The following is a 56,650-nucleotide window of genomic DNA, read 5'->3' on the forward strand; positions in this document are numbered from 1 at the left end:
TAGGCATGGCCGGGGACATTTTGTCCCACTCTGGCCAGAGGGCAACTCCGGCGAATCCCAACTCCCTCTTATATAGAGAATGTGATGCCGAAAGGCCCGTTTTTGAGACCCGTCTTCACCCGCTTGTGAAATTTTTCACAAAATCGCCTTGCCGCTCTTTGGGCAGCGTAGATAGATAGTCTTCACGCCCGCTACCAGACCCCCGCCTTTCATGCCCACTGTCACCCGAGAATACGAGGCCCCGGATACCGCCGCCAAAGTGGCCCGGCAGCTCGAAGCCGTGGAAGAGACCACGACGGACATCGTCGGAGAGAAACTGGTGCTGAACATGGGGCCCAGCCATCCCGCCACCCACGGCGTGCTGCGCCTGATCCTGGAACTGGACGGTGAGATCATCACCAAGGCGGATCCGGATGTGGGCTTTCTCCACCGCGGAGACGAAAAGATCGCCGAGAACATGCACTACAACCAGTTCGTGCCGTACACGGACCGGCTGGACTATCTGGCACCTCTGGCCAACAACGTGGCGTACGCCTTGGCCGTGGAAAAGCTCATGGGCTGGGAAGTGCCGGAGCGCGGCCGCGCCATCCGCGTGATCTGCTGCGAGCTGGCCCGCATTTCCGCCCATATGCTGGGAGTCGGAGTGTTTGCCATGGACGTCGGCGCGATGACGGTCTTCCTCTACACCTTCACGGAGCGCGAGAAGATCTACAATCTCTGCGAGCAGCTCACCGGTGCGCGCTTCACCACCAGCTATACCCGCGTGGGTGGTCAGATCCGTGATTTGCCCAACGGCTTCGTCGGTGCCGTGAAGACCTTCCTGTCGGAGCTGGAGCCAGTGATCGACGAGATCGACAAGCTGCTCTCGCGCAACCGCATCTTCATCGACCGCACGCAGGACATCGGCGTCATCTCGAAGGAAGACGCGATTGCCTATGGTCTTACAGGGCCGAATCTGCGCGGTTCCGGTGTGGAGCATGACCTGCGCAAAGCGCAGCCGTATCTTGATTACGAGAAGTATGAGTTCGACGTGCCAGTCGGCACCAAGGGCGACTGCTATGACCGCTACCTCGTGCGCATGGAAGAAATGCGCCAGAGCGTGCGCATTCTGAAGCAGGTACTGGCAAACCTTCCCGAAGGCCCCATCAATGTGGCCGATGCCAAGGGGCTGCTGCCAAAGAAAGAAAAAGTGCTCATGAAGATGGAGGAGCTGATCCACCACTTCATCATCGCCACCCAGGGCATTGATGCTCCCGCGGGGGAAGTTTATTTCGCCGCGGAAAACCCCAAGGGCGAGCTCGGCTTCTACATCAACAGCACCGGCGGCGGCGTGCCGCATCGTCTCAAAATCCGCGCCCCCTCCTTCCTTAACCTCAGCATCATTTCCAAGCTCATCCCCGGCCACATGCTCAGCGACATTCCCGCAGTGCTCGGCAGCCTGGACTTCGTCATGGGCGAATGTGACCGCTGATCCACTCCCAACCTTTTCCTCCGAGACAATCACGACGCATGGCCTTTGAAGTTCCAGCCGAATTGGAGAAACGCATGGATGAGGCGATCTCGCATTATCCCGTTTCAAAACGCAGCGCCGTGCTGCCGCTGCTGCATCTCACGCAGGAGCATTTCAGGTTTATCAGTGAAGAAGCGGTGAACTGGGTGGCTGCAAAGCTCGGACTGGAGCCGATCCAAGTGCTGGAAGTCGTCACGTTTTATCCCGGCTTTCGTCAGGCTGCTCCTGGCAAGTACCACATCCGCGTGTGCCGCACGCTCTCCTGCGCCATGGCGGGCAGCTATGAACTGATGGATGCCTTCTGCAAGGCCGGGAACATCGACCGCTCGCATACGGATCATCATCACCCCATCGCGGTCAGTGCTGATGGCAAATACAGCATCGAGTTTGCCGAATGTCTGGCCAGCTGTGGTTTCGGCCCGGTCTGCATGATCGAGGACGACTTCTACGAGAAGGTGGATCCCGCCAAGGCTGGCGAACTGCTGGCACAACGCGCCTGAGCAGGCCATGAAAAAAGCGCAACGGTTTGAGCCGTTGCGCTTCGTGGTTTGTTTGAAAAGTTGTGTTTACTTGGAACGCCAGGACACCACATCGTCCTCAGTCTGCTGCTGCTTGTCCTGGCCCCAGCTGTAAACGGCGATCTCAAAAGGAAGCATCTTCGGCGGCGGGGCGATCGCGTTTGAAGAGATCCTTGGATCCGAGTTGTTCAGGTCAGGATTGGCCACCTGCTTGTCGCCATTGGTGTCCAGCAGCACATAATAAACGGTGCCCCAGAGATCGACGAGCTTGTAGGGAGGCTGGGCGTTGACCAGGCCGAACATGCCGTTCTTTGCAATCGGGAGGTCGATGAACTTGATGTCCTTGGGGTTCAAGTTCTGCTGTGCGGAACCGCCGGAGGAACCGCTTGAGGATGCTGAGATCGTGGACAGCGCGCCAACGATGCCGCTGTTCTCATCCGTCGGCACAGCCTGAATGTCCTGGCCTCCAGATGCGGCGCTGAGCAGGCTGCTGTTCACCGGGTAGCGGTTGTATTCGACCTGATAGCTGCCAATGGCGAGGCGCAGGTCTTTGATGACCGTCTGCACCTGCACTTTTCTTCCGTCGGCCATGAGCTTGTTGGCCTGGGAAATGACGAGGCCTGCAAGGATGGCGACGATGGTGATCACCACCAGCAGTTCAATGAGTGTGAAGCCCGCTTGTACGATGAGAGGGCGGGCGCGAGGTTTGATTTTCATGTTCTTCGGTTGGGTTTGTATTTGGCGGTTGCCGCGAACGAAAGAGGTGCAAAAAACAGTCGTCGTTCTGATTCAACATTTAATCGTTTTTGCTTCGCCACGTCAATACTTGTCATGAAGCAGGCCGAAGATCAGCGGCGTGAAAAGGGCCGTTTTGAGCATGGCTGAGCCGACTGCACCGCGGCTTTTGATTGTCAACTAATGCTTGCATCATATACTTCAACGATTTAAATCCGCGCTTCAACCCCCATCTAGAACATACACAACAACCACGGATCGCATCAGACGATCTGAAAATCACTTATGGCAAAGACAGCATCCAAGGGCAGCGCAGACAAAAAGAAGTACGTTTATTTTTTCGGACCAGGGAAGTCAGACGGTGATGGTTCCATGAAAGCATTGTTGGGCGGCAAGGGCGCCAATCTCGCGGAGATGAGCCGCATTGGTCTTCCAGTGCCTCCCGGATTCACGATCAGCACCGAAGTGTGCACCTACTTCTACGAAAACAAGAAGACCTATCCGGCCTCGCTGCAGGCGCAGATGGAAGCTGCCGTCAAAGGCATGGAAAAAATCATGGGCTACAAGTTCGGAGATGCCAAGGGCTTCCCGCTCCTGGTGGCCGTGCGCTCCGGTGCACGTGACTCCATGCCCGGCATGATGGACACCATTCTCAACCTCGGCCTCAACGATGAGACCGTGCTCTCCCTGGTGGCCGCCACCAACAACGAGCGCTTCGCCTGGGACTGCTACCGCCGCTTCGTCCAGATGTACGGAGACGTGGTGCTCGGCGTGCAGAAGCGCGAAGGTGAAGACCATGAGCCTTTCGAAGTCGTCATCGAAGAATTCAAGCATTCGACCTATCACAAGGACATCCTCGACAGCGACCTGACCGCTGACGACCAGAAGGAACTGGTGAAGCGCTTCAAGCAGCTCGTCAAAGACCGCACTGGCAAGAGCTTCCCGAGCGATCCGTGGGATCAGCTTCGTGGCGCCGCCGGCGCTGTGTTCGGCTCTTGGATGAACGACCGTGCGATCGTGTATCGCCGCAAGTACAACATCCCCGCCGAGTGGGGCACTGCCGTGAACGTGCAGGCCATGGTGTTCGGCAACACGGGTCCGACCTCCGGCTCCGGTGTGGCCTTCACCCGCAATCCCGCCAACGGCGCCAACGAATTCTACGGTGAGTTCCTCATCAACGCCCAGGGCGAAGACGTCGTCGCCGGCGTCCGCACTCCTGAGCCTGTGGCTCAGCTGCAGAAGGAAATGCCGAAGTCCTACGCGGAGCTCATGAAGGTCCGCCAGACCCTTGAAAAGCATTTCAAGGATGTGCAGGACATCGAGTTCACCATCCAGGAAGGCAAGCTGTTCATGCTGCAGACCCGCAACGGCAAGCGCACCGCCGCCGCCGCTCTGAAGTTCTCCATGGACATGGTGAAGGAAAAGCTCATCGACTGGGAAACCGCCGTGCTGCGCAATCCTGCCGACCAGCTTGAGCAGCTTCTCGCTCCGATCTTCGATGCAGCTGACGTCAAGAAGGCCAAGGCCATCGCCACTGGTCTTCCTGCCGGCCCTGGTGCCGCCTCCGGCAAGATCTACCTCAATGCTGACCGCGCCGTCATCGCCGAAGCCAAAGGTGAGAAAGTTCTCCTCGTCCGCAATGAAACCAGCCCCGAAGATCTTCGTGGTATGATTGCTGCGGAAGGCATCCTCACCGCCCGTGGTGGTGTGTCCTCCCACGCTGCTCTCGTTGCCCGTCAGATGGGCAAGGTTTGCATCTGCGGCGCCGCCGCTCTGGAAATCGACTACGACAAGAAGACGGTTTCCGTGGCCGGCCAGACCTTCAGCGAAGGCGACTACCTCTCCATCGACGGCACCAGCGGTATCGTTTATGGCGGCGAGCTCAAGACCGCTCCTTCCGAAATCATCACCGGCATGATCAGTGGTGACAAGGCCGCCCAGGCCACCGAGAAGTTCAAGAGCTTCCAGCAGCTCATGAACTGGTGCTCCAAGGCCACGCGCATGCAGGTCCGCACCAATGCCGACAATCCGGAGCAGACGCAGAATGCCATCGCGTTCGGCGCCCAGGGCATCGGTCTTACCCGCACGGAGCACATGTTCTTTGAAGGCGACCGTATCGACGCTGTGCGTGAAATGATTCTGGCGGACAACGTGGGCGACCGTAAAAAGGCGCTCGCCAAGCTGCTGCCATACCAGCGCGAAGACTTCACCGGCATCTTCACCGAGCTCAAGGGACTTCCCGCCACCATCCGTCTGCTTGATCCTCCGCTTCACGAATTCGTGCCGCATGAAGAAAAAGCGCAGGCTGAGCTCGCCAAGAAAATGGGCGTCTCCGTTGAGAAGGTCACCGCACGTGTCGCTGCTCTGCATGAGTTCAATCCGATGCTCGGACATCGCGGCTGCCGTCTTGGCATCGCGTATCCTGAGATCACCGAGATGCAGGCACGCGCCATCTTTGAAGCCGCCGCAGATGTGGCGAAGAAGAAGATCAAGGTGAAGCCCGAAGTGATGATTCCGCTTGTTGGGTTCAAGAAAGAACTCGACCTGCAGGTGGAAATCGTGCATAAGGTAGCAAAAGAAGTGATGGCTGAGAAAAAAGTTAAGCTCGACTATCTTGTCGGCACCATGATTGAGGTGCCGCGTGGAGCTCTCACGGCTGATGAAATCGCCGAAACAGCCCAGTTCTTCAGCTTCGGCACCAACGATCTCACGCAGACCGCGCTCGGCATCAGCCGTGACGACATGGGCAGCTTCCTGATGCCCTACACCGAGAACGAAATCTTCAAGAAGAACCCCTTTGCCACACTGGATCAAACCGGCGTGGGTCAGCTCATCAAAATCGCCATCGAAAAAGGCCGCAAGACCAAGCCCGACATCAAGCTGGGCATCTGCGGTGAACACGGCGGCGATCCAGATAGCGTCAAATTCTGCCACCGTGCAGGCCTCACGTATGTGAGTTGCAGTCCTTTCCGTGTTCCGGTCGCACGCCTTGCCGCAGCGCAGGCAGCGATCGAAGAGAAGCGCGCAGCCGCTCCGGCAGCCGCAGGAAAAAGTGTCCGTGGAGGCGCCAAAAGCGCACCCGCGGCAAAACAAAACAACAACGCAACCAACAACAAACAGAGGACAAACACTATGGCTAAGAAAGCTGCAAAGAAAGCCGCCAAGAAGGCTGCACCCGCCAAGAAAGTCGCCAAGAAAGCCGCTAAGAAGGCTGCGAAGAAGAAGTAACGCATTGGCCTCCTAGGGAGGTCAATGTGGCGGAGCAATCCGCCGCCAAAAGCCCTGTGGGGATCAAACCTCACAGGGCTTTATTTTTTTTTCCGGACGCAACGCTCAGGGGCCTTCCCAAGCAACCGGATCTACGAAAGTAGCAGGGCCTAGGCCTGCTTAGCGCCGTTCGTCATCATCATAGATGGAGCCGGGCGCCGGCGTGATGAAGGAGCCGCCTGCGGACATCGCATCATTGCGCACCGTCCTGCTGTTGCCGATCTGCTCGTTGGCGGAGCGCATGCTGCCGAGACCTGCCGCACCGCCCATGCCTGACACGGCTCCGTAGTTTTGATACGAGGGCCGGTAAAACGAGCCCATCCCTCCAGAGCCGACAGAGCCACCAATGCCGGTTCCGCCCACCTGTCCCGGGCTCAGGGCCACCGGATTGTCAGGAGTCGGAACACCATCAGACTTGCGCTCTGACTCCGCCAGATAGTGCTTGTTCCAGGCGGCGTTGTTCACGCCTTCGGCCACCTTGTTGTCCAGGCGGTGCTTCTGCTCTTCATAGTCAGCTTTGCCGATGGCACCGGTGGAGCGCTTGTGCTCAAGCTCATCATACAGGGGCTGGTAGCGGGCCCGGACCACTTTTTCGTAAGCGCTCAGCTCCGCCAGCGTGGGGATGCTGTCCATGGTTCTGCTGGCGCAGGAGGCCAGCACTCCGGTCAGCAGTGCGGCCATCAGTAGGTGGGAGACGTTCTTCATCAATGCTAAGATACCTCTGGGAGGCCTCCTGTTCAAATCAAAGCACCGTTGCATCCTCCCGGGCGCACTCCACACTTAACCCTCAAATCTCTCTGTTTTGGACCCCATCGACGCTGCTTTGCAAGTTCCTGAGTCCCGTGGCAGCTTCCTGCCGTACCCGGCCTCGCGGCTGGCTGCCAAAATCGTCCCCCAGGACCTCACCAGTTTTAAAACCCGCGGTGTCACCCGTGCCGAACGCGTGCTGCAGCAGGAGATGGTGGAAATGCAGGAGCGCTACATGGAGGTCATCGACGCCTTCAACTGGAACAAGCTCATCTACGAAAGCCACTTTGGCTTTGAGCCCGTCTGCGGGGAGGTCTATCACCTTTATGAAGTCCAGGGCAGGCATCACCTCAGCATGATCGCACCGGAGGAGTGGCACCAGCGCTGGCTCGGCAGCGTCCGGCTCAATGCGGATGGGCGCTGGCAGATTGAGAAAGCTGCGCCAAACTTCAACATCCGCGACTGGGTGCATACCTTCGTCGCCACCTGATGCAACCACCCACCTTCTCAGACATCGGCCAGCGCCTCGCAGGCCCCAGCGGCATCCAGGAGCTCATGGATGACTGCGGTGCCGCGCTCACCACCCATCCGGACATGCGCATGCTGGGCGGTGGCCAGCCTGCAGCCATTCCCGCCGTGCAGCAGCTCTGGCGCGAGCGCATGCAGGCCATGCTCGATGACCACAGCATCGACCGCACGCTGCTGAACTACGATCCGCCCGGCGGTAATCCTCTCTTTCGCGAAGCCTTCGCAGCTTTCCTCAAACGCGAATGCGGCTGGAACGTGACTCACGAAAACATCGGAGTCATGCCCAGCTCTCAGTCCGCGTTCTTCCTGCTCTTCAATCTCCTCGCCGGGCAGACCGGGGCCACGAAGAAGCGCATCCTTTTTCCGCTGCTGCCTGAGTACATCGGCTACGCCAATCAGGCGCTCGGTGAGGGACAGTTCACCGCCTGCCTGCCACGCATCGTCGAAACCGCCCCGCACGAGATCAAGTACCACGTCGATTTCGATCAGCTTCGCATCACGCCAGATGTCGCCGCGATGTGCGTCTCCTGCCCCACGAACCCCACGGGCAACGTGCTCACGCAAAACGAGTTCGACAGTCTGCATGCGCTGGCAGACGCGCATGGCATCCCGCTCATCATCGACAACGCCTACGGCCATCCGTTTCCGGGCGTGATCCACAATGGCTTCCAGCCCAAGTGGCAGCCCGGCATGATCTTCAGCATCAGCATGAGCAAGGTCGGCCTGCCCGGCGTGCGCACGGCCATGATCGTGGCGGATCCCCACATTGTGAAGGCGCTTTCCAACATGAACGCCATCGTCTCGCTCGCGAATGGCAATCTGGGCCAGGCGCTCCTCATGCCCCTGCTGAAGGACGACACCCTCGTCAGGCTCGGACCCTCCGTTATCCGTCCGTTTTATCGCGAGCGCTCCGACTTCGCCAAATCCGTTCTGGCTTCAGCGCTTGGGGATCGTGTCCCCTGGGCTCTGCACGCGCAGGAAGGCGCCTTCTTCCTCTGGCTCTGGATCAACGGCCTGCCCATTCCCGCGAAGGAGCTGTATCGCCGGCTCAAGGAGCGCAAAGTCCTCGTCATTCCCGGCCACTATTTCGCCTTTGGCCTGGAGAAGGAGTGGCGTCATCCGCATGAATGCCTGCGCCTGACTTACTCGCAGCCGCAGCACATCGTGCGCGAAGGCCTGGAAATCATCGCCGATGAAATCATCCGCAGCTTCTGAGCCCTTCGCGGCTTTCATGGCGCGTGCTTTGTTTGATCCCCAGCGTGGCTACTACACACGGCACATCAAAACCGTTGGCGCACGTGGCGATTTCTCTACCTCCGCCACCCTTTCTTCCTCCCTCGGCCAATCCATCGCAGCCTGGCTCAAAGCAGAGTCTCATCTCCAGCCGCGCGTGCGCCACATTATCGAGGTCGGTGCCGGAGACGGCTCGCTCATGCAGACCGTGCGCCGATCCCTCGGCTGGTGGACGCGCTGCCACTTCAGCTTCCACATCGTCGAAACCTCCCCGGTGCTTCGGCTGGAGCAGCAGAAAAAACTCGGCGGCAAAGTGACGTGGCACAGCGACCTCGAATCCGCCCTCGCTAGTGCGGGCGGCCAGGCGTTCATCTATCACAACGAACTCCTCGACGCCTTTCCCGCCACACTTGTGCAGTGGTGCGCTGCCGAGCGGCGCTGGCTCGAGGTGCATGTGCCTGAATCGCTCCATCCGCATGCTCTCGATCCGGCGCACTTCAGCGCCCTGCGGCACACTACGTTTGCCGATCGCCAGCGCTGCGAGCTCCACCCCAGCATCCGCGACTGGCTTCGGCAATGGACTCCGCACTGGAAGGCAGGCGCGATGCTCACCATCGATTATGGCGATGACTTCCCCGCTCTCTACCATCGGCGGCCACACGGCACGCTGCGTGCTTATCTGCTGCATCAAAGACTCACCGGAGCCGACATCTATGCCAACCCTGGCCGTCAGGACATCACTGCCGACATCAACTTCACCGACTACTGCGACTGGCTGCGCGAGCTCAGTTTCACCCAGTCCTCGCATCAGACCTTGGCAGAATTCCTATCGGCGCAATCTGCCCCGGCCTCGCTCACTGATCCCGATGGAGCCGGAACTGCCTTCAAATGCTTCGTGCATCGGCCTCAGGCATGCGCATCATCACACCACCCCTCATGAATTCCGTTAACGAACGTCCAGGCACTCTCGAGAAAGCGCTCAAGATCAATCTCGCCCACACCATCTACGGCACCTTCGCTGAAATCGGCGCCGGTCAGGAAATCGCCAACTGGTTCTTCCGCGCCGGCGGTGCATCCGGCACTGTCGCCAAAACCATGTCCGCCTACGACATGACCATCAGCGACGAGATCTATGGCAAATGCTCACGCTACGTCTCACGCCAGCGCATGTGCGCCATGCTGGAGCACGAGTATCCCATGCTCATCCAGCGCCTGAATGCCAAGCGTGGCAGCACGACCACCTTCTTCACCCTCGCGGACACCATCCGTGCCCGCTCGTACCGAGATACCAAGGAAGAATGCCATGGCTGGATCGGCCTGCGCTTTCAAACCGAGCCTGGCGGCCCCAGCAGCGAGATCCAGATGCACGTCCGCCTTTTGGACGACTCGAATGCACGCCAGTCGGACGCGGCGGGGAAACTCGGCGTCAATCTCCTCTACGCCGCCTTCCATCTGCGGAATGACCTGTCCTTTTTCCTGCAAAGCCTGCTGGACGATCTGAACCGCAAACGGGTCGAAATCGACATGATCGATTTCACCGGCCCCGCTTTTGCCGCCTCGGAGTTTCAGGACCGCCTCGTGGCGCTGAAACTCGTGCGCCTCGGCCTCGCCGATGCGGCACTCTTCGGTGCGGATGGAGAAATCTGGCAGGCCTCCGACGTGCTTTATAAAAAGCCTGTATTCCTCAAACGCGGCAGCTTTGATCCCATCACCAAGCTCAACCTCGACATGATTGAGCGCGGTCAGGCCGCCTTCCAGGCAGACTTTGGCGATGCCGCGCGCAACAACGTCGAAATCCTCGAGATCACCATGCACAACCTCCTCGCCAGCGGCGCCGAGGTGCCGGACAGCGAATTCCTTGCCCGTGCGGACGTACTGCAGGCGCTTGGCAAAAACGTGCTCATTTCGAAGTATCCCGAGTTCCATCGCGTCAGCAGCTACCTTGCACGCCACACGCAGTGCCCCATCGGCATCGTGCTCGGCCTGCCCTTGTTCCAGGAGCTTTTCAATGAGCGCTGGTGCACCGATCTCGAAGGCGGCCTGCTGGAAGCTTTCGGCCGGCTCTTCAAAAACCAGGTGCGCGTCTATGTCTATCCCATGGGCAATCCCATGAACGGCCAGATCCTCAGCATCAACGATGCCCGTGTCACTCCCGAACAGAAACACCTGCTGCGCTACCTCATCGATACGCAGAGCGTGCGTGCGCTGGACGAGCCAAACCTCGACTACCTGTTTCACACCAGCGCCGAAGTCCGTAACATGATCAACGCCCAGGATATGAAGTGGCAGTCTCTCGTCCCCGACATTGTCCTCAAACAAGGCCCCTGGCGCGAGATCGGCCAGCCGGTGATGTGATCCGCTTCCCCTCTTGACGCCCCGTGCGCCCCACCGCCACTTTGACTGCATGCAAGACGCCACGGCTGACGACCTCGACCTGATCACCCTCACCCAGCTGCGGCAGGTGGCCAGTCAGTCGCCGCAGCCCTACCGCCTGCATTTGCAGGTTGAATCACGCATCGAAAAAACCACCAGCACGGGCAGCCCGTTTCTGGAGGTCAAGCTCGTTGACGCCGCTGATTCATTGGTCTGGCGCATCTTTGACAACAACCCGCTGTTCCAGGACGCCGCCAAACTCGCGCGCAGCTCGTTCATTCAGCTCGCCGGTCAGTGGGTGGAGGGCAAGTATGGCATCGAACCTCGTCAGGTGCAGATGCGTGCACTTACCGAAGAGGAATCATCCACACTGCTCCTCGGGGATCCCGATCTCGCCTCCCGCCAGCAGGCCGATTACTCCGACATGGTCGCCTTCATCGAGTCCATGCGTGATCCACGCCTGCTGAAGCTGTGCCTGCTGTTTCTCGAACGCTATGGAGACCGCTTCCGCCGTACCGGCGCCGCGCGCAAAAATCACCATGCCCGCCGTGGTGGTCTGGTGGAGCACGTGGCGCAGATGATGCGCTGCGCCGTGGCGGTGGCAGGTGTTTATCCTCACTTGAACCGCGATCTCCTGATCGCCGGCGTGCTGTTTCACGACTGCGGCAAGCTCTGGGAGAATGCGTATGCCGAATCTGGATTTACCATGCCGTACAATCTCACTGCCGAGATGCTGGGCCACATCCCACTGGGGCTGGAACTGGTGAACAAACTCTGGCGGGACATGATGGAGCAGCCCGCTGCCGCGGAGTGGACCGCCATGGAGCCTGCCTCGGAGGTTGTCAGGCTGCATCTGCTGCACCTCATTGCGGCGCATCACGGGACTCTTGAATTTGGCTCTCCTGTGCTGCCCAAGACGCCTGAGGCCGTCGTCCTGCACCATGTCGATAACATCGATGCCAAGCTCGAAATGTTCCGCCGCGGCTATGCCAGCAGCAAGGAACTGGGCACCGGCATCTTTGAAAAGTTCCCGCCATGGCCGGTGAACATCGTGGCACCGCTGCCAGTGGTGAATCTGCCGCAGGCAGATGGTGCAGTCTAAGCCCGCTGTTTCATCAAGGCCGCGCGCACCATCAGCGTCTCGCCCACATTTTCAGCAGTGAGCAGTCCCACGAGTTTGCCGCTGATGGGATCCAGCACGGGGAGGGCAGGGCAGTCGCTCGCGTTCAGGGTGTCGAGCGCTTCGGTCAAACCGCCGATGGGTTCCACCGAAGATGGGCAGGCCCGCATGACATCGATCACTGGATGGCTGAGATCTTTCTCTGTCAGGGCCGAGATCAGATCATGCCGCGTCAGCATGCCCTGCATGCCGCCGTGAGTGTCCAGTACGGGAAAGTCCTGCTGGCTGCCGGCGAGGAGAAGTTCCACCCCTTCGCGCAGCGTGGCTTCCGGAGCCAGGGTGCGGAAGTCGGTGAGCATGGCGTCCCGTACACGCAGGTTTCGGGTGGCCTCCTGCTGCGTCACCGTGGCGGCCTCCTGACCTGCGGCCATGAAGATGAAGAAACAGATGAGCAGCAGCATGGGGTGAAACGTGTGGTTCAGCAGCATGTAGATGGCCACCATCATCGCGATGCCCTGACCGATCGAAGCCGCCCGTCGGGTGGCCGCACCGTACTCCATGAACATGGCAAAGATGGCGCGAAGCACGCGGCCGCCATCCATGGGAAAGGCGGGGACCAGATTGAAGACCACCATGATAACATTCCACACCATGAGTTTCTGGAAGAAATTGCCTGACTGAAGAAAGTCGTAGCCCGGGTGAAAAACCGCATCGATGCCGAACGCCAGCCAGATGCCTGCCGCGATGATCACATTGACCAGCGGGCCGCAGATGGCCACCACCAGCTCCTCCGAGGGCTTTCGGGGCATGCGCTCCAGCCGCGCCACACCTCCGATGGGCAGCAGCGTGATGTCCGGCGTGCGGATGCCATAACCGCGCGCAGCTGTCACATGGCCAAATTCATGCAGCACCACACAGGTAAAAATGGCGATGATGAACAGCGTTGACTCCAGCGCCGCCAGATATCCCTGCCCGCTGAAATAGCTCTGGCTGGCCACAAACAGCAGCAGCAGCAGAAAGGTGGCGTGCACACGCACCTCGGTGCCGCCGACGGAAAAGAGGCGATAGGACCATTTCATCATGATGGGAGCAGTCTAAGACTTTTGAGATTTCGAAGGATCGTAATAGATACGCACGTCCGCATCTTTAATGCCTAGAATCTCCTGCGCCCGGCGCAAGGCGTTGCGGGTGGAAAGATTGGGATTCGACGGACTGGCGAGGAACAGGTTGTTCTTGCCAATGACCTCCACCATTCCGGCATCCTTCAGCACCCGGTACAGGTCCTTCAACACGCCGCTGACGATGATATCACGCCCGTCGGCACGCAGGGCGCGCGTCAGTTCCTCGATCGCCATCGCGCACGTGGCATCCAGGTGCCGCGCATTCTTCAGCCGCAGAATCACAATGCGCAGATTGGGATCGGCGCACGAGCGCTGGATCTGCGTGCGGAAGATGTCTGCGGAGGCGAAAAACAAATCGCCCTCCACATGCACGATCGAAATGGCCGGATGCTGGCGTCCGCCTTGCTGCGCCTCGGCCAGGTTTCCCTCCGCGTTGAATTCATACTCCACCAGGGAGGGCTGGCTGGCCTTGTGCAGATACAGAATGATCGAGATTCCCACGCCGGTGAAAATGGCCACATGCAGCGGCACCAGCAGCGTGGCAAAGAAGGTCGTGACAAACACGATGGCGTCAGAAGCTGTGGCACGCAGGGAGATGTGGATCTGGCGTTTGTTGATCAGCGCCACCGCCACGCAGATCACCATGGCTCCGAGTGCTGCTTTCGGGACGTAGGCCACCAGCGGACCGATGGTCAGCGCCGCCACCAGACACACCACGCCGCTGACGATGGCGGACACAGGAGAGACAGCGCCGCTCTCATATGCCGCCAGGGAGCGCGTCAGGGAGTGAGAAGCAGGCATGCCGCTGAGATAGGCGCAGGCCAGATTGGCCGCACCCAGGCTGAGCATGTCCTGGTTCGCGTCCACACTGTGTCCGGACCGGCTGGCCAGAGTGCGAGCCATGGCGGAGTTTTCCATCATCGCCACAAAGGCGAGCGAAAGCGCCAGCCCGAAAAGCTGGCTGAACTGCGCCGAGGCACTGCCGCTGGTGAAGTCAGGGAAGGGCGGCAGCAGCGTGCGCCAGGTGAATGAAAGATCCGAATACGTGGACACATGCCACCCGGCTTTGTTCATCCCTGCCGAAATGAAAGACATCAGCACGAGCGTCACTGTCAGTGCGGGGAAGCGTTTGCCGAATCGCCTGAGGCCGTAGTAGCAGCCAATGGACAGCACACAGATCAGCGCACTCGGCCAGTGGATGTCCCCCAGATGGCCCAGCACATCATGCACGTCCGAGACCAGCGTCCGCGCCACCGGTCTGCCGGGAGGCGGAGCGATCTGCTGGCCCAGCACCACGGGCAGCTGGTGCGCAAACATCTGCAGCGCCGCCCCCGTGAGATACGCCACCACCACCGCGCGGCTGATGAAGCGCGCCATGTCCGCCACACGGAAATAGGCGCCGAAAATCAGCAGCGCCCCCACCAGAAACACCAGCATGGGCATGGAGGCCAGCTGGTTCAGGTTTGGAAATGCGGCAAAGTAGGAGGACACCATGAAGGCCGTGGCGTTCGTCGGCCCGTAAATGGAATGCCGCGAACTCATCAGCAGCGCCCCGACCACGCATGCCACCGCCGAGCAGGTGATGCCGTATGCCAGCGGCAGGCCGGCCACCACTGCAAACGCCATGCCTTGGGGAATGGCAAGCAGCGCTCCATCCAGCCCGCTCCTGCAGTCCGCTTTGAAGAACTCTTTGTGGTATCCCTTCAGGATCTGCTTGAGCGGAAAGGGATCGAGCGAACTTTCATTGATCGTCCTATGCAACAGTCCCCATCCCTGACGTGCAAGATCACGCAGATGCAAAAGCCAGGATCGTAGGTTGGAAAACAAAAGGAACTCCCTTGAAAGTGCTTCGCCCATGCTAGACGCCACGGCACAGAGCACAAGCATTGTGCATTACGATTCCCATTGGACTCCGGACACTCCCGAACCACCTTCCACCATGACTCCAGCAGACGATGAGGCGCCAATTCCCGAGGTGGTGGAGCACCCCATCGGCCCGGAACTGGATCTGCACACGTTCCGACCGAGCGAAATCGGCAGTCTGCTGCCTGAATATTTCACCGAATGCCGGAAGCGCGGCATCCTCCGCGTGCGCGTCATCCATGGTAAAGGTGCCGGTGCCCTCCGCATCGGCGTCCACCAGCTCCTTGCCCAGCTGCCCGAAGTTCAACAGTTCATCTGGCCCGCCGATGAAACCAGCGGCTCCTGGGGTGCCACATGGGTGCTTTTGCGTCCCTGAAAGGCGTCAAAGTTTCCAATCCGTGCTCGTCCACACTTTCGGCTTCGCGTTTTCCAGTTTTTCCAGGTCCAGAGGCGTCCCGTTCTTGATTTCCAGCTTCTGGCCGCGGATTTCCAGGGTCAGGGAGCCGGAGAGGTCGGCTTTTTCCAGCCAGAAACGCAGCCGGATGTCGCTGGTGGTCTGGGCCTCCACGCTGGGGGGGCGTTCCACGGGCAGGATGAAGGGAGGCACCTCCTTGCCAGTGCCGTTGGTCAGGCGTACGTCCGGTGCCTGCATGAAAAGCGGGCGGGGGGTCGAATTCTTGTAGCGCACCTCCACATCCAGCCGGGCATTGCCAAAATCGCGCTCCAGGGTGCAGCGGCGCAGCTGCAGGGGGGAGTCAGAGGGCATTTCCGCCACAGGACCCGTCTCGGCACCGTTGGGACCTGTGGAAAACGCCCACCAAATGGCAATACCGCCTGCAATAAGCAGCAACCAGACCTCAAATCTCTGAAAAACACGCATGGCAGGCTAAAATCGGGGTTTTCGTTCTCTGTTTGTCAAAACCGTCAAACTGTCTATCATGCACGCCCCTCCGGCCCGGACGCGGTCCCCACCGCCCGGTTGTTGCGGTGGAAAACACTTCGCCCCTAACCCCTTTCTCATGAACATCAACGTCGAACATCAGCCTAACTGCCGCGCAGTCGCCCACGTCCGTGTCCCTTCCGACCAGGTCGGAAAGGAGCGTGACGAGATCATCACCTATTTCGCCAGCATGGTGCGCCTCCCCGGCTACCGCCCCGGCAAGACTCCCAAGAGCATCGTCGCCAAGCGCTACGAAAACGAAGTGAAGGACGAGCTGGAAAAGAAGCTCATCAGCGAAGGCCTGCGCCAGGCGGTGAAAAGCGGCGGACTGGAGCTCCTCAACGTCCTCGCCGTGAACGACAAAATGTATCACGACACGGACAAGAGCTTCAGCTTCACCATCGAGATGAGCCTCGCGCCGAAGTTTGAGCTCCCCGAGTACACCGGCATTCCGGTCAAGCTTCCCCGCATTGAAGTCACCGATGCCGACGTGGACCACGACATCCTTCACCTGCGCGAGCACCACGCCACCTATGAGGACGTGGAACGTGCCGCCGCCATCGGCGACGTCGTTGTCCTCAGCGTCACTGGCAGCCTGGACGGCCAGCCGATCGGCGATGTCCTTCCTGATGCCCCCGCTCATCTCAAGGAGATGAAGGAAAACTGGTTCCTCCTGGGTGAAGAAGACGACTTCCTCCCTGGCTTCTACGCAGGCCTCGTCGGCATCGCCAAGGATGAGGAGCGCACTTTGAACCTCACCATCGCGGACGATTTCGGCTTCGAAGCCCTGCGTGGCAAGACCATCGCGCTCGCGGTGAAATGCCATGGCGTGAAGAACAAGGCGGTGCCAGAACTCACCGAAGAGCTCATCAAGAAGGTCGGCGGTGACGACATGACCCCTGAAACCCTGCGTGAAGAAGTGCGCGACGCCATCCGCCGCCGCCGTGAGAAGAACCGTGATGCAGCCAAGTCCAACCAGGTCATCGCCCACCTCTTCGAGAAAGTGGAGTTTGAGCTTCCCCAGGAAGTCGTGAACCGCGAAGCCCAGCGCCGCACCAACGAGATCGCCCAGCGCGCCATGCAGCAGGGCATTGGCGAGGAAGAACTCATCAAGCAGCAGGACGAGATCCTCAACAGCGCCACCAATCAGGCCCGCCAGAACGTCAAAGTAAGCTTCATCCTTGAGCAGATCGCCAAGAAGGAAAATCTGGAAGTCCCCGGCCAGAAAATCGCCATGGCTCTTGCCCAGATCGCCGAGCGTCAGAAGATGCCCGCGAAGAAGTTCATGGCCGAAGCCCAGAAGAACGGCCTCATCGACAACATCCGCGGAGATCTCCTTCTGCAGGAAGCCATGGAGTTCCTGAAGGACAAAGCCGTCGTTGAAGAAACCGATCCCGAGCCGGAACACTGCGACACGCACAGCAAGTAAGCTGCTGACACAGGCCAAGATAATTAGAACAGGGTCAAGGTGGCTGCAAAGCTGCCTTGACCCTTTTTATTTGGCTTTCTCCAGCCGCTTTCTCCAGCGCGCGGACTCTTTCTCAATCAGCTCCTTGGGCCGCGTGCTGAAGAAGTCGTAGGCCACTTTGTTTTTCGCGGCCATTTCATGGAAGGTGGGATAAACGATGCCGTCGTCAGCTCCGGCGAAGATCGGCCTGCCGGTTTTCAGGTCGTAGAAGCGTGCCCAGATCACTTCGGTGGACGAGGGATCGTCAATGTAGTCGGTCTTGCCCTCGGGTGTTTTGATTTTGCGCAGGCCGGTCAGCTTGTGTGCCTCAAACCATTTCATGGCTGATTCGATCATGGCCACGACCTCGGGTGTGGTGGGGCCGCCGCGCATGAGGAACTTTACCAGATTGGCGGATTCGCCACCGCTGAGGGAGGGCGGTTCCTTCGCGCGGGCCTTCACCGGCTCCAGCGTCAGCGGATGGTGCTGCGCGCACCAGACCGTAGGCACTCCATCAATTTTAACCTGCATCGCGGCGATGTTGGCCATGCCCTTGTCAAAGGCCGCCTGGGCCCGCTGCTTCAGAGACTCGTCAGCAAAGGCAAAGAGCTTCTCCCCTTTGGTGACCGCCAGCAAAAGCTCCAGCACATGCACCATGGCATCGTCGTTCAGCGTGATGGCCTCATGGTAGCCGGCTTCGATGGGGTAGTTCTGCGGCCAGCCGCCGTTCGGATACTGCGCAGCAAACACATAGTCCAGCCCCTTGGTCAGCGCGGCCTTCACGTCCTCCCGCTTCGTCGCGGTGAACACTCCCGCGAGGAACTTGATCTGCTCTGTGGTCGTGCGGTTGTCAAAGGTGCCGCAGTAGTGCCAAGCATCGCCTTTCTGGGCGGTCCAGTGGGTGCCGGGCCTGCGCGGCCCCTGGGTGTAGTCCACCGCCTTCGACCAGCCGCCCGTGGGTGTCTGGTAGCTGATGACCGTCTCTGCCAGTTTCTGATTCTCCGCGCTGGCAAACCACTCGGCAGGCGTGTCGCTGTCGAATTCGAACTCCTTGCGATTCCCCGGCGCCGGAGAAGGCGCTGTCATGCCGGCTTTCTGGCATTCCTCCGCAAGCACTCGGTGCTCATCAGCCGCAGCCGTGCGGGACTTGGTCAGGCATGCGTTCCATTCGGCACGCTGTGACTCCGGGAGCTGTGCCAGAAGCTCGTCGGTAAGCATCTTGAAAGGTTTTTCGTCAGCGAAGGAAACTGTGACGAATGCGAGGGGGAGAAGCAGCAGGCGTCTGAGCATGGAGCCAACGTATCCATGTCAGGCATGGCGCACGAATCGTATTTTTTGATGTCTGCCATTGCGGCGGCTTATCCTTGACCGGCAGCCCATGTTCGTTCCTTGGTGGGACAGATGCCCCACGACCTCCACGCCGCCCTGAAACAGCACTTTGGCCATGCGGCTTTCCGACCCGGGCAGGAGCAGGTGATGGAGGCCCTGCTCGCAGGCAGGAGCGCCCTGGCCTTGTTCCCGACAAGTGCCGGCAAATCGCTCTGCTATCAGCTGCCGGCCCTGCTCATGGATGGCGTGGCGCTGATCATCTCGCCACTGATCGCCCTGATGAAAGATCAGGTGCAGGCATTGCGCGCACGTGGTATCGCCGCGGCACGGCTGGACTCTTCTCTGTCCGCGGACGAAGCGGCGGAAGTTTTCGAAGGCATGCGGAGTGGCACCCTGAAGCTGCTCTACATCGCCCCGGAGCGGCTCATGAATGAAAACTTCGTCGAGCGGCTCAAACGCCTGCGCATCTCCATGATGGCGGTCGATGAGGCGCACTGCATTTCAGAATGGGGGCATAATTTTCGCCCGGAGTATCTGCGGCTTGCGCTCGTGGCCAAAGAGCTTGGCATCCGGCCCGTGCTCGCTCTCACCGCCACCGCCACACCTTCGGTCGCCGCGGACATTCGCAAGGCCTTTGGCATCGCGCCGGAGGACCATGTGCAGACTTCCTTCCTGCGGCCCAATTTGCATTTCCGCATCACCCCATGCACTGCACAGCAGCGCCTGCCCACGCTCAACAAGCTGCTGCTCAAGCGCAAGGTGCCCTCCATCGTTTACGTCACGCTGCAAAACACCGCCGAGCACGTGGCCACGCATCTGCAAAGAAATGGCGTGAATGCCCTGGCCTATCACGCCGGCCTGCCGGATGAGCATCGCCACGCCGCTCAGGACGCCTTCATGAACGGCCAGACGGATGTCATCGTCGCCACCATCGCGTTCGGCATGGGCATCGACAAAGCGGACATCCGTGCGGTGTATCACTACAACCTGCCCAAGACGCTCGAAAACTACTCGCAGGAAACCGGCCGCGCGGGCCGCGATGGCAAGCCCTCGGTCTGCGAACTGCTCGCCTGCGCGGACGACTGCACCGTGCTGGAAAACTTCACGTTTGGCGACACCCCAACGCCTCAGGCCATCCGCCAGCTCCTCGATCATCTCCTGCTTCAGGGCGCAGAATTCGATGTCTCCATGTACGATCTCGCGCAGGCCACGGACATCCGCCCGCTGGTCATCGAGACAGTCATCACCAATCTCGAGCTCGATGGCATTCTGCGACCGCTTGGCTCCTTCTACGCCAGCTATCAGTTCCGCTTCGTTTCACCGGAGCAGCGCATTCTCTCGGGACACAAGCCCGAGCGTCAGGCCTTCCTCCGCCGTTTGTTTCAGTGTGGCAAACGCGGCACCAAATGGATCACGCTCAATCCTGACGAGGCCGCTGCCGAACTCAATGAGCCGCGCGAACGTGTGCTCAAAGCCCTCACCTGGCTGCAGGAGTCCGGCGACATCGAGCTCAAGCCCAGCGGCAGCCGCCAGAAGTATCGTCTGGCTGAAGACGCGAATCGTCGCGACCCGAAAGACATCACCAAAAAAATGCAGCACCTCTTTGCGGAGCGCGAGCGTCGGGATGTCGAGCGCCTCGGCGAAGTCCTGAATTTCGCCTCCCATCGCGGCTGCCTCACCCGTTGGCTCCTGAACTATTTCGGCGAGGCCATGGAGGCCGACTGCGGCACCTGCACCAGCTGCAAGGAGCACGCCAAAGGAGTCGCCGACGATGCACCTCGTGAGATCCCGCAATCGGCGCCGCCCCCCATCACCGTCGAGCATGTGGCCGCCATCCGCGAATTGATCGACGAGCGGCATGCCGCCCTGCACAATTCCCGTCAGCTTGCCCGCTTTCTCTGCGGTCTCACCAGTCCCGCCACCACACGAGCGCGCCTGGGCAGGCATCACAGCTTCGGCCTGCTGGAGCGCATCCCCTTCGGCGATGTCCTTGCTCAGACACAGACGATGCTGGGATAATATTTCCTTGCCAGAAAGCACATTTTCCGTCGGTATGTGCATCTCTCATTTCATCCAAACCATGCGCATTCTCCCGCTTCTTTCCGTCTTCCTTGCCGCCGTCAGCCTGCGTGCTGAATCCATCCTGCCGCCCAACGCCCGCGTCGCGGTCATCGGCGACAGCATCACCGAGCAGAAAATCTATTCCAGGTACATTGAGGCCTACCTGCTCGCCTGCACGGGTCGCAGCGACATCAAGGTCTTCCAGTTCGGCTGGAGTGGAGAGCGCGCAGGCGGCTTCGCGGCGCGTCTTGAAAACGACCTCGCGGTCTTCAATCCCAATGTCGCCACCACCTGCTACGGCATGAACGATGGCAGCTATCGTCCCTACGCCCCCGAAGTCGGCGCCGAGTATGAGAAAAACATGCGCCTCGTCATCGAGGGCCTGAAAAAAGTTGGCGTGAAGGCCATGGCCATCGGCTCTCCCGGCGGTGTGGATCCCGACTTCTTCAAGAAGAATGTCACCGGTGCGGACTACAATGACAATCTTGCCCACCTGCGCGACATCGCCAAAAAGCTTGCCGAAGAAAACAAGCAGCCTTTCGCCAATGTGCATGACACGATGATGAGCGCTCTGGAAAAATCCAAGGCTGCGCTGGGCAAGGAATACGGCCCCTTTGGCGGCGACGGCTTCCATCCCGCACCGGCCGGCCAGCTTCTCATGGCTCAGGCCTTCTTGAAAGCACTCGGCTTGGACGGCGACATCGGCCGCATCACCATCGACATGAAGGGTCCCAATACCGCCAGCACCGGCCACACCGTCAAAGGTCTGCAGCTCGGCAGCGTCACCGTGGAAAGCACCAAGTGGCCCTTTGTTTACGATGCCGATCCGAAGTCCGCTGGAAGCAATCGCAGCATCCTGCCCTTCACCAGCTTCAATCAGGATCTCAACCGCTTCACCCTCCGTGTCCTGAATCTCGGCAGCGCCAAGGCGAAGGTCACCTGGGGCGCAGAGAGCAAGGAGTTCGGCAAAGAGCAGCTCGAAGCCGGCATCAATCTCACTGCCGAATTCACCAAGACACCCTTCGACAATGACTTTGCTGCGCTCAACAACGCCATCGCCCAGAAGGAGAGCTACGAAACCGTCCTCATCAAAAACCTCGTCACCCACATGCGCGTGATCGCCGCTGAAGCGGCGGCAGACCCCAAGGTGGCCGAAGCCCTCACCAAACTGAAGAAGAAGCTGGCCGATGAGCATGCCAAGCAGGACGCCAGTGTTCGCAAGGCCATCAAGCCCGTCATCCACACGATCGCGGTCAAAGAGCTTCCCTGATTTCGGCTTCTGCTTCCGGTTAGAGCAGGTCCTCCCAGGGCACGCAGCGGTAAAACCAATATTGCACCCGGCGCACCAAGGATGCGCCGGGTTCATTATGCCGCACCGTGGTCTGCCCGTTGGGCAGCTGTCCTGTCCAAAGGATCGAGCCATTGGGCGCACGCGTGACGTGCCAGCTGTTCTGGGGTTCCAGCCCTTGGAGGAGGTATGATTTCAAACGCGCCGCGAATGCCGTGCTGCGAATGATCACACCCGTCTCGGTGTTGATGTATTTCGAGCGCGGATCCATGTTATAGGAGCCGATGAACGACACATTGTCGTCCACGACGAACCCTTTCGTATGCATGCCCAGCGGCGTCAGCCGGCGGGTGTGAAGGTAGTCCCTACGGTCGGCCGCATGTGAATTCAGCTCGAAAAAATTCACTCCTGATTCCAGCGCAGGGATGCGCCGGTTGGCGATCCCCGCCATGGCCGCGACCCCGTCCGTGGATGCCAGAGAATTCGTCAGCACCTGCACCCGCACGCCGCGCGTGGTCGCCGCGTGCAGCAGGTCCAGCGTTTCGGTTTGCGGGATAAAATAAGCCGCATGCATCAGCACGCTGGAGCGCGCCCCGCGCATCGCGGCTTCGATGTTGTGCCAAACCGGAGAGGCCACGCTCCCCTGGCGCATCATGCGTTCCGGCGGGTCTGCCACAAATTCATACTCTGCCCAGATCATGCGGCTCACCAGATGATGCAAAGTATCCAGCGCCTCCGTCCGGGTCAGCGCCAGCGGATACGGCCTCCCGCTCTTTTTTGCCAGCGTCCGTTTCTTCCGGGCCACGTGCCTCCGCAGATCGCTTAGCTTTTCCCTTTCGCGGTCAGTGATCTTTTCTTTGGCGCCCAGCCGCGTCAGCGGAGACTTCCAGTAGAGTTCAAAGGAATGGGCTGCCGCTTCCACCACCGGTCCAGCCGCAATGAAATCCAGGTCCCGCATGTTGTGCTTGCGGTCGATGGCGAAATACGGGTCTCCAAGATTGCGGCCACCGCCGATCACGAGCGTGCCATCCGCAATCATGATTTTGTTGTGCATCCGGCTTTGCATCCGGTCGATGTCGCCTAGCACGGGAATGGGGTTCCCTGCAAAGATGCCCTTCATGTCCGTCATGGGGTTGAAAAAGGCCACCTCGATGTTCGGGTGTGCCGCCAGTGCGGAGGAACTCACCTCCACCTGCGCGTCCAGGGTGTTGTCCAGCAGCAGACGCACCTTCACTCCCCGGTCGGCGGCCGCCAGCAGCCGGTCTGCAAAGGTGGTGCCAGACACATCGTCACGCCAGATGTAGTACTGGAGATCAAGCGTACGCTGCGCGGCCTCCACCATCGCCAGGCGGGCCAGGAATGCCTCCCGGGCGTCCGGCAGCATTTCAAATCCGGCCGTTCCCTGCCGCCGCACCGTGTGCTGGCGGCAGGCATGCGAGATGGTTTCCTGGCTCACAAACCCTACCGTGGGCAGTGCGCTGGCGTTGGGTCTGGATGTTCCGCACGATGCCTGACCCAGAATGAGCGCTCCGCAAAACAGGAGCCGTTGCCATGATTTCATAAGGTATGATTCCAGTGCGGAACAAAGATGCAAGTTCGTCAAAAAATGAATCGCCGGTGGCGTTCTACTCGGATGCTTCTGGCTGATCTCACCTGGCCCGCAGTGGCCGCACTGGACAAAAACACCCCTGTCATCTTCCCCCTCGCCGCTCTGGAGCAGCACGGGCGGCACATGCCCGTCTTCACGGACAGCATGCTGACGAATGAACTCATCCGCCGCACCGAGGCGGCCCTGGGCGAGCGCGTTCTCATCGCCCCGCTCACCTGGCTGGGGAACTCGCATCATCACATGGACTTCGCCGGCACTTTGTCGGCAGAGCCTCGTCTCTACCTTGATCTGCTCAACGGCCTCATGGAAAATTTCATCGCCCACGGCTTCAAGCGTCTCGTCTTCCTCAACGGCCATGGCGGCAATGACGTCCCCGGCAAGCAGGCCGTGTTTGAGACACGTCAGAAACATCGCCACCGCAGCGATCTCCTTCTCCTTTTCGCCACCTACTGGAATCTCGGTGCCGAGCCTTGGACTCGCGATCCCTCCATCCAGCAGCGTGTCATGGGCCATGCCTGTGAATGGGAGACCAGCATGGTCCTGCGCCTGCGCCCCGAACTCGTCGTCGATCTCGCAAAGACCCAAGACGTTCCTTTTGGCAATGCATTCGAGCCCGCCTCCCGCGGCTGGACCATGCCCGACCGCAGCGAGCCCGGTCATGTCGGCGATCCCCGCTCCGCCACCGCGGAGAAAGGCGAGGTGCTGTTCCAGTGCTTCAGCGAAACCGTCGTGAAACTCCTGGAACGCGTCATTGCCTGGGATGGAAAAAGCTGGGAAGGGTGATGATGAAACGATGGTTTAATACAATTCTCATCGGCACGAGCGTCCTCACTGGAGTCTTATTTGTCATCTGGGTCGTACTGGCCACCACCGGCATGGTGAAAATCTACTCCGTGCCCACCAACGGCATGGCTACGTTCGTCTCGAAAGGGGACCAGCTCATCGCTGAGCGCTTTTCCATTCTCAGCGGACTGCCGCGGCGGGGAGACGTGGTTACCTTCACTACTGCGGGGATTGAATCTCCCTACTTGAGTTTGCCGGCGCCGGCTATTTTCATCAAACGTGTCATCGGGCTGCCCGGTGACCGCCTGCAGTTCAAAGGCGATGTTCTTCAAGTCAATGGCCGTCCGGTGGGTGAATACTTCGACCTCAAAGGCATCGTCCATTTACCGCAGGTGAGTCTTGCTTCGGGCGGCAGCGTCACCGTGCCACCAGACCATCTGTTCGTCATGGGGGACAACTCGGGCAACAGTCTCGACTCCCGCTACTGGGGGCCTCTCCCCGTGAAGAACCTGCGTCAGAAATACTGGTTCCATGTGAAACACGGTCCTGCGGTGACAGAGGCTGAAATGCATCCCTGATGGCACGCTGCTGGGAGCACCGCAATCCCGTCACACCCGCGAATAGTGCGGCTAACCGAACGTCATCCATGATTGGCATTCAAACCGCTCCTTTACCTGCGTACTGAACTCCATGCCCACGCCCCGCTCCTCCCTCTGGAAATGGTACCTCTGCGGCCTCCTGCTCCTGGCCACCACCGTTAATTACATGGACCGGCAGACCCTTGCCAATGCGGCCGACGCTGTGAAGGCGGAGTTTGGCATGAACGACGCGCAATACGGCCATCTCGGCACCACCTTTGGCCTCGCCTTTGCCGCTGGCTCTTTGCTGTTCGGGTTTCTCTGCGAGCGCTGGAGCCTGCGCTGGTTGTATCCTCTGGTGCTCGGCGGCTGGTCCTTGGCAGGACTGTTTTCTTCCTGGGCCACGAGCTACTCAGAGTTCATGGCAGCACGGATCATGCTGGGCTTTTTTGAAGCAGGCCACTGGCCTTGTGCTTTAAAGACCACCTTCAATCTGCTGCGTCCTGAAGAGCGCATGATGGGAAACAGCGTGCTGCAAAGCGGCGCCTCCATCGGGGCCATCATCACACCGCATGTCGTTCTGTATCTCTCCCAGCATCATCCTGACGGCTGGCGTTATGCCTTCCAGGTCGTCGCATGGTCCGGCGTCGTGTGGATCGCCCTCTGGCTGCTCTCTTATCGCCAGCCGCCATCGACATCTGCCAGCACAGAATCGACAGGACCGCAAAGCCCGCTGCTGCCACTGCTGCAGAGCCGCCGCTTTTGGGCCATCGCTCTTCTGCTCATCGGCATCCAGATACCGTGGCACATGATCCTTCAGTGGCTCAAGCTCTTCCTGCTCTCCCGTGGCTATGATCAGGGTCAGGCCGCTCAGTTCATCTCGTTTTACTACATCGCCACAGATCTCGGCTGCATCGCCGCGGGTGTCATCTCCATGCGTTTGGTCAAAGGCGGCGGCATCGATGTGCATCACGCCAAGCGCCGCATCTTCACCTTCGCGACCTGCGGCGTGTCCTGCATGGTGCTCATCCCGCTGCTGGCCAAAGGCTGGCTGCTCATGGCGGTCTTGCTTGTCGTCGCCGCGTCATCGCTGGCCTTGTTCCCTTGCTACTACAGCTTCGTGCAGGAGCTCTCCGCCTCGCACGTCTCCCGTCTCACCGGTTTGTTCAGCATGTGGGTTTGGGTCATCACCTCACCGCTGCATTCACTCTTCGGCATCATCGCGGATTCCACTCACACCTATGACTGGGGCCTCGCCCTCACCGGCCTCGCCCCATGGCTCGGCGTCCTCGCAATGAAGCTCCTCTGGGACACGCAAAAGCCGAACGACTCCGCCGCTGCGGCGCGTTGAGTCAGCATGCTTCGTCTCCCCGCTTCCATCCTTCTCCTCGCTTCGGCTCTTCAAGCCGCCGAGCCCTACGAGCTCAAGCTCGAAACCGTCACCCAGGGCTACGATGGCAAGATGTGCTGGGTGCATGCACGCGCTGGCGCCATCCCCGGCAGTCCGCCGCAGGTCGTGCTCACCATGCAAAAGCTCCTGCTTACCGGCAGCGATGTGTTTTATGCCCTGAACCACCTCAGTACCTCCGACTCCGGCAAGACTTGGTCCCCGCCCTTTGAAAACACAGACACCCTCGGCCGCCGCGAAGAGCCAGACGGCGTCATCGTCGCCGCCTGCGACTTCACCCCCAAGTGGCATGCCAAATCCGGCAAGCTCCTGGGCATCGGCCACACCGTGCGTTATCGTGACAACAAGGTCATCGCCGAGCGTGCGCGCGAGACCTGCTTCTCCGTGTACGATCCGCAGAAGTCCGTCTGGACCCCATGGGCCGCGCTTCCTATGCCTGCCGACTCCAAGTTCCACAATGCAGGCGCTGGCTGCGTGCAGCGCGTGGATCTGGAAAATGGCGACATCCTGCTGCCCATCTACTTCAAGCGCCAGGGAGACAAATACTACCGCGTCACCGTGCTGCGCTGCAGCTTTGACGGCAGCATGCTGCGCTTCATTGAGCAGGGCAATGATCTGGCGCTGGAGTCCGGGCGCGGTGTTTACGAGCCGTCCCTGATTCGCTGCGGTGGGAAGTTTTATCTGACGCTTCGCAACGACACCGCCGGATATGTTTGCGTCAGCGATGATGGCCTGCATTTCAGCGAGCCGAAACGCTGGGACTGGAGCGGCGGGGGAGATCTGGGGAACTACAACACCCAGCAGCACTGGGTCACGCACAAAGACCACCTCTACCTCGTTTACACTCGCCGAGGCGCCAATAACGACCACGTCTTCCGTCATCGCGCACCGCTCTTCATGGCGGAGGTGGACAAAGACGCACTCACCGTGAAGCGCGAGACGGAGCGCATCCTGGTGCCCGAGCGCGGCGCTCGCCTCGGAAATTTCGGCGTCTGTGAAGTCAGCGAAAACGAGACCTGGGTCACCGTCACCGAATGGATGCAGAAGAACGGGCCGGACATCATCATCAAACCCGACAACCAATACGGCGCGGACAACAGCGTCTATTCCGCCCGCATCCTCTGGAAGTAGCGCGGGCAATCCTGCCCGCGATCCCTCGGCCTCACTCCAAATACTCGCCTGCGATAACCTCCTCCTCGTCCTCCGTGGCATGGATGGCACCAGAGATCACGCGCTCCGTCACTTCATCCAGGTAGCTTTGCAGCACCTTGCTGAGTTCCAGAAACTCCGGCCACAGCGTTTCATCCACAAAGCTGCGCGGCACCCGCACCATCACCGTGTTCCGCCGCTGTCGCGCATAGCGGTACGGTCTCAGCTCGTAGCGTCGCAGCAGGGCGGTGAAGAGTTTCTTCGACCATCCATCCGCAAGCGTGAACTTGTATTCGACCGGTCGTTCCACCTTCGCGGCTTCACCCAGCCGGCGTTTGATGCGCATGATCGCATCCGCGGCGGCTTCCTTCTCTCCAGGCGTCGCCGCACCGGCATACAGCCGCTCGATCTTGCTCAGTTTCTCCAGAAGGTCCTGCTCGCGCATGTGGTTCTTTCTCAAACCACCCCTTGCTTGTCAACGCATGTCCGGCCCGGTCCGTGGTTCAAGGCGTACGGCGGATCCCGCGCGTGGCCAGGATGTTGCGCACCAGTCGCAGCATGTCCGCCGGCTCATAAGGCTTGGGCAGCACCGCGGCAAAACCATAGGAAGCCGGATTCGCCATCACAGGATCATCCGAATAGCCGCTGGATACGATGGCAAACACCTCCGGGTCCATGGTTCGCAGCTTTTCCATCGTCCTCACGCCGCCCATGCCATTGGGAATGCTGAGGTCGAGAATGACGAGATCAAACGGACGCCCCTGCGTCATGCCTTCCTGATACAGACGCACCGTCTCACTGCCCTCGGCGCTTTCCGCCACGTCGAAGCCGTTGCTGGTGAGATTGCGCACGATCAAGGAGCGCACCAGCGGATCGTCTTCCAGCACCAGGATGCGTGGATTCGCCGCGGCCAGTTCTGGCGGCGCATCAAACACCTTGCTCAGGCCAAAGGCGTCCGCCTCCTCACCGTCAGAATCCAGCGGCAGGTAGAAGCGCACCGTCGTGCCCTTGCCCTGTTCAGAGCTCACGGTCAGCGATCCTCCATGCGCTTTGGCGATGGACTCACAGACCGTCAGGCCAAGGCCGGTGGCGTTGTCTGCTTTGCGGGTGCTGAAGTACGGTTCAAAAATGTGCGGCAGGTGTTCTGTCGGGATGCCTTCGCCCTTGTCCTCCACTTCAATGGCCAGGCCGGAAGGCTGGAAGTTTGTGTCCGTGACCATCTCCCCAGGAAACATCTCGGCGTGGTCAGGTGCAAAGCAGCGCACGGTGATCTCTCCCCCGTTCGGCTGCGCCTGTTCGGCATTGCGGATCAGATTGCTCAGCAGCCGGCGGATCTGCGCCCCATCGATCGCAATCTGCGGCAGCCCAGGCTGCACTTCGATGCGGTATTCCACGCGGTTGGCCCTCGTGTGATGCGTGAAGAAAGTCTCGATCAGGTCGCCCAGACGGATCTGCGTTTTGATCGGCGCACCGCCCCGTGCAAACGTCAGCAGCTGCTGCACCAGGTTCTGCGCCTGCAACGTCGCCTGCTTGGCCGTGTGCAGCTCCGGAAGCGTGATGGCATTGCGCAGGCGCATCTCCGCGAGCGAGATGTTGCCCAGCAGCACGGTCAGCAGGTTGTTGAAATCATGGGCAAAACCACGCGCCAGCAGGCCCAGCGATTCAAGACGGTCAATGCGGTTGCGCCGCTCTGCCTCCTCGCGCCGCGCCGTCACATCCTGCACCAGCAGCAGCAGACCTTCCCCGAAAGGATAGCCACGCATCTCCAGCCAGATCTGTTTTTCGTCCAGATAGATTTCCCGGTTCACCGTCTCGCGGTGCAGCATCGCATGAGCAAAGGCCTCGTGGTGCAGCTCGCGGGTCGCGGTCGGCATGATGTCCCAGAGGGAAAGCCCCAGCATGTTCTGCAGGCTGCGGTCAAACAGTCGCAGTGCGCTCGCATTGGCATACGTCACACGCCAGCGGCCATCGAGCGCGAAGAGCGGGTCTGAAATGCTTTCCACCACATCCACCAGCGGCGCGGTGCTGCGGTTCGGCACCATCGGCTCCGCCGGCGCCTGCACCACGGAGGCGCGGAAAAGGATGATGAGGCCGGTCAGATTGCCCTGCGCATCCCGCAGCGGCGCCGTGCGATCCTGGATCGGCACGCGTGCTCCTGCCTGCGTGGTGAGAAAAACCGTGCGCTCGGTCGTTTGTGCTGGCGCCTCCACCGGCAGAATCTCCGCAGGCTCACCAGTGCTCTGGTAGATGCGAAAGACTTCGTTCAAGGAGCGGCCCACGGCCTCCTGCGCATTCCAGCCCGTGGCACGCGCAGCCGAAGGGTTCATGAACACCACTCCTCCGGACAGGTCCGCCGCGATCACGCCATCCGCGAGGCTTTGAAACGCCTCAAAATAACTCTGCTCACGGCGCTGACGCTCATTCTCTTCAAAATGCCTTTGCGCAGCCACTTCCACCGCCAGGCGCAGCTCGTCATGATTGAAAGGCTTGAGCAGGTAGCCGTGCGGGTGCGTCTGCCGTGCACGCGCCACCGTGTCCAGATCGGCGCAGGCGGTCACATACACGATCGCCACGCGGCTGCGCCGTTGAAGGGCGCGCGCCGTTTCGATGCCATCCAGCTGTCCCGCCAGATGCACATCCATGAGCACCAGATCAGGACGGAGCTCTTCAAAACGCTCCAGCGCCTCCTCCCCGGAGGCACAAATCGCCGCCACCACATACCCCAGCTTGCCGAGGGTCGTAGCCATGTCGCAGCCGACAAGGCCCTCGTTTTCGACGATCAAGATGCGAATGCGATCTGAGCTGGTCATTTCTGGGTGGAACTATTCTAATCGAGATGAATTAGAAACGCCATAAGAATTCTAACTCCTTTTATGGAACTCCTGGACACCCTGACTGCCCTATGTGTTCATTCGAAACTCAGTTCGCCCCCGAGACAGGCTTGTTCTTCCCCGGCGGAAAGAAGCTCACATCCACCCCTTCTTTGCGCAGACCCTTTTTCACCTCTTCGCTCAGCTGGGCATAGCTGCGTTCCCGCAGCAGGTGCGCTTTCACGGCGGCGTCCTTTTCCTCCTTTGTTTTCGCCTCCTGCACCTGACGCAGGTACGCGATCAGATTCGCGGCGTCCCCCTTGCCGTCGATATGGTAAAAGTAATAGGTCAGCAGGCAGGCCGAACCATAGTTTGCCGTGGCCGGTCCGCCGTCGCCCAGAGCGGCGGCCCAGCGATCGCCTTCGATCGTCATCAGTTCCTCCAAATCGATCATTCCATAGGTGTCTCCTGGCCCTGGGGAGTATTTCCGCTTGGTGTACCCCTGCAGCCGCCGGTTCAGGCCGATCAGGCTGAAGCGCCCGCTGCTGTTGTAGTCCAGCAGGCTCACGTAATCGGCAGAGCCCTCGATGTACCAGGTGGGCAGCTTGTTCAGCCAATAGTTCATCATCTGGTGGGTGATCTCATGGATCAGCGTGGCATTGGACTGGTCATTGCCCTGGGCCAAAGACACACGGCTGCCCACCATCGTCACCCCCAGGCTGGAAAGCGGCACCATCAGCGCCTTCTTTCCCCGGGAATACACGCCGGCGGAGCCTTGCATGCCCCCTGCGCTCATGTAGTCCTCTTTTTCTGTGAACAGGCGTGCCAGAAAGTAATTGCGCAGCGGCTCAGGCTTCGGCTGGAAGTCCATGGGCAGCACACTGTTGATCAGCCAGGTGGCCTCAAACATGCGGCCAAACTCCCGCACCACATTCGCGCCCAGCTTGGAGTCGCACTGAAATTCATAGTGCGGAGAGCGGTACACGAACTCCTTGGCCTCCGCGTCTTCCTTCACCACGGTCACCACAGGCTTGTCTTCCAGAGCCACGCTGCGGGGCCAGGTTTTGCTGACGGCAGGGGCTCCGCTGCCCACGGCGGCCGCTTGGGCATCCGCGCCGGCGGCCCCCTGGCTTTTGGCAAAAGCCTGATCCTCGGCCGACAAACGGCTCAGCGGCACTGAAAAAGTGCTGCCATTGGCCATGCGGATCTTCACTCCTTCTGCCTCCAGCGCCACAAAGGCCGCCTCGATCTTGCGTCCGTCGGTGCTCGTCCACGTATGCATTGCAGGCGCTGCGGTTTGGGCCTGCAGAGTGGAGGACATCAGCACGATGGAGATGCCCAGGTTGGGGAGGAGCTTCATTCCCTGAATGTGACGGGAACTTTCCAAAATGTCGAGCGTTTAGGCGTCTGCTGCTGTACCCGCCGCTAAATAATTTAGGTGCCGCCTCATTTTTACTCGCCATCACCCCCGATTTTTCAATACTATCCCAAGGTGGTTTACAAACCGGACGTCATGAAATTCTTCATCAGCCTTCTCGTCGTTCTCGTCTTGAGTTGCGGCCTCTCTGTGGCGCAAACCGCCCCGAAATCGAAAGCACCTGCCAAGCCGTCTGCCAAGGTGGAGGCGGTGGCCAAAACCATGACCGACGCTCAGAAGGCCCAGCTGCTCAACCTGCTGAACGAAGGCGATGATGCGGCGCTCATGGACGTCCCCGGCATTGGGGAGGTCCGTGCGGCAGCCATCAAAAAAGCCCGTCCCTTTGCAGGAGTTACGGATGTGCTCAGTGTCTCCGGCATCGGAGAGGGCACGTTTGCAGGAATGGTGGAATACACCAAGGCAGGATTCAAGAAGCCGGCGAAAAAGTCCTCTGCCAAAGCCGCTCCTTAGGTCTGCTGTGTAGTGGCTGGCCGCCTGATTGTGGAAGCAGCGTCCCTCAGGGGGCTAGGGGTGGAGGGGTCGATTTTGACGATTTCGGCCCGGCCTTGTGAAATTTTTCACAAATAGCGGTTGCTGCGTTGCGTGACGTTCGGATAATCAAATCCGACTCCCCTGTGCTTCCCTGCTAATTCATGGCCACTATCATTGTACAACGTCCCAAGCTTGCCTGGCATGAGCGCTGGTTCATTTCCACGTTGCTCAAGGGACTGAAAATCACGATCGGCCACGGCATCAAGACCTTTCGCCAGATCGCCGGCGGCAAGCCCAAGGTGACCATGGAATACCCGGAGCAGAAGTGGGACGAACACCTGCCCGAGCACTACCGCGGCGCTCCCGCTCTCGTCACCGACGAGCAGGACCGCGAGCGCTGTGTGAGCTGCCAGCTCTGCGAATTCATCTGCCCTCCCAAGGCCATCAAGATCATCCCCGGGGAGATTCCCAGCGACGACCCCTGGGCCAAGGTCGAGAAGCGCCCCAAGGAATTCGACATCGACATGATTCGCTGCATCTACTGCGGCATGTGCGAGGAGGTCTGCCCGGAGCAGGCCATTTTCCTGCGCAAGGACTACGCCATCACCGGCCTTTCACGCCAGGAGATGGTGCACAACAAAAAGCGCCTCTATGAAATCGGCGGCCAGCGGGTCGGGCTGGTGAACAAGTGGAACGAGCTCAAGTAATAATGCCCCCGCTTCTGTTCTATCTCTTTGCACTGATCACCCTGGGCTTCGGCTTCTTGGTCGTCACCGGGCGCAATCCCGTCACCTGTGCCCTCGCTCTCGCCGCCTCCTTCGTTGGTCTGGCAGCGCTCTTCCTCAGCCTGGATGCCTACTTCATCGGCGTCATCCAGATTCTCGTCTATGCAGGCGCGGTGATGGTGCTTTTCCTCTTCATCATCATGCTTTTGGACATCAAGACGGAGGAGGGCAAGAAACTGAATTTCCCGGCCATCGTCTCCGGAATCCTGCTGGCTGTCCTGCTCACCCTGCAGATTGTCACGGTCTGTGGCAGCACTGAGATCGCGGGGAAGAGTTCGAAGGACGCTTCGCTGGCACTGGCAGATTCCGCCGGAAAACTCGGCAGGGCCTCCCAGCTGCCCACCATCACCAATGACCTCAAGGCGGGCGAACTGCCGGACGCCAAGCTCATCGGCTTCACCCTCTTTGATCAGTACGGTTTCCACCTTCAGGTCATCGGCCTGCTGCTGCTCGTCGGCACCATCGGTGTCGTCGTCCTCAGCAAACGCGAAAGGAGCGCCCCATGATCACCCTCGGCCACTACCTCGTCGTCAGCGGCATGCTGTTTTCTCTTGGCCTTGCCGGCGTCATCGCCCGCAGAAACATCATCATCGTCTATATGTGCCTGGAGATGATGCTCAGCGCCGCCAATCTCGCGCTCGTGGGCTTTTCCCGCTTTCATCTCGTCAATGGCCTGCCGGATTACACGGCGCAGTCGCTCGTCTTTTTTACCATCACCGTGGCTGCTGCTGAAGTGGCCGTGGGCCTCGCCATCATCGTGGCTCTCTTCCGCTCCAAGCAGAGCGTGGATGTGGAGTCCGTCACCAAACTTCAAGGATAACGCGCCGATATGCCCGCCAGCATTCCCCTTCTGCTGCCCCTGTTCTCGGCGCTTCTCATTCTTCTGGGCCATCGCCAGCTCAAAGGGGCCGCCGTGCTCATCTCGGTCGGTTCCTCCATCATCTCCTTCCTTGCCTGCCTTGTCTTCCTCGCAGCTTCGGATGATGGCAATGGTATCAAGCCCCTCCTGCCCTTCATCGATTTCGGCTCTGTCCATGCCAACATCGATGTCATGATCGACAAGCAGAGCCGCGGCATGATGTTCATCGTCAGCTTTATCGGCATGCTGGTGCACATCTTCTCGCTCGGTTACATGAAGGATGATGAGGCAAAGCCCCGCTTCTTTGGTGCGCTCTCCCTTTTCATGTTCTCCATGACCGGCATCGTCCTCGCGGGCAACCTGATCATGATGTTCATCTTCTGGGAGCTTGTCGGTCTGAGTTCCTACCTGCTCATCGGCCACTGGTATCAAAAGCCCAGCGCCGCTGAGGCCTGCAAAAAAGCCTTCCTCACCAACCGCATCGGTGACTTCGGTTTCATGATCGGCATCCTGCTGCTCTTTGGCTTTAATAAGGGGGATGTGTCGTTTGAAAATCTGCGCGATGCCTTTGAGCAGGGCGGGCCGTTGTTTGACGTGAAGAAAGCAAATCCGGGCATCATCACCGCCGCTGCACTGTGCATCTTCATGGGTGCGGTCGGCAAGTCCGCCATGTTCCCGCTGCACGTCTGGCTTCCAGACGCCATGGAAGGCCCCACTCCCGTTTCCGCCCTCATCCACGCCGCCACCATGGTCGCCGCCGGTGTTTACATGCTGGTGCGTGTCAGTTTCCTCATTGAGGCCTCCCCTCTTGCTGCAGAAATCATCGCCGGCATCGGCTGCTTCACCGCTTTGCTAGCAGCCCTCATGGCCACGCAGCAGAATGACATCAAGCGCGTTCTGGCTTACTCCACCCTTTCCCAGCTCGGCTACATGGTCATGGCCGTCGGTGCCGTGGCCATGCACGTTCAGAACCATCATCCCATCGCTGGTGCGCATCCCGGCCATCCGGCCATGTTCCATCTCTACACGCATGCCTTCTTCAAGGCCATGCTGTTCCTCGGCTCCGGTGCCGTCATTTACGCCTGCCATCACGAGCAGGACATCTGGAAGATGGGCGGCCTCCGCAAGCACATGCCCATCACCTTCTGGACCTTTGCCATCGGCACCCTGGCTTTGATGGGTCTGCCATGGATCACCAGCGGCTTCTGGAGCAAGGAGGCCATCCTCGGCGCAGCCTATGACAGCGGTTGCAGCATTCTCTTTCACGCGGCCACGCTCACTGCCGTGCTGACCTCCTTCTACATGATGCGCCTCCTCATCGTGGCCTTCTTTGGAAAGCCCCGCACCGACTCGGCGCACCACGCCACCGAGGTGCCGGTCATCATGCTTTTGCCGCTGGTTCTGCTGGCATTTTTGTCCATCTTTTCTGCCTGGGGTCCCATCACCTCGGCGCTGCAGGCCTATGTGCCCGAGCATGAAAAGCCGCACCAGACGGTGCTGGCTGCCTCCATCCTGGCCTTCCTCATCGGCGCCGGCGGTGCCATCTATCTCTACCGCGGCAAGGACAAAGATCCCGTCAATATCAAGCTCTTCGCCAACAAGTTCTACTTCGACGAGATTTACACCGTCATCGTCCGCATTTGCCAGGATCGCCTTGCGTGGATCGTCACCGCCTTGGAGCGCGTGTTTGTCGATGGTCTCATCGCCCGCCTTCCCGCAGCCATCACCGCCCGTCTCGGCGCCGCCACCCGCATGCTTCAGGGCGGCCACCTGCAGGGTTACACCTTCCTTCTGGGCGGCGGTGTCATTGCTGTGATTTATCTTGTCGTGTTTGTGCTGCCCCATCTGGGCCATTGATGGAGAAACTGAATGAGCGTTCTTGAAATAATCATCGCACTACCGCTGCTGGCCGCTCTGGCGGTCTGGCTCGGTGCGCCTGCCCGCGCCGCCTCCCTCGGCGCCACCTTCATCAATCTCATCCTCGTGCTCTTCACGGCGGTGTCCTACATGGGAAAGACCGGCCTGGATAAATCCGGCCTCGCCTTCACCTCTTCGCGCCCCATCCTCGATAATCCCTCCCTCAGCTTCGCCGTGGGTGCGGACGGCATGGCGCTGATTCTGGCCCTTCTCACCACCCTGGTCATGCTGGCCGCCCTCTGGCAGATTGAGGACCGCCCAACGATCTTCTACGTTTCTTCGCTGCTCATCGGCGGCGGCGCTCTGGGCGCCTTCCTCACCACGGACGTCTTCTTCATCTACGCCTTTCACGAGCTCGCGCTGATCCCCACCTTCCTCATGATCGCGCTTCACGGCCGTGCAGAGCCCGCCCAGCGCAAGGCCGTCGCTTGGAAGGCCACTATCTACCTCGGTGCAGGCAGCCTCGTGCTGCTCGCCGGCCTGGCCTGGCTGGTGCTCGAGTTCAGCGGCGGCTCCAAGCTCACCTTCGATCTCATCGCCCTGCGCAACCAGGCCGCCCAGGCCCCCCTGCCAGATGCCAAGCAGGCGCAGATCTTCTTTGTGCTTCTGCTCGGCTTCGGTTCACTCGTCAGTCTCTTTCCTTTCCATAGCTGGGCCGCCCCTGCGTATGCCACCGCTCCCACACCCGTGGCCATGCTGCACTCCGGCGTGTTGAAAAAATTCGGTCTCTACGGCCTCATCCGCATCGCGCTTCCACTGCTCCCGCACGGCGTCCATGTGGAGTGGGTCCAGAATGCCCTTCTGCTGATGCTCCTCGGCAACATCCTCGTCATGGGCCTGGTCACCATCCATGCCAGCCGCCTGGATGACACCCTCGCAAACTCCAGCGTCATGCACATGGGCTACATCTTCCTCGCCATTGCCGCTGGCAGCGAGATCGCCCTGAAAGGTGCGGTCATCCTCATGTTCGCCCACGGCATCTCCATTGCCCTTCTGTTCGGACTCTGCGGTCGTATGCGCAATCAGCTCGGCACTCTGGAGTACAACAAGCTCGGCGGCCTCGCCAATCACGCACCCTCCTTCACCGTCTTGTTTGCCTTTGGCGCCTTTGCCTCCATCGGCCTTCCGGGCCTCACCAACTTCGCTGGCGAAGTGATGGTCTTCCTTGGCAGCTTCACCGATCTCAATCCCGCCGGTTTGACGAATCTCCACTGGACCGTCATTCTCGCGCTTTGGGGTGTGGTCATGTCCGCCGTTTACATGCTGCGTGCCTATCGCAGCATCTTTCACGGCTCCCCGGCCACCGGTCTTTTCATGATCGATCCCGCGCTCTCCCAGCGCGTGCCCTTCATTCTGCTCGCCACCACGCTGCTTGTCACCGGCTGCTGCCCCTGGCTGCTGCTCAACCTCATGAAATCCGCGCTGTAGTCCTGCCATGAGCGTTTTCACCATCGAAGCCGGCCTCGCCATCCTCGGACTCGCACTGCTGCTGGTCGAAGCCTTCAAGCCTGACATTTCCCGCCGCACCCTCGGCCTCACCGCCATTGCCGGCGCTGTGCTCGCTCTGGTGCTGTTCAGTTTTGTGCCCCATGACACTGCCAGCCTGCCCGGCTTCATTCAGCCCTGGCATCAGCTCGACAATCTCGCGATCTTCTACAAAGGCTTCTCGCTCGTCATCACCATCCTCGTGCTCTGGCTCACGCTGGAATGCGCACCCTACCTCTCGCGCTTCACCGTCGATGGCAAGCTCGCCGAAATGTTCAGCCTACCGCTCATCGTCTGCTCAGGCATGATGTGGATGGCCTCCGCCCGCGATCTCGTCACCGTCTTCGTTTCCCTCGAGCTAGTCACCGTCTCTTTCTACGTTCTTGTCGCCTTCGCCCGCAAGAGTTCCTTCAGCCTGGAAGCTGGCGTGAAATACCTCATCCTTGGCGCTCTCTCCACCGGCATCTTGGTTTATGGCATCGCCTGGACCTACGGTGCCACCGGCACGATGAGCTTCGACGGCATCGCCAAGGCGCTCGCCAACCCTGCCACCAGCAAAACCGCCGCCCTCTTTGGTGCCGCCATGCTGCTCTGCGGCCTCGGCTTCAAAGTCGCCGCCGCCCCCTTCCACATGTGGGTTCCGGACGTATATCAGGGCGCACCTACTCCCGTCACCGCCTTCCTCTCCGTCGGCTCCAAAGCCGCTGGCTTCGTCGTCCTGACCCGTGCGCTGGATGCCTTCCTGGCCCAGGGTTCAGTGATTGCCACGGAGGTCCAGGCGCTGCTGCTCGTCGTGGGTTCGCTCACCGTCCTGCTCGGCAGCCTGCCCGCCATGTTCCAGACCAGCGTGAAGCGTCTGCTCGCCTACTCCAGCATCAGCCACGCCGGTTACCTCCTCCTCGCGCTCGCCAGCCGCGAGAGCGCCCGCTTTGATCTTTCGTCCGGCGGCATCGTCGCCTTCTACCTTGCCACTTACCTGCCCATGACCGTCCTCGGCTTCCTCGGCCTCGGCCTCATGCGCGCCAACGGCCTTGGCGAAGAAATCAAGGACTTCACCGGCCTCGCCAAGCGCAACCCGTTCATCGCGCTGCTGATGACCATCTCCTTCGCCTCCCTCGCCGGCCTGCCCCTCACCGCCGGTTTCCTTGGCAAGCTCTTCGTCTTCATCGGCCTCGCCGACCACGGCTACTGGGGTGCCCTCAGTTGTGCCGTCATCGCCGCCGCCGCCGGCTTCTACTACTACTTCAAGACCATCCTCGCGATGTACACCACCGAAGGCACCGACGTCCCCGTCCTGACCTTCTCCACCGCCGCCAAATCCGTCGCTGGCGCCCTCGCCCTCGCCATCCTCATCCTCGGCGTGTATCCCAAGCCCCTGCAAGGTGTGCTGACGTCAGCCCCGGTCGTTTCTTCGGTCTCTCGTTGAAAAAGCCACGGCGGCAAAGTTAAAGGAGCGAAAGCATTGACGCCCCTTTTGAGAATCGAGTATTTAGCTCTTCATGAAGCGAATTCTTTGTTTCCTTGCTTTGGCCACCACTTTCTGGGTGGCTTCTCCTGTAGTTTATGCACAACCCGGCACTTCCAAAGCCGGTTTGGATGCCCTGATCGACTGGGATAGCCCATGGAGCCTCACCCCTGATAAGTTCAAAGAGATTGCCACTGCTGCTTCGAAAAAGAAATCCGATCGGGCCTACAGCACGAGAATGTCCCCCAGCGGAAAACTGAATCTAAGCATCGGCGATACGGCGGGAAGCTCTTCAGGAAGTGGCAGGCTGTCTTTGTTTGGTGGAGAAGTCCGGGTGCAGGGAATATCCGCATCCTTTGATGGAGACAAAGCCACAGGTATAGGATTTCAAATCGGCGATCACACGGGTACCAATGGCAAGAAGGCCAGTCCGGCTGAAATCACCAAGCTCAAGGCTGAACTGGGTAAGCTTACGGGCGACACTGCTCCCAAACCCTACCAGCAGGAAGTTGGCGGTGGGCATGCCCCCGTGACAGGGCAGCAATGGATCCATCGCAACTACCTCGTTCAGATGTTTGAAGTGTATCAATTCGGCCCCAATGGTTCGAGTGGAACAGGCGTTTTTAACGTGTGGATCGTGCCGTCGTCTTCATAGACCACGCCACCGTGGTGCTGAGAGAAGCGCGGTGGCATTCTCGTGGATTTCAGTCGTCGCTGTCCATCCCAAGCCCCTGCATTTGGTGCTGGTTACTTCAGTTCCGGCCATTGTCACAAACCAATCGCGTAGGCGCTGTCTATCGGGGCAGGAGAGTTGTCCAAAGGACCGCGACATGGCTATGAAACAACCACGCAAGGAAATTGACATAAGTCAGACCTTGCTGCTAAGACGCACGCATGAGAGTTTTTCCCTCGGTGTCTTTCGCCATTCTGCTGCTCGCCTCGGCGCTCATGCCCGCATGCAAGGAACAAGGAAAAAGCTCTGGCAGTTCTTCCGCGATTGCCGCATCGGATCATTTTGAAATCGACTTCGATGCGGTTTTTGAATGGAAGAAACCGTGCGTGATGAATGCCGAAGAGTTGGAAGCGAAACTCGACAAAATCGGTCCCACAACAGGTAAAAAATGGTTCGCCTTGGACGCATCCAGCCAGTTCTCGCAACCATCCCAGCTTTTCAATTCGTCGTACCGAGAAACCCACAAACTCAAATACTCAATCTTCTGCAGCAATGAGGTTGAGCCACAATCCGTCCGCGTGATGTGGGCTGACGGACAGATCTCTTATGTGGCTGTCAGATACACGGCTCAGAAAGGCGAGACCGAAGCCGCACCATCCTTGCTTGCCAGCATTGGCGAGGCCTTGGGTGCTCCGCCCTTTTCCCGCAATTCCAAAGGCTATACATGGGATAGCGAGCACTACAGCGCGAGCGCTACATTTACGCTCGCTCAGGGTGACACCATCTTTTTTGTGGTGGTTCATCCGAAGAAAGCCGGCGTGACACCTGCTGCCGCAAAACCCAGCGGCTCCGTTTCTGAGAGTTCGGTCTCTACCATGCCCAAACCTGCATCCCCCCCGGCAAGCACTCTAGATCTCCTAATCAACCTTGATGACCTCATCGATTGGAAGAAGCCTCTGTCAATGTCACGCGAGGAGTTCGAAAAGAAACTGAAGGCATTGGAAAAAATTCCGGGCCGCAAACCCTACTTTTTGGACAGTGGCACCGCCGAGTCTTCCCACGTTTTCAATCCCGATTCGATTAGTGCCTACAAACTGAGTTTTTCCATGCTCAAAGGCAGCCGCTCGCCGGTATCCATGCGAGTTGAGTGGAAAGACAACCGCGCCAGCCGTATCAATATCATCTTTCCAAGGCAGGAAAATGAATGGGATGTGGCGCCGGAGTTCATCGCCCAGCTCGATGAAGCCTTTGTGATGACGCACAAGGTCTCGCCCACCTTTCACAAAGGTTCTTCGCACTCATGGCAAAGCCCTGATTTCTTCGCTTCGATGAGCGCGAGTCCAACACAGCCCCGGTATTTCCTCAGTCTCTACAAGCCACTGGCTGCCGTTGCCTCGAATGGCACCGGCAGACCTGCCTCCGAGATTCCCACAGGCTTGCCTGCTAGTGCTCCGCCCTCGGAATCTGCCCGGACAGAGCCAAAAATGCCTGCAGCCTCCAAAGTGGAATTCCAGCCCTCTTCGCCATTATCCCCACCAGCCCGTCAAACCACCGCCGCCTTCAAGCTCCGCCTCACCCAGGTCAATGGCCTCCTCATCTCCCCGCTCGCGAACGGCGAGGAATCAGGTCACGTCACCAAAATGACCCTCACCGCATTGCCAAACCGTGGCACTCAGGAGAGCTGGCTGGAGTTCAACCAGGACGTCGGCGGCAGCATGCGGCGCGCCCTCAATGAAGTCAGCAAGCTCTCTCAACTGCGCCACGATGTCTGGCCGGTGGGCTACTCCCTCCAGATCGGTTTCGAAGACAAATACATCGAAAAAGACGGACCCTCCGCCGCTGTCGCCTGCGCCCTGCTCGTCGAGTCTGCACTCACCGGCAAAAAATGGGACCCCGCATTCGCCGTCACAGGAGATCTCAATGCCGATGGCAGCGTGCAACCCATCGGCGGCGTGCGCGCCAAAATTCGCGGTGCCACCAATGGCAGCTGCAAAATGGTCGCCGTGCCTGCCAAGAACGAGCGTGCCGTTGCCGATCTGCTCCTGCTGGACGGCCCCGCCCCACTTCTGGGCATCACCGTGTTTGGCATCAAGACCTTTGACGATGCCATGGCCCTCGCCAGTCCGGAACGCTCAGAAGGCTTGAAGCTCGCACTCGCCGACTTCGATGCCATGCGCACTGTCATGCTGCGTGATCCCAAGCAGATCATGCCGCTCCTGCGCACCCAGCATGCCGCTGCCCGCCTGCAGGCGCTGCTGTTCGTGGCACCTGATTGTTATTCCGCCAAATACCTACTCCTGCATGCCCAGGGCAGGTCTGCTCGCACCCTCTCACTCGGCGGTTCCATCGAGGCCGCGCAAAGCAGCGCCCAGGCCATCGTGAACTCCATCGACAACGACGTCGTCACAGCCATGTCCAGCCTGAAGCCCGATGAAGTCGGCACCAGCCTCAACAAGCTGCGCAGCCTCCGCCCTATCCTCGATCAACGTGTCTGGCCCTACGTCGATGCCGTCACCGATTATGGCGATGTGATCCGCAGCGCCATCCTCAATCCGGTCCGTTCCGGTGCACGCTATGTCGATCTTGTGACCAAGGCCAAAAAAGCCGCAGGCTCCGCCACGTCCGCCTTAAATATCCTCATGAACAACGCCCAGGTGCGGGAGGAACTGGGATTGTAGCAGGGATCCTGATCATGTACCCTTCAACAGTAGTTGGAGCGAAATGATTGACTCACACAGCTGCTAAGTAGTAAAATTTTCACCATGCTCCGCATTGCTTTCTCTTCTTGTGTCCTGTTCTTGACCTTGTTGTCAGGACAAATACAAGCCCAGGAACGCAAGCTGCCCGAACTCTCCGCCAACCTCGACAACTTGTTAAACTTCGCCTCCCTCTGGCAATGGTCGGCCGCCGACTTCGAAAACAACTACGTCCTCAAGCTTGAAGACCAGGAGAAGCAGCAGAAGCCCCCGCAGTTCGAATGGGTCAGCAGCGCCAAAGATCGCGCGCGCTTCTCCCGCCACATGTTCAGCAACGTAGAAACCAATCTCACCATGTTCGGCGGCTCCGTCAAAGTTGAAGAGGCCATCCTCGAATTCGTCAATGGCAAGGCCGCGCGCGCCACCATCTCCTTCTACAATCGCGGCGACTCCGGCGACATCGAAGTGAAGGAGTTCGACCGCATTTTCAAGGTCATCGGCCAGAATCTCAGCCAGGTCATGAAGGTGGCTCCCAAGCGCCAGACCCTGTCCTCCAATGCGGCGCTGCCCACCACCGGCTGGAACTGGACTTCTCCCGCGGGCATCGCCCTTCTCGAATACAACGAGTACAACACTCCAGGCAAGGTGACCAAGCCCGAGTTCCTGCGCCTGAAACTCGCCTCCCCGACCCAGGCCGACTGGAGCATGGGCAAGATGGCCGTCGGCGTGCAGCGCATGGAATTGGCCCAGCGCGTTAAAAAGACTCCCACAGGGGATGTTTACATCTCCGGCGTTCCGATGGTGGACCAGGGTCAGAAAGGCTACTGCGTCGCCGCCAGCTGCCAGCGCTTGTTCGAATACATGCGCATTCCCTGTGATCAGCATGAGATGGCCAAGCTCGTCAGTGTCGATGCCGAGAGCGGCGCCAGCATCATGACGATGCAAAAGAGCCTCGCTAAAATCGACGGCGCCTTCAAGGTCACCTTCAAGCCCCTGGTAAATCCTGAGCTTTACTACGCCGCCAATCGCAAGCGCCGCGTGTCAGAAAAAGAGTTCGCCTCCATCGTGAAGGAATACACGGACAAAGGCGTTCCGCTTCTGTGGGGACTGTCCCTTGGCGAGAAACCCGAGGATCCGCCGCTGCCGAGTGGTGGGCAGGTCAGCGGCGGCCACATGCGCATGGTCATCGGCTACAATCTCGCCAAGAACCAGATCCTCTTCACCGACTCCTGGGGGGCAGGCCACGAGCTCAAGCGCATGGCCATGCAGGATGCGTATGATGTCACCATGGGTCTCTACTCCATGGCCCCCCGCGGGCTTTGATCACGGTGCACGTCCTTCTTCGACATCCATCATGTCAAAGAAAGTCACCAGGTCCTCACGGTGGCCCAACCCCGCTTCCGCACGCTGCTTGATGAAACCTTCCGTCGCCGCATCGCGCCAGCCACGTTTGTGCATGAAACCGTTCCAGATTTCGATCTGCTCCGCTGTGGGCCGGTTGCCATTCAGGCAGCACCATTCCAGGATCTCTTCATCCGTGCCCCCTTCCAGCGTACGTGCGGAAAGTTCATTGAAATCCACGCCGAGAAATTTGCACACACGTTCATCAAACGTGCGGTTCCCCGCCATGTAGCCCAGGTGATAACCCTCGGGCAGTTTGCCCTCCTTGGCGTTGAGCCGGATTTTATCCAGGATGCGGCCAAACACGGCGATGCCGCCGACGAGATCACGAGGAGAGCGAATGGGAAATGCCATGCGCCCTTTTTAACGAGGACGCATGGCAAAGTCAATTCCCCGCCCTTACTCCGCCTTCTTCTTCGCGGCACCTTTCGCTGCTGCGGGCCTTGCGGCAGCCGCCACCTTTTCACCAGGCTTCGGCAGCGTGCCCTTCACTTCCTCCCAGGCCGGATTCAGCGTCGCCTCTTTCAGGCTGAAATTGCGGAAGTCCACCGACTGGCCGCTCACGGTAAATCCCGGTGAAGCCTTCTCCTTCAGGAACAGCTCGTTGGCGCCCCAGGCCACCAGATCATCCACCTTGCCCAGCATCTTGTCTCCCACCATCTCCAGCCGCACCTTGTGCCAGCCCTCGCCCAGCTCCGCAGGGAAGCGTGCAAACACCACCGCCTTGTCCGGCCCTTCGTGGTCATTGTCATCGCGCTGAATCGCCACCGACTTCGGCGTGATCATGATCCGCGCCATGTGGTCCTTGATCGCATTGATGGAAAGGCTCGTCGCCTTGGCACCGGAAAACTTGAATTCATACTCGATCACGAAATCCGTCAGCTTGTTCGGCAGCCGTGTCACCGCGCCATGCTTGTCCGCCTCGAGCTCAGAGCCGCGCAGGACGCCATCCGCCGGTTTCCATTCGCCTTTGGCCGCTTTCCATGGCGCGCCTGCACCATCGCTGAGTTTGTTTTCATAGATGACCTTGCCGGGGATGGCGAGGAGCGGCTTGTCCTCGGCGCGTGCGCCAAAAGCAGCCAGAGCGAGGGTCAGGGTGAGCAATGTGGTAGGTTTCATGGGACGGTGTGAACGAAAGGCAGCCGTCCTTGTTGCGTGAAATTTCCTGTCCTGATACAACCAGCGCATGCGCACGATCACGGTCTGCCTCATTCTCCTGCTCGCCCCTATGTACGCCGCCGAACCCAACCCCGCCGCCGAGGCCTGGCTTGCCAAAACCAAAATCGCACCACCCCTGCAGGTGCCATCCTCCCTCGGCACATGGCGGCAGCAGCGCGCAGAAATCCGCGCCAGGCTCGGCGAACTCCTCGGCGATCTCCCCCCACGCCCACCCGTCTCCGCCTTTCAAATCATCAGCCGCGAAGACAAAGGCGCCTACACCCTGGAAACAATCCAGTTCGACAACGGCGCCGGCGAAATCGTCAAAGGCTACGTCTTCCTCCCCAAGACCGCCACACCCCAAAGCAAAGCCCCCGCCATCCTCTACTGCCACTGGCACGGAGGCCAGTACGACATCGGCAAACAGGAGCTGCTGCAAACCAACGCCACCCCCATAGCCGCGGGCCCCGCCCTGGCAGAGGCCGGTTATATCGTCCTCGGCATCGACGCTCCGTGCTTTGGCGAGCGCAACGGCCGCGGCCCCGACGGCCCGCAGCAGAAAGGCGGCAATGGCGAGATGACCGCCGCCAAATTCCACCTCTGGGCGGGGCGCACCCTCTGGGGCATGATTCTGCGTGATGACCTCACCGCCCTCGACTACCTCTGCTCCCGTCCCGAAGTCGATGCCTCGCGCATCGGCGTCACCGGCATCAGCATGGGATCCACCCGCAGCTGGTGGATCATGGCGCTCGATGATCGCCCCCGCGCCGCCGTCTGCGTCGGCTGCATGACGCGCTACGAAGAGCTCATCCGCGCCGGCATGCTCAAAGCGCACGGCATCTACTACTTCGTCCCCGGCATGCTCAAGCACTTCGATACCGAAGCCGTCATCGCCCTCGCCGCACCCCGCCCCATGCTCTTCATGACCGGAGATCAAGACAGCGGCTCACCCACGGACGGCGTGCGCCACATCGGCGCCATCGTCAGCCAAATTTATGCCCTTCACGGCAGTGACACCGCATCGCATTTCGAAAACCAAATCTACCCCGACGTCGGCCACGTCTATCTCCCCGAGATGTGGGACAAGACGGTAAAATGGATGGCCCGCTGGGTGAAAAATTGATTCGCGCCCGCTCGCCTACCACGAGCTCAGATCATCATGCAGCTGCTCCATCTCCCGTGAGAAGGCCGCACGCTCAGGCATGTCAGGCTCGCCGTAAGGCACGATCTCAATGACGTTCTTCCGCAGCGCCGTGATGCCACTGCTGCCGTCCGTTTTCTGAATGGTGTTCCATGCACAGTCGGCAAAACGTGCCGCCAGCAGGCAGTCCTGCGGAGTCGTGTGGCCGCCACGTTGCAGATGGCCCAGCACGGAAGGACGCACCTCCAGATCAGGGAAGGGGGCTCCGGCGCGCTGGAAGTACTGCTGGAAGGCATCCATCAGCACATAGGCGCGGTTGCGTTTCTGCGGCGGGTCAAATTCCACACCCTCCGCCACCAGCACGATTGCATGGCCGCGGCCGCGCGTCATCGCACCTTCGATCTTCGCCGCCAGCTTCTTCATCGCTTCTTCGTTCAGCGCGCCCGACTCCGGTGTGATGATCATTTCCGCGCCAGAGGCCAGGCCCGCCATGCGTGCCAGGTCACCGCTCGCACGGCCCATCGTTTCCAGCACCATCACGCGGCGGTGGCTGCGTGCTGTGTCGATGAAGTGGTCCACCGCCCACACCAGCGTGTTCACCGCGGTGTCCACTCCCAGCGCCATGTCTGTAAACTGCAGATCATTGTCGATCGTGGCCGGGATGCCGATCACGCGCAGGTCGCTCTCCTCCGCCAGAAGCCGCGCGCCCGTCAGCGAGCCGTCGCCGCCCACCACCACCAGTGCCCGCACATTCAGGCCCTTCAGCAGCTTGATCACACTGTCTCGCACCTTTTTCTCATGAAATTCCAGGCAGCGGGCGGAACCGAGGATCGTGCCGCCTTTGCCCATGATGCCGCTCACGCTCGCGTGGTCCATCTGGATCACGTGCAACTGCTCCGAGATCAGCCCCGCGCGCCCCGTGTGGGTGGCGATGTCGTTCTTCAGCTTCACCATCGCTTCCGGATCATCATTCACCGCCCGTGCAGTGCGCACCAGGCCGCGATAGCCGTCCCGAATACCCAGCACGGCGATTTTTTCACGGTTCAGGCCCAGGCGCACAATGGCACGCAGAAAGGCGTTCATGCCGGGCGCGTCACCACCACTGAAAAGTACGGCGACGGATTGTTCGGGAAAAGTAGCGCTCATGGAAAATAGGTTGGAGGGGATTATTTGCTTAGCGAGCACCGCTCACCCTGCAAGTAACGGCTGATGTCCATCGAAATACCGGAGGCCGAATGTCAATAAGTCCTGCTTTCCGGCCCTTTCGGCATTGTTTTGCTTCGCGCACCCTCAGGGCTCAATTTGTTCATTTGTCTCGCGTCGCCCGGCTCGTCATCCCGCATTCGTCATTCCTCCCCTTGCCCAGCCCTCCACTGCGTGGTTAATGCCTGCGTGTCCCCAGCCTTCGCCACCACGCTTTTCCCGCTCGTCGCCGCCCTCCTGTATGCCTTCGGCGCCCTCGTGCTAAAGCGCTCCAGCGATCTCGGCGTCGGCCTCTGGCGCACCACGTTTGTCGCAAATTTGATCGTCGCCGGCCTCTTCTCCCTCCTCTGGCTTCTCGGCGGCCCCCCGGTGGAAAAAGAAATGCTCTGGCAGCCCGGCGTCATTGCCATGTGCCTCTTCATCGGCCAGCTCTCCCAGTTCCTCGCTTTGGAAAAAGGGGACGTCTCCGTCGCGGTGCCCGTCTTTGGTTTGAAGGTCATCCTCGTCGCCTTCTTCACCCCCATCCTCATTGGCGAATCCGTCAGCCTTAAGCTCTGGATCGCCGCCTTCCTCAGCGTCCTCGGCATCACCTTCCTCAATCGTAAAGACGCCGGCCAGCCCCCGCGCCACCTGTTGATCACCTTCATTGCTGGAGGCATCGGTGCCATCGCCTTCGCCGTGTTTGACGTCCTCGTGCAAAAGTGGGGTCCCGCGTGGGGAGGTGCCGGTCGCCTTCTTCCCTGCATTTTCTGGATCAATGCGCTCCTCTCCTTCGGCCTCATCTTTCGCTTCTCCGCACCTCTGAGCGCCATCCGCCCTCAGGCCTGGCCCTGGCTCGCTGGCGGCGCAGTGCTCCTCGGCACTCAGAGCATCATCTTCGTCAGCACCCTCGCCATCTACGGCAAGGCCACCTCCGCCAACATCGTGTATGCCTCCCGTGGTCTCCTCAGCGTTGCCCTTGTATGGATGATCGGCCACTGGTTCAAAAACGCCGAGCAGCACCTCGGCCCCATCGTCATGCGCTGGCGCCTCGCCGGAGCGTTGCTGATGATGAGCGCCATCGTGCTGGTGGTGGTGTAAAAAGCCGCAACAGCGTCCCCGGAGTGCGGCGCTTCAGCGCCGCTTTCGAGCGTCCCAAGACAGCCAGCCAGACATCCTTCCATCCTCCTCGCGCTAAACCACGAAGAAGCCGTTGCCAATCACCCTGCCGCGAGCCTCTTTTCTCCATGATCCTGGAAACTCTCCCGCCATCAGTGCGCTCACCGTGGATCAAAAACTGCGGCTTCTGTCTGATCTCTGTCACGACGTTTCGCGTGATGGCACCATCACCCCCGAGATTGCGGCATTGCTCGACGAGCGACTTCAAGAACACACGGCAAATCCAACCGCCGTCCGCAGCACCGAGCAGGTGACCTCAGGCATCCAGGAACTCAAGAAACGCATCGCGGCATCCCGCCCATGACAGCCTTCTGGACCCTCGGCGCTGACGTTGATGCCCATCGCTTGCGCTCTCACCCACACCCAAGCCCGCAGGGCTGTCACAACCGTAGCCGTGGGTGAAACCCACGGGTAACCGCACGCGACAAATCTGTGAGCACGCGGAACCGCGTAGCGGTGACACAAGACCTCCGCAAACCATCTGACCCGCAAGCCGCCCGCCACACAGCGCGTTTGTAACGCCATGAAGACCTCACTCCGGTTGGCTGCATTCCTGTTCTGCGGATCCCTCGCAAACTCCGCTGTCACCGCCCACGCCGCCGAAGTCCCTCCCCAGCCCTTCTTCGCCGCGACTCAGCGTCTCATCGATGCCACCGCCTTCCTCGGCTCTCCCTTCACTCCCGCAGAGCTCTCCACCCTCCACGCCTGCATCCAGGCCCACGACGTCGCGTCCATCGCCAAAGCGCAAGCCGTCCTCGACTCTCACACCCTCTTCCACGTCACCATCACACCTGAACAACGCGTCAAAGTCGAGCGCGGCACCGCCAAACCCACCCTCGATGAATCCGGCTGGCGCCAGTACCTCGTCCGCGTCGAAAACGAAGCCGGTGTCACCGCCAAGCTCGCCGCCACCAGCCCGCAGGCGAGGGAAGTGTACGTCAAAGGCTCCCCACCCGTCGCACCACACGCCCAGCCCCGCGATCCCGGCCAGCCTCCGCTCGCTGCCCGCTGGCTGGACATGCACATGTTCGACTCCCCGCCGCTGCAGCCCACGCTCAGCGGCCTCGGCCTCGAGTACCGCATCATCCAGCTCTACAGCAGCGAGCCCGGCAAACGTGAAGCCACCTTCAGCTTCGACACCGGCCAGGGCACGCAGGACCTCGGCTTCCGTGCAGAAACCAGCATCCTCTTCGATTGCCAGCCCGCGCGTGAAGTCACACTCAGCATCACCGACGAAAACAACAAGCCCTGCTTCGCCGAACTCCTCATCAAAGACCACGCCGGGCGCATCTACCCCAGCCAGATCAAACGCATCGCCCCCGACTTCTTCTTCCACCCCCAGATCTACCGCGGCGATGGCGAAAAAATAAAACTCCCCGACGGCGACTACGACGTCACCTTCCGCCGCGGCCCCGAATCGGTACCCGAACAGCGCACCGTGAAAATCACCGGCGCAAACACCACGCTCAAATTCCAGGTCCAGCGCTGGATCGATCCCAGCAAGCTCGGCTGGTGGAGCGGTGATCACCACATCCACGCCGCCGGTTGCGCGCACTACTCCGTCCCCACCATGGGCGTGCATGCGCCAGACATGGCCCGCCATTGCATGGGCGAAGATTTGAAAATCGGTGCCAATCTCACCTGGGGTCCCTGCTTCGATTACCAGAAACAATTCTTCACCGGCACCGAAGACAAAGAATCCCGCTTCCCCTTCCTGCTCCGCTACGATGTGGAAGTCAGCGGCTTCGGCTCTCACAAAAGCGGCCACCTCTGCCTGCTGAAACTCAAGGAACAAATGTACCCCGGCGGCGACAGCACCGCCCACTGGCCCACCCTTTGCCTCAACACTCTCAAGTGGGCCAAAAAACAAGGTGCACTCTGCGGCCCCGCGCACAGCGGCTGGGGCCTGCAACCTCTCGCCGAAAACGATCCCGCCCGAAAACAAAACTACAAGCTCGGCATCCCCAGCGCCACCGACGAACTCCCCAACTTCATCATCCCGCCCTTCAACGGCATCGGCGCCAACGAATACATCGTCGATGTCACCCACAGGGTCGAAGGCCCGGACGGCAAACCGGTGCCCGCCGTCGATTTTCTTTCCACCGTGGACACTCCGCACACGTGGGAGCTGAACATCTGGTACCACACCCTCAATGCCGGCTTCCGCACTCGCATCAGCGGAGAGACCGACTTCCCCTGCATCTACGGCGAGCGCGTCGGCCTCGGCCGCGCCTACGTCAAGCTCGACGGCCGCCTCACCTACGACGCATGGTGCGAAGGCATCCGCTCAGGCCGCGCCTATGTCAGCGATGGCAAAAGCCATCTCATGGACTTCAAAGCCAACGATCAGGAACTCGGCGTGAACAACAGCGAACTCAAACTCGCCAAACCCGCCACCATCAAGCTCACCGCCCAAGTCGCCGCCCGCCTCGATGACAAACCCCATCCTGAAATACAGTCCGCCCCCGTCGACCAAAAACCCTTCTGGGATCTCGAACGCGCCCGCATAGGCACTTCCCAAAACGTCCCCGTCGAAGTCATCGTCAACGGCGTCTCCGTCGCCCAGAAAAACCTCCCTGCCGACGGCACCACCCGCGACATCACCTTCGACGTCCCCATTTCAAAAAGCTCCTGGGTCGCCCTCCGCATCCGCGCCAGTTCCCACACGAATCCCATCTTCGTCATCGTGAATGACAAGCCCATCCGCGAAAAAACCAGCCTCGAATGGTGCCTCAAATCCGTCGATCAATGCTGGTCCCAAAAAGAAGCCCTCATCGACCCCAAAGAACAAGCCGATGCCGTCGCAGCCTATGAGCACGCCCGGCAGGTGTATCGCGAAAGATTGGCGGAGTGATCCATCGAATATCTCAAATGCATGCTTGGCCAGCCCGACGGCAGAAATTGCATGCTGGCCATCGCGAACCCGCCAGTGAAGTGGTCCGCACACTCCGTGTGCGGTTTCTGGGCAGTCAGTCGCCCTGCGGAAGCGTTTAACGATTCAATAGCCCGCAGGCCCAAACGCGAATCCCCTCTCCCCATCGATGATATCGTAACGCCCAAAGATCCCTATGGGGAGAGGTAAGGGTGAGGGGCCATCCCCATGCGGCAAAGAACAGCGTAAACGCTGCTCCCATCGGAGTGCATCACTTAATAACAAACTGCTCGAACTCTGCCCACGGAGAGCCGTCCGCAGCCCAAGGCGCTACTCCTCCCTCACAATCACAAACGTCCTCTCCCTCATCCCACCCGCCTCCTCCCTCGCCTCGATCTCGTGCCTCCCCGGCTTCAGAATCGCGAACGTATGCGCCCCCTCGCTGCGCAGCTCCAGCGTCTCACAGCTCCACTTCACCTTCTCACCACCCACCGCCTGCAGCAGCAGCCGGCTTCCGTTATTCCGAATATCCGGATCCAAAATCACGACTGTTCCAGGAATGGGATTCGTGATCTTCAGCACCGCCCGCGCCTCCGTCTCCGCCGTCGTCACCAGATCCCCCAGCCAGTTCCCGCCGCTGCCGATCCACCCCGCATACTCACGCGGCAAAATCGCCCGCCCCTTCGCATCATAATCCCCCGCCTGCGCCAGCGGCGGCAGCTTCCCTGACACAAAAAAATCCTCGCGGCTCACCCGTGCCGGCGGCGACTGCAGCGTCAGCCGCCTCCCTGTTCGCGGATCAATCCGCGCCCGCACGATGTCCTTCGGCATGGCATACCAGCTCATGGCATGCCTCTCGTTAAGGTGCAGCATCACATCCTTAAAAATCGGCCCCGCACCCGTCACGCCGCTCACATCCTGCATCGGTGTGTTGTCAAAATTTCCGGCCCAGACACCCACGGTGAACTCCGGTGTGTAGCCCACTGTCCAGTTGTCGCGAAAGGTCGAGCTCGTCCCTGTTTTCACCGCGCATTTAAACGGCAGACGCAGCACCGACCACCCGCCGAACGCCATCTCCCGCGCCTGATTGTCGCTGAGGATATCCGCGATCAGCCAGCTCTCATTCTCCCCCAGCAGCCTCCGCTCCTCCGCAACCCCATCTTCCTGCCGCAGCGTCCACCGCTTGTACTTTCCCAGCCGCGCCAGACACGCATACGCATTCGCCAGTTCAACAAGCCTCACCGAGGCATTCCCAATGGTCAGCCCCAGGCCGTAGTGCGCCGCGTCTTCATTCAGCGTGCTCAGGCCCAGCTCCCGCAGCTTCGGCAGCAGCGTCTCCGCACCTCCGATCGAGTCCAGCACCCGCACCGCCGAAATATTCAGCGAATTCCCCAGCGCATACCGATACGTCATCGGCCCATAGCTCCGCAGCGAAAAATTCTCCGGCTTGTACGTCCCCGACGCCGTGCCAAACTCCACCGGCAGATCCGCCACAATGCTGGCCGCAGTCGCCCCACGCTCAAACGCCATCAGATAGGTAAACGGCTTCATCGCCGATCCCGGCGAATGCGGGGCCCATGCCCCGTTGAGCTGCCCGCCATCCTTGGCAAAAAAGTCCCGCGACCCAGCCAGCGCCCGCACTTCACCCGTCGCATTCTCAATGATGACCACGGCCGCATGCGTCACATGCCGCCCCTTCAGCATCTCCAGCCTCGCCGCCATGATCGTCTCCACCTGCTGCTGCAGCGGCGCATCCAGCGTCGTCCGCACTTTTCCTTCCTTCGCCTCCCCCCTCAGCATCTCAATCGCATGCGGCGCCTCAAACCCACCGCTGAAGCGTTGCAGCACGACCTTCTGATCCAAAGCCACACGATGCGCCTCATCACTCAGCCAGTGCAGCTCATGCATCTTGTCCAGAATGCGCCGCTGCCTCGGCAGCACCCCTTCAAGATTTCGAAACGGGTTCAGCCGCGCCGGCGACTGCGGCAGCGCCGCCAGCAGCGCGCACTCCGCCGGCGTCAGATCTCCCAGCGGCTTGTGAAAATACCCCGACGCCGCCGTTGCCACACCCGTCATCAGATTGCCGAACGACACCCGGTTCGCATACGCCGCCAGCACCTCCTCACGCTTCCACGACATCGCCAGTCTGCGCGCCCGCAGCGCCTCCACCACCTTCACCCACAGCGTCCGCTTTCCACTTTGCGGCGTCGTGTTCTTGATCAGTTGCTGATGAATCGTCGAAGCCCCCGAAACAATTCTACCACTTCTCGCATTGTCCCATCCCGCCCGCGCCACCGCGATCAAATCAATGCCCCCATGCGAAAAGAACCGCTTATCTTCCGCCGCCAGCAGAGCATGCACCAGCGCCTCCGGCATCTCCGCATATGCCACCGGCGGTGCAGCGCGGTTGCCATTCTCATCCAGCAAATGCCGCAGCGGTGTCCCATCCCGCGCCAGATAAATCGTCGAAGACATCGGCGCCCTCATCAGCTCCTCCGGCAGCGCCACCAGCCACGGCACTCCCCACCACCCCACTGCCATAGCAAGCAGGGGGGCGAGAAGAGATTTCCAGCGGCGGCGCATGAACCAATCAACGCGAAGTGGAGCTGAAATCCACACCCTCCTGCTTGCGAAAAGCAGACGAATGCAGCATCTTTCATCATGAGCGCTTCCACGGCCAACCTAAACCCGCAAGAGCTGCGCCCGCTGTTGCATCAGAAATTAGATGCCTTCAGCGACAGCGCCATTGCCGCCGTGAATGATCTGCTCATCGAGTTCGAACGTCGCTGGCTGTTTGCTCAAATGAGCGAAGAGGCCGAAGCAGATCGCTTGGCGGGCAGGCATGACCCGGCGCTGATTGAGCAGGCGGTGCGCACGCATCGCTCCAGGCATCCCTACGCCTGAACATGCGCGTGGTTCTGGACACCAATGTGATGCTGCAGGCCCGCGCCGCTGGCCATCCCTATCATCGCATCCTGCAGGAATGGATAAACCTTCGGTTTTCCCTGGTGGTGAGCACGGAGATAATGCTTGAATACGAGGAAGTCATCACGGACATGGCCGGCCCCGCTCGATGGAACATCTTGGAAAAATTGCTGAACATTTCCAGCAACGTGGTCCGAGTTTCACCCACCTATCGTTTCCATTTGGTTCCAGGTGATATTGATGACAATAAATTTGCCGATGCTGCCGTGGTTGCGGAGGCCGAGTACATCGTCACGGCCGACCACCACTTCCGAGCGATGCAGGGGAGTGGCTTTAAGCCGCAGGTGCTTACCCCGGAGGATTTTATCGCATCGCTCTGACGCAGACGACTCAGCTTGACCATCGCCCGCCACCACCGCAGCATGCACAGCCCCGCATGACGCCCCCATCGCCCACCATTGCCTGCCTCGGCCCCGAAGGCAGCTTCTCGCATCTCATCACCCAGATGCGTTTCCCCGGCGCCACCGTCTCCCTCCGCGACAACATCGCCGACGTCTTTTCGTTCCTCTCTACCCACCCCGACGTCCAGGGCATCGTCCCCATCGAAAACTCCTCCGGCGGCTTCATCATCGACACCGTGGACCGCCTCGTGGACACCCGCAGCACCCTCTCCATCCTGGAAGAACTCACGCTCGATGTGAAGCTCGCCCTCCTCGGCAGGGCAGGGGAGTCCATCACCTCCATTCACTCCCACGCCATGCCCTTCTTCCATGGCGACGACTGGCTCAAGGCCAACTACCCGGACGTCAAACGCGTCGTCGAGCCCAGCACCGCCAAGGCCGCTGAAAAAGCCGTCGCCACTCCTGGTGCAGCCGCCATCGGGCCGAGACAAAACGCCGAGCGCCACGGCCTGCAGATCCTCCATTTCCCCATTGCCGGCGAGGTGCCAAACATCACGCAGTTCTACCTCATCGGCCACACCGCAAACACCCCTTCGCTCGATCACAACCGCACCGCCCTCGTTGTCGAGCTCCCCGACCGCCCCGGCAGCCTCTGCCGCTTCCTCACGCCGCTTAGCGAGAACAGCATCAATCTAAAGCGCCTGGAGTCCCGCCCCATCCGCGGTCAGCCCAACAAGTACCGCTTCTACATCGAGATCGAAGGCTCCACTGCCGACCCCCGCGTCCAAAAAGCCCTCAATCAAACCCGCGCCGATGGCGCGACGATTCGCAGCGTAGGATCCTTCTCCGCTGACCAGCGCTTCGAGTCATGAAAATTGGCAGGTAGATCAGAGTTTCGCTAGCAGCCATGAGCCTGGATGATTCCAAAGTTGTGTTTCCGTTGCTCTTGGCTTGGGAGGACGGCTCACAGCAGCTTTTTGCAAACCGAGCGGCATTGGAGTGCGACCTTGAAGACTTTGACTCAGAAAAAGAGCTGAGCTGCAAGATGGTTGATGCCGAAGGTTATGAAGTCAGTATCAAGATCTCCATGACATGGCTTGAACGTTTGCAGCGCTTGCGTCTGTAAGCATCACCACCATTTAACCAACTCCATGAAACCCCTCCTCCTCACCACCCTCCTGGCGCTCTCCGCCAGCCTCACTTACGCCGCGCCCACCATCTCCAAACGCGCCAGCGAGATCGACCCCCGCGCCAAAGAGCACCCTGAAATCGACTTCGTCTTCACCGACAAAAAAGGCAAGCCGCAGGACATGCAGAACGCCAGCGTGGACACCAGCGTCAAGCTCCAGGGCAAGCTCGTCATCTGGCTCATGGGCCACAACGCGACCTTGTTCGAGCGCCTCAACAGCTACGGCCTCCACGCCATCCAGCCGCACTACGCCAACAAATGGTTCGGCATCATCCCTGCCGCACGGCGCGATGATGGCAAGACACTCGGAGACATCCGCCTCGAAGCCACCACCGGTGAGGACCACAGCGACCTCGTCAGCATCCCGCAGCCCGATGGCATGATGGAGCGCTCCTTCCAGTTCGTGAAATGGCTCGCCAAAGAGCACCCCGAAGGCAAGTGGGACCAGTTCATCAGCGAAGACGGCAAAGGCCTCCGCTGGGACAAAGTCATCGTCTCCGGATCCTCCCACGGCGCAACATCCTCCGCCCGCTTCGCCAAACATCAGAAAGTTGATCGCGTCGTCTGCTTCTGCGGTCCGCGCGACAACTACGACTCCTGGCAGTCCCTCCCCTCCGCCACACCGGCCAACCGCATCTTCGGCTTCAGCCATGTCCTAGATGGCGGCTGGACCGGCGACCACTACTGCCGCTCCTGGGAAATGATGGGCCTCAATCAGTTCGGCCCCATCGTGAACGTGGACATCAGCGCCCCGCCCTTCCAAAACACCCGCCGCCTTATCACCGATGCCGACGTCAAAGGCGATGACAAACGCGCCCACAGTTCCGTCACCCCCGGCGGTGCCGCCGTGAAAGACAAAGATGGCAAATTCATCCACGAAGCCGTCTGGCACTACCTCTTCAATCACCCCGTCGATCAAACCGGCACCCCCACCCCCGCCGATCCCGACTGCGTGAAGGATCAGCAGAAGAAATCCCGTTAATTCCCGCCCAACTC

General features: G+C 60.1%; 50 protein-coding genes (1 of these 50 running past the window's edge). 35 read left to right on the forward strand and 15 right to left on the reverse strand.

The window, feature by feature from the left end:
* Positions 1-7, reverse strand: the 5' end (the start) of a protein-coding gene (locus ACILSR_RS15065) for a hypothetical protein (protein ID WP_395750610.1). It extends 737 nt beyond the left edge of the window; 7 of the gene's 744 nt are visible here — the first part of the coding sequence; it begins with the start codon at positions 5-7; the stop codon falls past the left edge of the window.
* A gap of 204 nt (positions 8-211) precedes the next feature.
* On the opposite strand from ACILSR_RS15065, the gene nuoD reads away from it, so the two are divergent.
* The gene (gene nuoD, locus ACILSR_RS15070; protein WP_395750611.1) at positions 212-1,471 is read left to right on the forward strand and encodes an NADH dehydrogenase (quinone) subunit D; all 1,260 of its coding nucleotides are present in this window, start codon (positions 212-214) and stop codon (positions 1,469-1,471) included.
* A 38-nt stretch (positions 1,472-1,509) separates the two neighbouring features.
* Positions 1,510-2,010 (forward strand): NAD(P)H-dependent oxidoreductase subunit E, encoded by a 501-nt coding sequence (locus tag ACILSR_RS15075; RefSeq protein WP_395750612.1) that lies wholly within the window; start codon positions 1,510-1,512, stop codon positions 2,008-2,010.
* Positions 2,011-2,076: 66 nt separating this feature from the next.
* Here ACILSR_RS15075 and ACILSR_RS15080 read toward each other — a convergent pair whose 3' ends face one another.
* Complete coding sequence (locus ACILSR_RS15080; protein WP_395750613.1) at positions 2,077-2,745, reverse strand: type II secretion system protein; 669 nt, start codon at positions 2,743-2,745, stop codon at positions 2,077-2,079.
* Positions 2,746-3,048: 303 nt separating this feature from the next.
* On the opposite strand from ACILSR_RS15080, the gene ppdK reads away from it, so the two are divergent.
* Positions 3,049-5,991: a pyruvate, phosphate dikinase gene (ppdK, locus tag ACILSR_RS15085; RefSeq protein WP_395750614.1), complete on the forward strand. Its 2,943-nt coding sequence runs from the start codon at positions 3,049-3,051 to the stop codon at positions 5,989-5,991.
* A gap of 159 nt (positions 5,992-6,150) precedes the next feature.
* Here the strand turns inward: ppdK and ACILSR_RS15090 are convergent, their stop codons facing one another.
* Positions 6,151-6,735: a hypothetical protein gene (locus ACILSR_RS15090; protein ID WP_395750615.1), complete on the reverse strand. Its 585-nt coding sequence runs from the start codon at positions 6,733-6,735 to the stop codon at positions 6,151-6,153.
* Between the two features lie 97 nt (positions 6,736-6,832).
* On the opposite strand from ACILSR_RS15090, the gene ACILSR_RS15095 reads away from it, so the two are divergent.
* From ACILSR_RS15095 to ACILSR_RS15115, 5 genes are read left to right on the forward strand one after another with little or no spacing between them, the layout of a single operon-like run.
* The gene (locus ACILSR_RS15095; RefSeq protein ID WP_395750616.1) at positions 6,833-7,267 is read left to right on the forward strand and encodes a DUF2452 domain-containing protein; all 435 of its coding nucleotides are present in this window, start codon (positions 6,833-6,835) and stop codon (positions 7,265-7,267) included.
* Positions 7,267-8,520 (forward strand): valine--pyruvate transaminase, encoded by a 1,254-nt coding sequence (locus tag ACILSR_RS15100; RefSeq protein WP_395750617.1) that lies wholly within the window; start codon positions 7,267-7,269, stop codon positions 8,518-8,520. Before ACILSR_RS15095 ends, ACILSR_RS15100 begins: the two co-directional genes overlap by 1 nt.
* Positions 8,498-9,478, forward strand: a complete 981-nt coding sequence (locus tag ACILSR_RS15105; protein ID WP_395750618.1) for an SAM-dependent methyltransferase — start codon at positions 8,498-8,500, stop codon at positions 9,476-9,478. Before ACILSR_RS15100 ends, ACILSR_RS15105 begins: the two co-directional genes overlap by 23 nt.
* Positions 9,475-10,893, forward strand: coding sequence for a TonB-dependent receptor (locus ACILSR_RS15110; protein ID WP_395750619.1), 1,419 nt, complete (start codon positions 9,475-9,477; stop codon positions 10,891-10,893). Before ACILSR_RS15105 ends, ACILSR_RS15110 begins: the two co-directional genes overlap by 4 nt.
* Positions 10,894-10,942: 49 nt before the next feature.
* On the forward strand, positions 10,943-12,013 hold the full coding sequence (locus ACILSR_RS15115) for an HD domain-containing protein (protein ID WP_395750620.1): 1,071 nt from the start codon (positions 10,943-10,945) through the stop codon (positions 12,011-12,013).
* Here the strand turns inward: ACILSR_RS15115 and ACILSR_RS15120 are convergent.
* Positions 12,010-13,113, reverse strand: coding sequence for a site-2 protease family protein (locus ACILSR_RS15120; RefSeq protein ID WP_395750621.1), 1,104 nt, complete (start codon positions 13,111-13,113; stop codon positions 12,010-12,012). The genes ACILSR_RS15115 and ACILSR_RS15120 overlap by 4 nt on opposite strands.
* 12 nt (positions 13,114-13,125) lie before the next feature.
* A complete protein-coding gene (locus ACILSR_RS15125) occupies positions 13,126-15,039 on the reverse strand; it encodes a SulP family inorganic anion transporter (RefSeq protein ID WP_395750622.1) in 1,914 nt (637 codons plus the stop codon).
* 52 nt (positions 15,040-15,091) lie between these two features.
* Between ACILSR_RS15125 and ACILSR_RS15130 the strand changes: the two genes are divergently transcribed.
* Positions 15,092-15,391, forward strand: a complete 300-nt coding sequence (locus ACILSR_RS15130; protein WP_395750623.1) for a Smr/MutS family protein — start codon at positions 15,092-15,094, stop codon at positions 15,389-15,391.
* A gap of 6 nt (positions 15,392-15,397) precedes the next feature.
* Here the strand turns inward: ACILSR_RS15130 and ACILSR_RS15135 are convergent, their stop codons facing one another.
* Entirely contained in the window at positions 15,398-15,781 is a 384-nt protein-coding gene (locus tag ACILSR_RS15135) for a hypothetical protein (protein ID WP_395750624.1), read from the reverse strand.
* A 253-nt stretch (positions 15,782-16,034) separates the two neighbouring features.
* Here ACILSR_RS15135 and tig point away from each other — a divergent pair, with 253 nt between their 5' ends.
* Complete coding sequence (tig, locus tag ACILSR_RS15140; RefSeq protein ID WP_395750625.1) at positions 16,035-17,384, forward strand: trigger factor; 1,350 nt, start codon at positions 16,035-16,037, stop codon at positions 17,382-17,384.
* Positions 17,385-17,450: 66 nt separating this feature from the next.
* Here the strand turns inward: tig and pelA are convergent, their stop codons facing one another.
* Positions 17,451-18,692, reverse strand: coding sequence for a pectate lyase (gene pelA, locus ACILSR_RS15145; protein WP_395750626.1), 1,242 nt, complete (start codon positions 18,690-18,692; stop codon positions 17,451-17,453).
* A 111-nt stretch (positions 18,693-18,803) separates the two neighbouring features.
* Here pelA and ACILSR_RS15150 point away from each other — a divergent pair, with 111 nt between their 5' ends.
* Complete coding sequence (locus tag ACILSR_RS15150) at positions 18,804-20,750, forward strand: ATP-dependent DNA helicase RecQ (RefSeq protein ID WP_395750627.1); 1,947 nt, start codon at positions 18,804-18,806, stop codon at positions 20,748-20,750.
* Between the two features lie 61 nt (positions 20,751-20,811).
* Positions 20,812-22,062, forward strand: a complete 1,251-nt coding sequence (locus tag ACILSR_RS15155) for an SGNH/GDSL hydrolase family protein (protein ID WP_395750628.1) — start codon at positions 20,812-20,814, stop codon at positions 22,060-22,062.
* 19 nt (positions 22,063-22,081) lie between these two features.
* Here the strand turns inward: ACILSR_RS15155 and ACILSR_RS15160 are convergent, their stop codons facing one another.
* On the reverse strand, positions 22,082-23,536 hold the full coding sequence (locus tag ACILSR_RS15160) for a phosphatidylserine/phosphatidylglycerophosphate/cardiolipin synthase family protein (RefSeq protein WP_395750629.1): 1,455 nt from the start codon (positions 23,534-23,536) through the stop codon (positions 22,082-22,084).
* Positions 23,537-23,713: 177 nt separating this feature from the next.
* Here ACILSR_RS15160 and ACILSR_RS15165 point away from each other — a divergent pair, with 177 nt between their 5' ends.
* From ACILSR_RS15165 to ACILSR_RS15180, 4 genes are all read left to right on the forward strand, one after another.
* Positions 23,714-24,472: a creatininase family protein gene (locus ACILSR_RS15165; RefSeq protein ID WP_395750630.1), complete on the forward strand. Its 759-nt coding sequence runs from the start codon at positions 23,714-23,716 to the stop codon at positions 24,470-24,472.
* Positions 24,473-24,474: 2 nt separating this feature from the next.
* The gene (gene lepB / locus ACILSR_RS15170; RefSeq protein ID WP_395750631.1) at positions 24,475-25,050 is read left to right on the forward strand and encodes a signal peptidase I; all 576 of its coding nucleotides are present in this window, start codon (positions 24,475-24,477) and stop codon (positions 25,048-25,050) included.
* A gap of 112 nt (positions 25,051-25,162) precedes the next feature.
* Entirely contained in the window at positions 25,163-26,401 is a 1,239-nt protein-coding gene (locus tag ACILSR_RS15175; RefSeq protein ID WP_395750632.1) for an MFS transporter, read from the forward strand.
* A 6-nt stretch (positions 26,402-26,407) separates the two neighbouring features.
* Positions 26,408-27,589 (forward strand): sialidase family protein, encoded by a 1,182-nt coding sequence (locus tag ACILSR_RS15180; protein WP_395750633.1) that lies wholly within the window; start codon positions 26,408-26,410, stop codon positions 27,587-27,589.
* Positions 27,590-27,620: 31 nt separating this feature from the next.
* On the opposite strand, the gene ACILSR_RS15185 is transcribed toward ACILSR_RS15180, so the two are convergent.
* The 3 genes from ACILSR_RS15185 to ACILSR_RS15195 all read right to left on the reverse strand — a co-directional run bounded on the left by ACILSR_RS15185 (position 27,621) and on the right by ACILSR_RS15195 (position 31,777).
* On the reverse strand, positions 27,621-28,052 hold the full coding sequence (locus tag ACILSR_RS15185) for a hypothetical protein (RefSeq protein WP_395750634.1): 432 nt from the start codon (positions 28,050-28,052) through the stop codon (positions 27,621-27,623).
* A 58-nt stretch (positions 28,053-28,110) separates the two neighbouring features.
* Positions 28,111-30,417, reverse strand: a complete 2,307-nt coding sequence (locus tag ACILSR_RS15190) for a response regulator (RefSeq protein WP_395750635.1) — start codon at positions 30,415-30,417, stop codon at positions 28,111-28,113.
* Positions 30,418-30,526: 109 nt separating this feature from the next.
* Positions 30,527-31,777, reverse strand: coding sequence for an SHD1 domain-containing protein (locus ACILSR_RS15195; RefSeq protein WP_395750636.1), 1,251 nt, complete (start codon positions 31,775-31,777; stop codon positions 30,527-30,529).
* Between the two features lie 153 nt (positions 31,778-31,930).
* Between ACILSR_RS15195 and ACILSR_RS15200 the strand changes: the two genes are divergently transcribed.
* The 10 genes from ACILSR_RS15200 (at position 31,931) to ACILSR_RS15245 (ending at position 43,529) form a co-directional block, all read left to right on the forward strand.
* Positions 31,931-32,305 (forward strand): ComEA family DNA-binding protein, encoded by a 375-nt coding sequence (locus ACILSR_RS15200; RefSeq protein WP_395750637.1) that lies wholly within the window; start codon positions 31,931-31,933, stop codon positions 32,303-32,305.
* 182 nt (positions 32,306-32,487) lie between these two features.
* On the forward strand, positions 32,488-33,033 hold the full coding sequence (locus tag ACILSR_RS15205; RefSeq protein WP_395750638.1) for a NuoI/complex I 23 kDa subunit family protein: 546 nt from the start codon (positions 32,488-32,490) through the stop codon (positions 33,031-33,033).
* 2 nt (positions 33,034-33,035) lie between these two features.
* On the forward strand, positions 33,036-33,617 hold the full coding sequence (locus ACILSR_RS15210; RefSeq protein ID WP_395750639.1) for an NADH-quinone oxidoreductase subunit J: 582 nt from the start codon (positions 33,036-33,038) through the stop codon (positions 33,615-33,617).
* On the forward strand, positions 33,614-33,931 hold the full coding sequence (gene nuoK, locus ACILSR_RS15215; protein WP_294401205.1) for an NADH-quinone oxidoreductase subunit NuoK: 318 nt from the start codon (positions 33,614-33,616) through the stop codon (positions 33,929-33,931). The genes ACILSR_RS15210 and nuoK overlap by 4 nt, the downstream gene beginning before the upstream one ends.
* Positions 33,932-33,940: 9 nt before the next feature.
* Positions 33,941-35,827 carry an NADH-quinone oxidoreductase subunit L gene (gene nuoL / locus ACILSR_RS15220; RefSeq protein ID WP_395750640.1) on the forward strand — a complete coding sequence of 629 codons (1,887 nt, stop codon included), beginning with the start codon at positions 33,941-33,943 and terminating at the stop codon, positions 35,825-35,827.
* Positions 35,828-35,839: 12 nt separating this feature from the next.
* Entirely contained in the window at positions 35,840-37,315 is a 1,476-nt protein-coding gene (locus ACILSR_RS15225) for a NuoM family protein (RefSeq protein ID WP_395750641.1), read from the forward strand.
* A gap of 7 nt (positions 37,316-37,322) precedes the next feature.
* Positions 37,323-38,798, forward strand: coding sequence for an NADH-quinone oxidoreductase subunit N (locus ACILSR_RS15230; RefSeq protein ID WP_395750642.1), 1,476 nt, complete (start codon positions 37,323-37,325; stop codon positions 38,796-38,798).
* A 73-nt stretch (positions 38,799-38,871) separates the two neighbouring features.
* On the forward strand, positions 38,872-39,492 hold the full coding sequence (locus ACILSR_RS15235) for a hypothetical protein (RefSeq protein ID WP_395750643.1): 621 nt from the start codon (positions 38,872-38,874) through the stop codon (positions 39,490-39,492).
* 239 nt (positions 39,493-39,731) lie between these two features.
* Positions 39,732-42,188, forward strand: coding sequence for a S16 family serine protease (locus ACILSR_RS15240; protein ID WP_395750644.1), 2,457 nt, complete (start codon positions 39,732-39,734; stop codon positions 42,186-42,188).
* An 84-nt stretch (positions 42,189-42,272) separates the two neighbouring features.
* Complete coding sequence (locus ACILSR_RS15245; RefSeq protein ID WP_395750645.1) at positions 42,273-43,529, forward strand: hypothetical protein; 1,257 nt, start codon at positions 42,273-42,275, stop codon at positions 43,527-43,529.
* Here the strand turns inward: ACILSR_RS15245 and ACILSR_RS15250 are convergent, their stop codons facing one another.
* Together ACILSR_RS15250 and ACILSR_RS15255 are read right to left on the reverse strand one after the other, a co-directional pair.
* Positions 43,530-43,961 (reverse strand): DUF5069 domain-containing protein, encoded by a 432-nt coding sequence (locus tag ACILSR_RS15250; RefSeq protein ID WP_395750646.1) that lies wholly within the window; start codon positions 43,959-43,961, stop codon positions 43,530-43,532. It lies immediately after the preceding gene.
* Between the two features lie 45 nt (positions 43,962-44,006).
* Positions 44,007-44,726: a hypothetical protein gene (locus ACILSR_RS15255; RefSeq protein ID WP_395750647.1), complete on the reverse strand. Its 720-nt coding sequence runs from the start codon at positions 44,724-44,726 to the stop codon at positions 44,007-44,009.
* A 67-nt stretch (positions 44,727-44,793) separates the two neighbouring features.
* Here ACILSR_RS15255 and ACILSR_RS15260 point away from each other — a divergent pair, with 67 nt between their 5' ends.
* A complete protein-coding gene (locus ACILSR_RS15260) occupies positions 44,794-45,888 on the forward strand; it encodes an alpha/beta hydrolase (protein WP_395750648.1) in 1,095 nt (364 codons plus the stop codon).
* A 15-nt stretch (positions 45,889-45,903) separates the two neighbouring features.
* Here the strand turns inward: ACILSR_RS15260 and ACILSR_RS15265 are convergent, their stop codons facing one another.
* A complete protein-coding gene (locus ACILSR_RS15265) occupies positions 45,904-47,052 on the reverse strand; it encodes a 6-phosphofructokinase (RefSeq protein WP_395750649.1) in 1,149 nt (382 codons plus the stop codon).
* Between the two features lie 246 nt (positions 47,053-47,298).
* Between ACILSR_RS15265 and ACILSR_RS15270 the strand changes: the two genes are divergently transcribed.
* The 3 genes from ACILSR_RS15270 to ACILSR_RS15280 all read left to right on the forward strand — a co-directional run bounded on the left by ACILSR_RS15270 (position 47,299) and on the right by ACILSR_RS15280 (position 51,121).
* On the forward strand, positions 47,299-48,189 hold the full coding sequence (locus ACILSR_RS15270) for an EamA family transporter (protein ID WP_395750650.1): 891 nt from the start codon (positions 47,299-47,301) through the stop codon (positions 48,187-48,189).
* Between the two features lie 112 nt (positions 48,190-48,301).
* The gene (locus ACILSR_RS15275) at positions 48,302-48,571 is read left to right on the forward strand and encodes an addiction module protein (protein WP_395750651.1); all 270 of its coding nucleotides are present in this window, start codon (positions 48,302-48,304) and stop codon (positions 48,569-48,571) included.
* Between the two features lie 219 nt (positions 48,572-48,790).
* Positions 48,791-51,121: a CehA/McbA family metallohydrolase gene (locus ACILSR_RS15280; RefSeq protein ID WP_395750652.1), complete on the forward strand. Its 2,331-nt coding sequence runs from the start codon at positions 48,791-48,793 to the stop codon at positions 51,119-51,121.
* A gap of 348 nt (positions 51,122-51,469) precedes the next feature.
* On the opposite strand, the gene pbpC is transcribed toward ACILSR_RS15280, so the two are convergent.
* Entirely contained in the window at positions 51,470-53,722 is a 2,253-nt protein-coding gene (gene pbpC / locus ACILSR_RS15285) for a penicillin-binding protein 1C (protein ID WP_395750653.1), read from the reverse strand.
* 78 nt (positions 53,723-53,800) lie between these two features.
* On the opposite strand from pbpC, the gene ACILSR_RS15290 reads away from it, so the two are divergent.
* The 5 genes from ACILSR_RS15290 to ACILSR_RS15310 are packed head-to-tail and all read left to right on the forward strand — an operon-like array spanning position 53,801 to position 56,636.
* Entirely contained in the window at positions 53,801-54,043 is a 243-nt protein-coding gene (locus ACILSR_RS15290; protein ID WP_395750654.1) for a hypothetical protein, read from the forward strand.
* A gap of 2 nt (positions 54,044-54,045) precedes the next feature.
* Complete coding sequence (locus ACILSR_RS15295; protein ID WP_395750655.1) at positions 54,046-54,444, forward strand: putative toxin-antitoxin system toxin component, PIN family; 399 nt, start codon at positions 54,046-54,048, stop codon at positions 54,442-54,444.
* A gap of 56 nt (positions 54,445-54,500) precedes the next feature.
* Positions 54,501-55,337 (forward strand): prephenate dehydratase, encoded by an 837-nt coding sequence (locus ACILSR_RS15300; protein WP_395750656.1) that lies wholly within the window; start codon positions 54,501-54,503, stop codon positions 55,335-55,337.
* 35 nt (positions 55,338-55,372) lie between these two features.
* Positions 55,373-55,591: a hypothetical protein gene (locus ACILSR_RS15305; protein ID WP_395750657.1), complete on the forward strand. Its 219-nt coding sequence runs from the start codon at positions 55,373-55,375 to the stop codon at positions 55,589-55,591.
* Between the two features lie 25 nt (positions 55,592-55,616).
* A complete protein-coding gene (locus tag ACILSR_RS15310; RefSeq protein WP_395750658.1) occupies positions 55,617-56,636 on the forward strand; it encodes a BPSS1187 family protein in 1,020 nt (339 codons plus the stop codon).
* Positions 56,637-56,650: the final 14 nt, after the last annotated feature.

Origin of the sequence: Prosthecobacter sp., assembly GCF_044222565.1 — a bacterium.
Classification (GTDB): domain Bacteria; phylum Verrucomicrobiota; class Verrucomicrobiia; order Verrucomicrobiales; family Verrucomicrobiaceae; genus Prosthecobacter.

Excerpts from the sequence above, each read along its gene's own strand:
- ACILSR_RS15100 (WP_395750617.1), top strand. The coding sequence starts at position 7,267 with ATGCAACCACCCACCTTCTCAGACATCGGCCAGCGCCTCGCAGGCCCC.
- ACILSR_RS15110 (WP_395750619.1), top strand. The coding sequence starts at position 9,475 with ATGAATTCCGTTAACGAACGTCCAGGCACTCTCGAGAAAGCGCTCAAG.
- ACILSR_RS15230 (WP_395750642.1), top strand. The coding sequence starts at position 37,323 with ATGAGCGTTTTCACCATCGAAGCCGGCCTCGCCATCCTCGGACTCGCA.
- ACILSR_RS15300 (WP_395750656.1), top strand. The coding sequence starts at position 54,501 with ATGACGCCCCCATCGCCCACCATTGCCTGCCTCGGCCCCGAAGGCAGC.
- tig (WP_395750625.1), top strand. The coding sequence starts at position 16,035 with ATGAACATCAACGTCGAACATCAGCCTAACTGCCGCGCAGTCGCCCAC.
- ACILSR_RS15255 (WP_395750647.1), bottom strand. The coding sequence starts at position 44,726 with ATGAAACCTACCACATTGCTCACCCTGACCCTCGCTCTGGCTGCTTTT.
- ACILSR_RS15305 (WP_395750657.1), top strand. The coding sequence starts at position 55,373 with ATGAGCCTGGATGATTCCAAAGTTGTGTTTCCGTTGCTCTTGGCTTGG.
- ACILSR_RS15280 (WP_395750652.1), top strand. The coding sequence starts at position 48,791 with ATGAAGACCTCACTCCGGTTGGCTGCATTCCTGTTCTGCGGATCCCTC.
- pelA (WP_395750626.1), bottom strand. The coding sequence starts at position 18,692 with ATGCTCAGACGCCTGCTGCTTCTCCCCCTCGCATTCGTCACAGTTTCC.
- ACILSR_RS15115 (WP_395750620.1), top strand. The coding sequence starts at position 10,943 with ATGCAAGACGCCACGGCTGACGACCTCGACCTGATCACCCTCACCCAG.
- ACILSR_RS15155 (WP_395750628.1), top strand. The coding sequence starts at position 20,812 with ATGCGCATTCTCCCGCTTCTTTCCGTCTTCCTTGCCGCCGTCAGCCTG.
- ACILSR_RS15310 (WP_395750658.1), top strand. The coding sequence starts at position 55,617 with ATGAAACCCCTCCTCCTCACCACCCTCCTGGCGCTCTCCGCCAGCCTC.
- ACILSR_RS15120 (WP_395750621.1), bottom strand. The coding sequence starts at position 13,113 with ATGATGAAATGGTCCTATCGCCTCTTTTCCGTCGGCGGCACCGAGGTG.
- ACILSR_RS15105 (WP_395750618.1), top strand. The coding sequence starts at position 8,498 with ATGAAATCATCCGCAGCTTCTGAGCCCTTCGCGGCTTTCATGGCGCGT.
- ACILSR_RS15200 (WP_395750637.1), top strand. The coding sequence starts at position 31,931 with ATGAAATTCTTCATCAGCCTTCTCGTCGTTCTCGTCTTGAGTTGCGGC.
- ACILSR_RS15265 (WP_395750649.1), bottom strand. The coding sequence starts at position 47,052 with ATGAGCGCTACTTTTCCCGAACAATCCGTCGCCGTACTTTTCAGTGGT.
- ACILSR_RS15260 (WP_395750648.1), top strand. The coding sequence starts at position 44,794 with ATGCGCACGATCACGGTCTGCCTCATTCTCCTGCTCGCCCCTATGTAC.
- ACILSR_RS15190 (WP_395750635.1), bottom strand. The coding sequence starts at position 30,417 with ATGACCAGCTCAGATCGCATTCGCATCTTGATCGTCGAAAACGAGGGC.
- pbpC (WP_395750653.1), bottom strand. The coding sequence starts at position 53,722 with ATGCGCCGCCGCTGGAAATCTCTTCTCGCCCCCCTGCTTGCTATGGCA.
- ACILSR_RS15185 (WP_395750634.1), bottom strand. The coding sequence starts at position 28,052 with ATGCGCGAGCAGGACCTTCTGGAGAAACTGAGCAAGATCGAGCGGCTG.
- ACILSR_RS15175 (WP_395750632.1), top strand. The coding sequence starts at position 25,163 with ATGCCCACGCCCCGCTCCTCCCTCTGGAAATGGTACCTCTGCGGCCTC.
- nuoK (WP_294401205.1), top strand. The coding sequence starts at position 33,614 with ATGATCACCCTCGGCCACTACCTCGTCGTCAGCGGCATGCTGTTTTCT.
- ACILSR_RS15205 (WP_395750638.1), top strand. The coding sequence starts at position 32,488 with ATGGCCACTATCATTGTACAACGTCCCAAGCTTGCCTGGCATGAGCGC.
- nuoL (WP_395750640.1), top strand. The coding sequence starts at position 33,941 with ATGCCCGCCAGCATTCCCCTTCTGCTGCCCCTGTTCTCGGCGCTTCTC.
- ACILSR_RS15225 (WP_395750641.1), top strand. The coding sequence starts at position 35,840 with ATGAGCGTTCTTGAAATAATCATCGCACTACCGCTGCTGGCCGCTCTG.
- ACILSR_RS15245 (WP_395750645.1), top strand. The coding sequence starts at position 42,273 with ATGCTCCGCATTGCTTTCTCTTCTTGTGTCCTGTTCTTGACCTTGTTG.
- ACILSR_RS15210 (WP_395750639.1), top strand. The coding sequence starts at position 33,036 with ATGCCCCCGCTTCTGTTCTATCTCTTTGCACTGATCACCCTGGGCTTC.
- lepB (WP_395750631.1), top strand. The coding sequence starts at position 24,475 with ATGAAACGATGGTTTAATACAATTCTCATCGGCACGAGCGTCCTCACT.
- ACILSR_RS15235 (WP_395750643.1), top strand. The coding sequence starts at position 38,872 with ATGAAGCGAATTCTTTGTTTCCTTGCTTTGGCCACCACTTTCTGGGTG.
- ACILSR_RS15130 (WP_395750623.1), top strand. The coding sequence starts at position 15,092 with ATGACTCCAGCAGACGATGAGGCGCCAATTCCCGAGGTGGTGGAGCAC.
- ACILSR_RS15295 (WP_395750655.1), top strand. The coding sequence starts at position 54,046 with ATGCGCGTGGTTCTGGACACCAATGTGATGCTGCAGGCCCGCGCCGCT.
- ACILSR_RS15240 (WP_395750644.1), top strand. The coding sequence starts at position 39,732 with ATGAGAGTTTTTCCCTCGGTGTCTTTCGCCATTCTGCTGCTCGCCTCG.
- ACILSR_RS15080 (WP_395750613.1), bottom strand. The coding sequence starts at position 2,745 with ATGAAAATCAAACCTCGCGCCCGCCCTCTCATCGTACAAGCGGGCTTC.
- ACILSR_RS15150 (WP_395750627.1), top strand. The coding sequence starts at position 18,804 with ATGCCCCACGACCTCCACGCCGCCCTGAAACAGCACTTTGGCCATGCG.
- ACILSR_RS15075 (WP_395750612.1), top strand. The coding sequence starts at position 1,510 with ATGGCCTTTGAAGTTCCAGCCGAATTGGAGAAACGCATGGATGAGGCG.
- nuoD (WP_395750611.1), top strand. The coding sequence starts at position 212 with ATGCCCACTGTCACCCGAGAATACGAGGCCCCGGATACCGCCGCCAAA.
- ACILSR_RS15165 (WP_395750630.1), top strand. The coding sequence starts at position 23,714 with ATGCTTCTGGCTGATCTCACCTGGCCCGCAGTGGCCGCACTGGACAAA.
- ACILSR_RS15250 (WP_395750646.1), bottom strand. The coding sequence starts at position 43,961 with ATGGCATTTCCCATTCGCTCTCCTCGTGATCTCGTCGGCGGCATCGCC.
- ppdK (WP_395750614.1), top strand. The coding sequence starts at position 3,049 with ATGGCAAAGACAGCATCCAAGGGCAGCGCAGACAAAAAGAAGTACGTT.
- ACILSR_RS15125 (WP_395750622.1), bottom strand. The coding sequence starts at position 15,039 with ATGCTTGTGCTCTGTGCCGTGGCGTCTAGCATGGGCGAAGCACTTTCA.
- ACILSR_RS15195 (WP_395750636.1), bottom strand. The coding sequence starts at position 31,777 with ATGAAGCTCCTCCCCAACCTGGGCATCTCCATCGTGCTGATGTCCTCC.
- ACILSR_RS15135 (WP_395750624.1), bottom strand. The coding sequence starts at position 15,781 with ATGCCCTCTGACTCCCCCCTGCAGCTGCGCCGCTGCACCCTGGAGCGC.
- ACILSR_RS15180 (WP_395750633.1), top strand. The coding sequence starts at position 26,408 with ATGCTTCGTCTCCCCGCTTCCATCCTTCTCCTCGCTTCGGCTCTTCAA.
- ACILSR_RS15290 (WP_395750654.1), top strand. The coding sequence starts at position 53,801 with ATGAGCGCTTCCACGGCCAACCTAAACCCGCAAGAGCTGCGCCCGCTG.
- ACILSR_RS15090 (WP_395750615.1), bottom strand. The coding sequence starts at position 6,735 with ATGAAGAACGTCTCCCACCTACTGATGGCCGCACTGCTGACCGGAGTG.